The organism is Natronorubrum thiooxidans (assembly GCF_900156475.1).
Lineage (GTDB): Archaea > Halobacteriota > Halobacteria > Halobacteriales > Natrialbaceae > Natronorubrum > Natronorubrum thiooxidans.
Map to the genome: position 1 here is coordinate 1 of NZ_FTNR01000002.1, position 54,538 is coordinate 54,538.

Genomic DNA, 54,538 nt, shown 5'->3' on the forward strand with positions numbered 1-54,538 from the left:
GCGATTCAGCAGGAACTCTCGGAAGGGTGGAGTCGCGTCATCCAACACGACCTGACAGGGAAACTCGACGGTCACAGTTGGACCGTCGAGTTTCCCGTCTACATCGACTGTACGTACCTGAATGGACGATATGACGAGCAGGGCGTGGCGCGTCACGGCTACGCCGCTGACGCGCCGTTCATCGAGACACCACGCGACGCTCGATACCACTACAGCAAACGCTTCGGTATCGAGTCGAGCTATCGCTTGTCCGAGCAAGCGATAGCGACGACAACGACGCGAGACGCGACGGTCAGACTGCTGTACGTCGTAGTGAGTCTGCTGCTACAGAACGTTTGGCGGTATCTGCACTACGAATACGTGGCGACGCCCCGCCGAGGCGGGCGTCGCCTCTGGTGGTGGCCATACAAGGAGTTCGTCAACATGGTTCGACGGGCTGCGTGGACGGCCCTCGCGGTGCGTCGGGCCGTCCCCGCAAACCGGCCACCTGACGACCGGTTCCACCGGTAGTCACTGACCGAGATCGCTGCCTTGTGAGTGGCTACGCTGTCGCGTCGGCGGCTGACCGCCGCCGACAGCGACAGCTCCGTCCCCGATTAGTGTTGTTCAACCGCTATCGACGACTCATCACGACAGAACAGGTGACTCAGGTCAGGCTAACTGGTAATGCTTTGTGAGGTACTGAATCTTTTTGCAACTCAGCAGTTCAACACGCTATCTTCGTTGTTGGAAGATAACTACACCCAACTCCTCTCGAATGAAGAGGAGTCAAAGCCGTTACACAGCCGAGAAGCAGCTAAAGAAGTGTTGACTGCAAGAAGTTTCATGGAGCACCATACTGAACTGAACCCATCACTCGCAACCCGGATTATTGCAGACTCTAACTCAACGCTAAACCGCGAAGTGTTTGCTCGTGAATATCTGAAAGCCCTCCATAGCGACTCGATGAGTCTTCTCTATCACGAGGTTGAAGGGATTGAGGGTAGTCATGGCGACCGAAAAATCCCAGAATCCAGCTTGTTGTTGAACTCCCTATTTGACAACGTCGATATAGCTATTGAACTACAGATCTGGAATCCAATCCGAGAAAGCGTTAAATCCTTCCTGCGGCGCCAAGCTGAACAGCCTAACGATGAGTATGTTGGTCGGCCTGAAGATTTCTCGCTAACTGGGCCAGGTCAGCCCTCACACGACCCAATCCTTGTGGGGATCGAACTCTTCGACCTGTTCGCCTCACAGGCCCTTCGACAAGATACTTCGCACCACATTTTCCTGCACTATCTGGCCGAGATTGTAGAAGAAATTTGCTCGAACTTCCAACTGGGGCCGTCTGCTGATGCTACAGATGAGTTCCCGAACGCGTACGGATACTTGCTGAAGCACACCATCGCTGTCTACCGAGGGTTGGTCACCCTTCCAGCGCAACCAAACCCTGATATCCGGATGGGGATCAAGCAGGTGAATACTGATCTTGAAGATGATCTATTGAAGAATGCAGTTTGGGGTTTTGTTCGAGCCCATAAAGCAATTCTACTCACGAATTCCATCCCTGACCAATTCAAAAAGGACGTAGTGAACAACCTTGTCCGGGCTTACATCGAATTAGGAAGCACTACGCATAGATCCAGCCAGATGTATCTTGCTACGCTGCATAATCACATCCTCGATGGCAGTGCAAGCGGCCAATCTCCGAGTGATGAACATATAGAGTTCTTGGATGAGCTACACACCCAAATGAACCGCTTAGACCAGGGACAGTTCGCTCTAAGACCAGATTCCGAGCTTTATCGACGTCTCCTTACCGATATCGATTCGGCACTTAACACACACCAATCACCGTAATTCCATAGAAGCTACTTGAGCCAGCCAATTGTGTAAAGTTACTCAGTTATCGTAAGGGGTTAGCAAATGAAAGAGTCCGAGAACTCCCACTGCCGCCCCGTCGGGAGTCGAGCCTTGACCACGGCATGTTCCTCGGCAAACTTCGACCTTCGTAGGGACTGATTGCACATCTTCAGTGAATATCGTTCGGTAGACAGGGGTATGCGACATTCAAGCCAGTGAATCGACAAGAACTCAAGCCTGTTGGCGTCGATGTATGCGTCCCCAAGAGATCACCGACACCTCCTGTGTCTCCCCGCTCCGTACTCTCGATACCTTTCTAAGGCGCTATGTAGCCTGCTCAAACGCCTCCTCACTGTTAGCGATATAGTAGAATATCAAATCATAACCCTCCATCCGAAGTCCATCATAGTCGATCTCTCCAACAACTTCCACATAATAATGGTTTGAATGATGTTCATGACCACAGCTAACTATACTAACGTTATCATTCATTGTTTCTTCAAATTCTGAGGGGTTATCGATGACAAAGCCGTGGGTAACACAACTGAACGAGACCCACCCCGAGATATCTTGCCAAGGCCAAAGCGTTCTTTTCAGTATGTATTCCGGACTATCATACTCCTCAAACACCACTTGTTCAATTTCAATAAATACTTTATCGTGTTTTTTGTTCTGGAGCTTTTTTGTCTCTCCTGCGCTTACAGCGAAGTAGTTTCGCAGACGTTCCTCAAACTCATAGCCATTTTCTTGGGTTGCAGCAGTATATCTCATCCACGCAATCAATCCAACCGAGATTGCGATGACGATCTGCAGACTAACCATGGAGGCTCTCGAACCACCAGAACTATCTTTTTATTGGAAATGGAAATTAAGATCAGATGCCACTGTGTCCAAAATGTCGAGAAGGTTCTGAAGGACACTCCGACGAGGAGTTTCCAGAGGAGGGATTCAAAGATATGGACGAGGCGGCTAAGCGGTGCGAAAGATGCGGTAGTCTATTTTTGTGAATCCGATCGGGTTGAGAGTCTGCTGTTAACAATCGAAGAAACCAGTATTGATTCACGTTGACGCTTCACACTTCCATGTCATAGTCCCACGCCACCGGTTAACGACGAGTGCGACACTATACCGAAGCAACGAGAAGAATCTACATTTCCTTGGTGTAGAGCCAGCTCGTTACCATGGACGGGGTCGTCCCTTTTCATTCCGAAACTGTGGAAAGGTTGAATTGTTCGTCAATCAACTTGGGTGTATGGTGAGCTCAAACAGTGGTAGCGATTTGACGGAATTGACGGAGAATATGAAAGGAATATTGAAAGTGTTGGCAGACGCAGACGGTGAGGCTCTTCGTGGTGTTGAGGTACGTCGTCGGCTACGAGAGGACTACGGTATAGAACTCTCAAAGAGGGCAATGAATGGTGTGATAGCCAGAACTACAAGGTATCCACGGCACATGGTGAATATCGAGTGGGTCGATGAGAGTGATATTGACGGGAACACAAGACACGTTTCGCACCAGCTCAAGCCCGATTATATCGACGAAGTACGCGAGCAACTGCAATAACTCTCTCACTGGTGGAGTCTCCAATGGTACGTTCGCACGTCTACCAACCGGCTGTTTCGGATAAAAGTATATCCGGAGAATAGGATTTCAAAAGAGCTGAGACTACAGGAATTCTCTTTTTGAGGAAACTTTCTTCCCTTGTACGCTGATTAGTTCGATGCTGGGGAGGAGGTCATCTTTGGTTTCACCTACTCGTGTAGTTGCCCCTCCAGATAGTCCCCGGGACTCACCATGATGATGCTCTGAACGTGAATGAGTATGGCCAGTGATAACAAGATCGAGTGGAATATTGGAAGAGTCCAGAAGTCGGTTTAGTGAGCAATCGGGGCTGCCACTTGCTGTAAATGGAGCTATCGACTGATGGAGACAGAGCACCGTTGCTAGATTCTCTGGTGCACGTTCAAGATCAAGAACGAAATCAGTCCAGTCAGACTGGTGATCAACCCCATAGAATGCTACTGCGTCCCCGATTACTTCGTAACGAGAGCCCAAATGTACAGCAAGACCATCATCTGTAAACCGTTCCATGATTCGTCGGCCAGCTTGTCGTTCGTGGTTCCCATAGATGAAGTAGAACGGAATTCCATGTTCTGCTAACTCGGTCAAGACTCTACGACATACAGCAGTATCCTCTTCTTCAATTCCACTCCCTGGGTTGTGGAATAGATCTCCTCCATGGACGACTGCATCTACATTTTTGTGAATCGCATATTCTATTGCAGCACGGAGCCCCTCTTCCGGGTTCACTGACCAAGACAGTCCACCATAGCTGTGGGTTGTCTTTCCTAGGTGGCTGTCGGTCAGAAATAGTATATCAGATGATTTTCTGCTTTGGGATGTGCCAAGCTTTTCGATTTTGAGAGAAGAGGTACCGTGAAGGACTTTTCCAGAAGGCCACGAATTTACTGAAACACCACTTAATCGATACCAGCAACCAATCTCCCAATCAAAGCTCCTGCCCTCCTCTGATTTCTCCCAAACAACGAACGGGAATCGCGTTCCATTGGAATCCTCCAAGCTCAACTCAAAAGCGCGATTCTCCTTTTCTGCGAGAGAGCAATCACGAACACGAACATCAATTTCGTGTTGGGAATCCTCCTCGAGATCCTCGTATAGCGTCTCCACAGAGAAACTCGACCGTACACAGTAATAAATCGGATTGGTTACCTTATCAGATGGAGTGACAACCCTCTCACCCCTCCAAACAGCAACAAGGCAGGTAGAGAGATTTGATTCTGGCTTACTTATCCCAGTAATCGGAACCTGGCTCCGGCCAGACTTCGCTCGCTCGTTCCGAAAGCCACTCCCCACGCTCTGCTATCGTTTCCTCGTTCCATTCGTCTGGCCAACTTGTGACCAGGTGCTTATTCAAACGTAGAACCGTGTGATCTTGAATCGCATCGCGCTTATCATCCCATGCTGCATTGGATATCGATGGGTTCAGCTTATCAGTAAGAATTGTAAGATTCCCTATCCGATCCTTCGCATCGTCACGCTCCATCTGTTCTACCTCAGCAGGCCGTTCACCGGGGAGCGACCAATGTGCAGACCACTTCTGAGGGAGGATGTGCTCAATTTCCAAGTCCTGCGTGAACTCTAACGTCTCGCTGTAGCCAGTGTCACGTAACTCCCGTTCAATAGCCGCAAACACCATCTTGAGCCGTCGCTGATTGATGACGGCCCAGTATTCCAGATTCACCATCGAATCAGTCAACTTCTCATCGCTGGGCCAATAATCACTTTCACCCTCTTTACTGCGGAAGAACTCGACGACAGTATCCCCAACACGATCATCGTCGCTCGTTTTGAGCTCGTCTAGAAGTTCGATGAAGATTTTATTGTAGTTCTTTGACGTCAGCCGCGACAGCATTCGACGCATCAACCAGCTCTCGATAGCTTCAATGGCCTTCACTCGTTGGGGCTTCGGGACGTTCTCTTCACCGAAAATCCAGAGGAGAACCGGGTATGGTGTCGTCGTATCGAGCACGTCCAATCGGCGGAAGAAGATTTCCTCTCGGGAGCCACGATCCGGTTCAGAGATAGTCTCGTAAATGGATGCGTAGTAGTCGATGTCCTTTACAATCTCCTCAACGGACTGTTCTGTCCTGTCCAAGTACTTCCGAAATGCTGGGAATAGCTTCTTTGCACGCACTTGCTGGCTCATCTGCATCGTGAGCCAGTGCATGATGAACACATCTATCCTTGGACGATCCAAGCGGCCCTGAGAGACATCTACACGCCATTCATCTTCGTCGAACTGCTTCCAGTACTTGTCGTGCAGTTCGCCGGGATCGTTGTGTTGGAGAGTCGCCTCTCGAAAGAGGTAGTTCTTAATCAGATCTGCGGCGAGCAGCGGTGTCCCGCGGGCATTCAGCGTCTCGAAAATCACTTGCGCGTCGTCGCTCGATTCAAGATCGATTACGACGACACGGAGAAGATGCCACATCGTCGTGACGAGCGCATCAAGATGTTCTTCGGTGGATTCGGGCCCCGATTCCGCCCACTCCCGAATCTCGTCACTGAAATACTGGAAACACTCTTCCAGGTGTTCATCATCATCAAGTTCTGTATGATCCGACTCCGGGTCTGAGAACGTCATCACGTCGATGAACGCATCCTGATCAGCTTCGATTGGCCATACTTTCAGCCGGTCTGTCTCGGTGGACGTCAGATCCTTATCGTTGAACATCAGTTTCTCCACCAGGGATGCGGGCTCCTTATGATCGAGATCAGTCGCTACGGAGTGTACCGCAGACAGGAGCACTTGGAGCGTTATAAGGCGCTGTTGACCGTCGATGATCTCTCGCGTCTCTAGTTTTTGTGTTGGTGTCGATTGCTGGTCGAGAACGATTGCTCCCAAGAAGTGTGGAGACGTGTTTTGTTGGGCTTCTTGGCGTTCAATACTGGTATTTGCCCCTGCTTGCCGATCCATCAGTTCGTCCACAACGAGCTGGAGATCCTCCCAAAGGGGCTGCCAGTGTTCTTCCTCCTTCCACACGTAGGGACGTTGAAACCGAGGAACGACGTACCGAGTGTCCTTTCGAAAGATATCCTTCAAATCGAGTGTATCCGCTTTCATTGATGATTCACCATTCCGGTGACTTCCGTATAAGTCGTTCCCACGAACGTATTTCGTGGCCGAACCGCAGCAGGGGATATGAACTGTTGTTTACCTCGGTTCCTGACGACATTTACCCCACCTTCGGGACTGAAAGACTCGACTTTGCAACGACTTCCTGCCTTCTACGACACAGCAGCGATGCTACTTGCGGAAGTCGTCCTGAATGGAGAACCCACCTTTGAAAACGTATATTGGGCGACGTGCTATTGGACGTCTTCGGCCAGGCCGGACATCTCTGCACTACGGTTTGTCACTTCGAAGTCTTCAAGACTCCAGCCTTGGTCAATATGCCATTCAATGAGGCCGGCAATTGCAGCACTATCCAACTTGCTCAAGTCGATTTTTACGCGCATATAGTCACCACTATGATAAGTTAGCTTTGTGTCACTAAACGTCCATTCGTCGAGGTCATTAAGAACGGTCAAAACGTTCTCGTTTGGGACTGATTCTCTTGTCATTGGCTTAGATTGTTTTGATATTATCGACTGCCAGAGAACCTTCCACGCTCATACCCGGGTTTTCAAAGGTAGGGGGGCGGGAATACTTAGTCACGAATGGAAGGCGCGTTCTGTTTTCCAACCTGACTTGACCATCAGCAACTTAAAAATATTTGTAATGGCACAAGCTAACAATGGACAGAGGTTATAATGCGAGAATCAAGACTTTCCTCGAATCTTTCATAGAACTCTTTCGGCGGGGACACCCCTCGTTGTGAGTGGTCAAGGCTCATCTCGCACCATCATAGTGACGAGTCACACGCACACGTCACAGTCACATATCACACCCATCGATCACAGTGAAGTACTGACCATCCTGTCGTCCGACCGGCGCCGCTGGGCCATCGAGTACCTGGCCGAGCAGCCACCGAACGACGTGGTGACGGTGTCCGATTTGGCAGAGGAGGTGGCCGCACGCGAAAATGACTGCACCGTGAATGAACTCACAACAAAGAGAACGCGTCTATATCGCCCTTTGTCAACGGCACCTCGTCACAATGGAAGACACCGTTCTCGAGTAAGATAAAGAAAGGAGTCACACCGACCGAGACACCCGCGCGTCTCTGGAGCGCCTATACTGCCTTCCAGCGCTCGCTGAACGGCTAGTACTCGCAGCACCAGCACCACTATTATCATCGGATCAATAATGTCGTGCAATGCGACAAGGAAGCATCAATTACTTTTTCGGGAGTCTATTCAGCCGACAGGCAATCTACGCATACGGGATCGCTGGCGGAATCACGACTGTCTTCCAACTACTACTACTCTGGGCCAACTATTTCACCGAAGTTCCTACTCGAACTGAATCGTTCCCTGTTTTCGTCGAGCTGTACATCGAGACATTGCTTCCTCTTTGGATTCCGCCAATTACCCCGTGGAATGCGGCAATGCTCCTCACGAACGCCTTCCTCATGTTGATGATTTTGGCCCAGTGGACAATCAACTACGACAGAGCATTTTAGCGCACCATCCATACTGACACCCGATATAGACGCGTCGGGATCGCCTCAGTTCACACGCCACCCCTGGGGGTCGATGATTCCAGAGTGGAAAAGTTCGACCGAACTGCTACAAGGGGGTGGTCGGAAACCGGTGGTACGGAACACATGAACGACCCGTGATGTATGTGCCGACATCGGTCAGGCTCACAGCTACTTCGAGTGACTTCAGATCTACTTCGACAGGCTGTCACACTTGGAACGCACACCCCAGCTCAACAACCGTCAGTATCGTCTTCGTCGAAGCCGGAGTTAGAACTACATCCACAACCACCAGTAGATGGTGCATCTGAATGCTTCTCTTTGAGCCGGAGCGTCTCCTCGAGGCATTCCTTAGTCACCTCCTCACAACCGGCAAAGTGATCCAGGATGGTCTCCATCTCGGATTTTCCGAGTTTCGCCTCACTGCGGGGACTGACCCCGACCTCATTCACAGGGATTGCATCTGCGAGGCCATACAGCTTCACGGGGCCGATCACCGCGTATCGGTCGCCCATATCCAGGTAGTCTCTCTTCTCAATGTACCCAACAATCTGCTTTCCGCCAGACAGCTGGTCGGGGTTCGTGATGAGTACAAGGAACTGCTCATTGGAGGTGAGGAATGATGCAATCGCTTGTGGCACGCAGCTGTGACGATAGTTCTCGGCGGCGATGATCTCACCATCAGTGTTAAGGCCTTGCTCAGCGCCGTACTCAATGTTCGGTTCGGTCTTCCCACGACCAGGGATATCGCGTACGGGAAGTTTTGAGCCGGAGCAGTGGTGGAAGAACTGCGTCCGTGCGGTCAGGGCAGCGCTCTCGATTATGATCTGCTCTTCAGGCGGGTAGGTTGGTCTGGATGGCATGTGTTGTATCTTGTTGACAGTTTTCACTCGATTCGGAACAGGTCAGCAAGAATCGTCCGCCCGAGGATGACCTCTGCGAGCAGCTGCATTCCGTGCTGATACTTATCTCCGGGAGTCTCCAGCGTTCGCTGTGGTGTTTTTCGCCCCGTGGTGGTGCGGATGTCTTCCGGACTGACCGTTGACTCCTCTCCGAGCACCCCGAGCCACTTCACAGGGACGTGGTACTCTCGAAACTCCTCCTCCCCAGGATTGTACAGGTTCTCCTCAGCAGGAACTCTCGAGCCGCTCCACGAAGCCTGCACGACGCCAAAGGCCCGTGCTCCACCGTCGTACTTGACCGAAGAGTCACTCACGTACGAGACGACACCATCACCTGGCTCTAGTTCGCGGAGCGATTCTCCAAACCGTTCGGCACCGTACGTCGCGACGACTCCATTGGAGTAGATCTTCGTCCCATCTCCGGGCACGTACTGGGCGTTGGTATTCACATAGTGGATAGTCGATGTCTCAAAGTATCGTTCGAGCGCCTCTTCAATCGTCTCAGACATGTTTCCATCCTCCTTGAGCTTCTCTTTCAGCGACGTGGGCAACGTAATGCTTGCCCGCTCTCGTTCTTCAGACATTGACTTCGACTCATACGTACCCAGACCAATCACTTAATGGTTCCCCTCAATGTGCACAGAAGAGGGTTCAATATCAATCAACCAGTTAGCCTCCATCGGTCGCATTACCCCTGAATTAGACAGTACACCGTGGGTGATACTCATTCCACGATCAGTTGCCGAGAACAACATCTGTTCAAGGGATTCCGACCCCGTGAACACAGAAACATCCCGGTTGAAGCAAACTACTACCTGCTGTATTCTCGATCCAACCCAGAGCCTTATAAGTGACAAATGACCTTATTCCCATATGTCGAAAGGCCAACTGACTCTTCCACCGAACGCCGAGCCACTACTGCCGTCTCAAAACCGTACAGCAATCAACCACCACATCGAGACGAATATTGATTCTCTCTCAGGGGTTCATTCTGCGGAAGCTGGCAGGCTCTTCGATCGAGCGAATATGAATAGCTTGGAACTGCAAAATCGTTTTGATGTTGATCCAGTACTCGTGGCAGACTATCTGCGTGTACGCGAAGACGATACGCTCGCGCTGCACCCCATCGTCTGCCAAGTTGTCAAAGAAGAGCACCACGATCAACTGCTTGATGATCTCGTTCGGACATACCATGACCGTTTGATTCAAGAAAGTGGCACTTCACGGAGCCTAGAACCGGTGCCAGGATTTCCTGAACCAGCTCTGGACGGATTGAACGAAGGGATTGACCTGAGTCATCGTCGTCCCGAGTTCGCAATCAATGCTGTTGAGGACATGGACTGTGACGGGCGCGATATACGTCCAGCGACTGATTATCCCATTCAGGCGCACGACATATTCGCAGACCTTCGCAAGAAAGGTGTTGTCACGAATCTCGCAAAGTCAGGTTGTGAGGCTTGTGGACACAAGGCGGGGCACAAACTCGCCACCCAATTGCGGAGTGAAGAGTACACAGTTCACGGCTACGCAGGCATTGCTGCAAGTGCTCATCCAGAAAGACCCTTGATTTCCGTCCAAGGTTTCGACGGGAGTTCTTGGGGGTCTGTAGATGTTGTCGATCTTGTTTTGGATCGCGCTCGGGAGCATAGCTTCCAATCGGATATCAAAGTCCAGAAAGCGGGAGTCTTGAAACAGTGATTTCGGCACTCAGCGAGAACAACATCTAAACAGGGACTGCTGACCTCATGAACAGTAAACGGCCCCATAACACAGTTAGAGGTCGCGGGGCACAGGCACCGACCACAGCCACAGAAAATCTGCCGAGACACCCAAACTGGGAATAGGTAGATTCACCCTGCATGAACCAGAGCAAATGCCCTATGTGAAATCCTATAGGAATTGCTATAGTCGCTGACTGGCGTGTTCTTCGACCGCACCGCGGGTGGCATCGAGTTTGTCAGGTGCCGCGGTCTCGAAGCCGAGGCGAAGGGCCAGCCGGAGCACCTCGCTCCGGTCGGGCTCACTCTCGTCCTTGATTCCCAGTGCGTCACGCAACTGTTCACCCGTCTCAACCAAATCATCCTCGTGGGCTTCAAGCGCACCGAGTAGCGCAGCCATCGGCCCGTCCCACACACTCACCGTCTTCTGTTTCCCACCAGCGTCAATCGCCTCCAGTTCATCGAGGATTGCTTCCTGGAGTTCGTGCTGTTCCCGTTTACTACTCGCCTCGTCGAGGCGGTCGCCAGAACTGGTCTGTTCGCGTAGTTGTTCGAGGTCTTCGTCCATGGTTAGTCCTCCACGCGTTCGATGAGTGCCTCTGCGTCAGCGAGGAACGCCTCACGCGCGCGCTGTGCAGTCGTGCTCGGATTCTTCAGCTCGAAGGCAGTCATACCCTGCTGGGTGGCGTTACGGATGTCCTGTGAGTACGGGACGTACTCAGGTGCAATCGTGTCGGAGTATTCCTCGTGGAACGCCTCCAAGTACTCGGTGGCGAGGTTGGTGCGGTCGTCAACCTTGTTGGGAAGTACCATCACGAGTTCGACGTCGATCCCGAAGCTCGACCGAATCTTCTCAAGGTCTTCGCGGAGTGCGCCAGCCTGCTCGGCTTCAAACGGCCCCATCTCAACCGGAGCGAGGACACGCCGGGCTGCCCAGAGACCATTGTAGGTGACGTTGTTCGACATCCCGGGAAGATCGATAAGAACAATGTCGTAGGGGAGACCCTCCACATAGTCATCGAGGAACGCCTCCAGGCGCGCGTAGCGTTCGCCAGCATCATCGATATTTCCCAGCTCGGAGTCCAGCGTATCGAGGCCCGGGTGGGCGGGGATGAGATCGACGTCTTCGTCGGTCTCGTAGACGAGGTCGTGGACGGCGTCGTCGCCAAGCTTCTCCGCGATGGTCGGCCAAGCGTCGTCGAAAACAGTGCTAATGTTGGGCCACGCTTCGTCGGCCTCAATGGCGTCCTGGACGTCGCTCCAGACGTCGAACGCTTTGGCGAGGTCGCCCTGCTTGCCAGCGAGATCGATTAGCAGGACATCGTGGCCCTGCTGGGTGAGTGCGACGCCGAGGTGTGCGATACTGGTGGTTTTGCCTGTCCCTCCTTTATCGAGGAAGCTGGCGATTCGTGTAGTCATTCAAGGTCACCTATAGGATTCACTGTAGTAATTCATATAGTGAATGCTATAGGTTTAAAGCTGCGTCAGACGCTGGTTCCGGAAGTCCACAGAAGCCGTACCAGAATCAGGGAGCGACATCTGTTCTCCCCAGGAGTATGGATGACTCCGGGGCCGTAGATGTCCTCGTTAACTCCATCGAAAAAGTGCCCAGTGAGGAGTCCGTATCTGTGCTCAAGACACGATAAGTCCTACACACGAGTTGGTTCGAAGAGGACGCCTGCGCTAGCCGACGCGAGCACGACCTCTCCGTAACTGTCGTCTTTTCTGTAAATAGGGAGAATATCGACACATAGAGAAACCGGCCTTGGATTATGAGTATAATCACCCCACCTTTCACCGCATTAGAATCGGATCTTCAACGTCTTCCTGCCTTCTACGACAACAGCGTTTGGTAAGAATTAGTCTGTGAGAATATCGTCGTCCGGAGTAGAAATGTCTTCAGTAGACGTTGCATCGACTTTATCCGGGGCTGTATTGGCGTCGCTGATATCCTCCGCTACAGCGAACTGCTGCGAGGTGAGACGCATATCATCACACGCCTGATCGAGCAACTCGGCCAACTCGTCTGGAGAATAGCCGTTCTCTTTGTTAGACTCCAGGGCCCGCGCGATGGATACCACTTGCGCGACGGTTTCCCCGTCGTCGTCAAAATACATCTCAGATAGTTCGTTGAGTGCTTCATCCGATTCGTCGATATGGCGCATAGCAACGGCAGCACCGGCAGCCTTCTCGAAATTCTCACCGAAGAACTCCCGCGCTTCTGCTTCCGTGATTTCCCCATCCTTATATTTGAGAAGCATGTCGTTGTACTCCTCAGAATCCACAGGCACAGTCATTACTCGATGATACTCGCCGACCAGTAATAATAACGGGGCTGAGACCCCGTTATCGAAATGAAATTGGTACACCCCTCGTTGTGAGTGGAATCGTGAAGAATCAGAACTCGGTGAGAACAGCCTCGACGTCTTTGTCGGTCGCGCACTTTGTGGCCGGAACTTCGTCCCGATCGATCGTTCCTGCCGGGTGCACTGGCGTTTGGTGTGGTTCAGTCGCTAACAGACACAGATTATGCAGATATCGTCGCAACCTGTCGATAACTGCTTGCATCTCACAAGAATCCATTACCCGAAGATACTCGCCGACCAATAATAATAACGGGGACGAGACCCCATTGTCGAGATGAAACTACACCCCTCGTTGTGAGTGGTGTCGATCCCGTGTTAGCGCCAGTCCGGGAGCAACACAATATAGTCTGCCTTGACATTGCCACGGCCAGCGATTTCCCATCGATTCTCATCCTCATGCTCAACGTTGGCTTCTTCGAAAATTTCGATGTGACCGTCTTTGATAGCGATTGCAGGCATCAAAACCCCGGTCTCGTCCCACCTACAAAGTATTTTGCATGATAGTCTCGTGTGATGAGAAGTTGTGAAATATCACACTCACATGCGACTTTCACAATTCACAGTGAGAACTCACACTCACACATCACAGTCACCTGTGAGAGTCACATGTCACAGTGACGCGTCACACCCACACGTCACAGTGGCCAGAGGCGGGACTCCATCGAGCGCGCCACAGAGACTTTTCGAGATCGACTCCACCACCAGCAACTCCCGGCAACAAGACCCTTGAAAAAGAGGATTCGTACCTTTTTGGGTATAGTCCCGGGCGGATTCAGCCCTTTGTTGATTGCAGGGGGCTTCGCCTCCTCAATTACGAGGCCAAGGAGTGCCACACCATACTCGGAACAGCGAATGTTCTCTGGTATCCATCTCGGCCAGTTCATCCGTCCTTACAACCGGGCTCAACTACAACCGTTCCACGAGCTTTACCGGTACGACACAAACCATTACTCATCGCTATCCGTTATTCTCCAAGAGTCACATTCGTCTACAGCAAGATCATAAACTGCTGGTGGGTCGTTGGTGGCAATACCTTCACAGTAGGTCTGGAATGACTCAATATCTTCTAATGCATTCTCAGGCGGTCTCATAGAATGGGCAACTTCCGCGATCTCTTGAGTCCCGTCGTCATAAATGAAGTACCGATCATGGACAGATGCTTGGATATCCTCTCGGTCGTCGATGGGGAGACCTCTGAAGTACGACAAAACTGCTAGACGTCCATAGGGCCCATCAAATACCACCTTAGTTTCTAACGTGTAGGTATAATTGGAATCGTCAAGAACGGCTGACTCAGTCGAAACGATTCGAACTCGTTCAGGATATTCTGTAGGCTCGATATCGGATTTTGATACAGAAATCATTAGTTGTCTATTCACCAGTCTCTGGTTTTACTGTTCCTCTTCCCTGGTGTGGAGCAGTGGTCAAGCATGATCTCTTGTAAGGCACCAGCACTTATCGTCAGTCACACATTGTCTCCTGCGAGTACGCCTGATGCATAGGTTTATGATTATTCATTGAATTATTAGCACTAGCGAACCGCACTACGGAGGCGACCCGCGTGATGTGGCATAACGAACTCTCCCGGGCTATCGGGGAAACAGTTAAAAGAACCTCGTCGCCGTCTGTTGACTTCTAGCCGTTATGCGGCGGTATGGGCGCTGCAGGATTTGAACCCGCGACAGCTTGGTCCGAAGCCAAGTACTCTGTCCAGACTGAGCTAAGCGCCCGTACCACCTCTTTTCGGTCGGCCCCGTATAAGTCACTCGATTTGCGACGCTTTCGACACCGACCAGCACACCATACTCGCTCGAGCACCCGGTACTGCGTTCTGCTTCTCAGTCGGTGAAAATTATCGCACGAGGTCTTTATGCTGTATGACCAAGAGGAAACTGTTAATGACGGTGAACGAGGCCCCGATTCCCGACGATAGCCGGTCTGTAGACGCACCGCTCGAGTTGCTTACTGACGACGAGAACGAGGTCTGGACTGCCGTCCCCGCCGATGCGACTGGCGATGACCGGGTAAGAAAGTGGCTCTCGGTCGACGCTGATACGCTGTGTGATCTCGAGGAGTGGCGATAACGGCAGTTGCCCATGCGGGAGATTGACGCTACCCGGTCACGTTCCTGATCGGGGTCGCCCGACAGCATCGTCCAGTTCCCACTGGGGGCGGATCGGACCGTTTAACCAGCCCGACTGAGCAGTCCCGTCCATGACAGCGGGCGAGACGATCCGTGGGTTGCTCGAGTTGACGCGACCGGTAAACGTGATTGCGGCGAGTGTGTTGACGTTTATTGGCGCGTTCGTCGCCGGCGGTGTCACCACTGCGCCGTTTGCGGTGGTTGCGGCGATCGCTGCAACGGGGGTTGCAGTCGGGGCCGGGAACGCGATCAACGACTATTTCGATCGGGAGATCGACCGGATCAACCAGCCCGAGCGGGCGATCCCCCGCGGGGCGGTGAGTCCACGTGGCGCGCTCGTCTTTAGTTTCGTCCTGTTTGTCGGTGCCGTTGGACTCGCGATCACGCTTCCGGGAGCTGCAATCGCCATCGCAGCGATCAATCTCCTCGCGCTGGTGGCCTACACGGAGTTTTTCAAAGGATTGCCGGGGCTGGGGAACGCGCTGGTTGCCTATCTCGTCGGGAGTACGTTTCTCTTCGGCGCTGCAGCGGTCGGGAACATGGGTCCCGCCGTGGTTCTGTTCGTCCTCTCGGCGATCGCAACGCTGACTCGAGAGATCATCAAGGACGTCGAAGATATCGCCGGTGACCGCGAGGAGGGGTTGAACACGCTTCCGATCGCGATCGGCGAGCGACGCGCACTCCAGCTTGCGGCAGGATTGCTCGTCGTGGCAGTCCTCGCGAGCCCGGTTCCGTATCTCGTCGAGTATTTCGGTGTCGCGTACCTACTGGTGGTGCTTCCAGCAGATGCGGTGATGCTCTATGCGGCCGTCGAGAGTTTCGAGGATCCGACGGCTGGACAATCACATCTCAAGTACGGCATGTTCCTCGCTGCGCTGGCATTTATTATCGGCCGGGCGGCGATCAGGGTTCCGGGAGGGCTCTGAATCGCGAACTCGTTCGGGTCGAAGACGCCTCTCGCGAGTAGTAATTAGTATTGGTGGTAATTGTGCGATCAAAAGTAATATAAGCTGGATACCGTATTCTCATACTACACGCCGACGTAGCCAACGAACACAGTAACGGCAGCAGTACGGCTGCAGATGGATGTGAGTATCTGGTATGTATGACCTCGCAGACGTCCTACCGGACGCTGAAATCGATCCCGGGACGAACCTACTCATCGCGGGCCCGCCGCTTACGGGAAAGCGACAGCTCGCGTTCGACATCCTCGCGAGTGGTGCCAATCGCGGTGACGGGTCGATCGTCGTGACGACCAAAGACAGTGCCAGCAAGGTCCTCGAGTCGTTTACCGACTCGGTTGGCCCTGGTGTCGACCCCGATATCGGCGTCGTCGACTGTGTTACCAAGCAGCGTGGGATCGGTTCGGTCGAGGACGACCCACGGGTCAAATACGCCTCCTCACCCGTCGACATGACGGGAATCGGAATCAAGCTCTCGGAGTTCCTCCAGGATTTTTATGAGGAACGTGGCGTGACTGAAAACCGAGTACTGCTGTCTTCCGTTTCGACGTTACTCATGTATTCGGACCTTCAGACCGTCTTTCGGTTCCTCCACGTCTTTACCGGCCGGATCCAGAGTGCTGACGCAATGGGCATCTACGTCATCGACTCGACGTCTCATGACGCCCAGACGATGAACACGCTCAAACAGCTGTTCGACGCCTCCATCGAACTTGGGGAGAGGAGCGATGGCAACGAGCCACGAATCCGGACGGCTGGCCTGTCGAGTTGATTGTGATCACGCTACGGGCCGACTACTGACGTTCGATCGGATACAGCTGGGATCACGACATGCTGTACGAACGATCTCTTCGATCGGCCGGCCGCTAACTCGCTTATGGCCGTCGAGGAACCGATTGGTATCGCTGTCTCTTCTGTCTGAGCGACGAGGTCAGTACGCCATGCAGCCTCGAGCGAGATGCTGCCGATGTACTCGGGACCTAACCGAGGATTCGTGACGATGAAGTGGCGAGTCGTACTGAAGCCGATGGCCGAGGCTGTCCAGGATCGGTTCTAACGGTCGACACCGTCGACTTGTCGTCTGAGACGGGCGACCGTGCGTTACTTCGCTCCCGTATTGTCCGCTTTGGCATCCGTGCCCGGGTTTGCTTCCCCGTCGGTGGACGCCGTCACCTCGCCATCGGCTTCGGCATCCTCGAGTTCGGCCTCATCGATGGCTGCCTCAGCGAGGATCTTCTCGCCGTCGAGACCCTGTTCTTCGGCCATCGCAAGCAACAGCGCGCGCTGTTCGGTGAGCTGGTGGTCGAGACGCGTGACCGTTTTGTGGGTCTCATCCATCTCCTCTTCTAACCCGATGATCCGTTGCTGGAGTTGCTGTACCTGCTTGTACATCGCTTCGGCACGGTCGGACAGGCTCTGAATCTTCTTTGCAGTGCTGCCAAGTCCCATAGTTCAGCGATGTATTGGCCGACTAATGGGCCTTTTCCTCCGTTGCGTGTCCAGCAATCGATTGCTGATCGACGGGTCGGCATTCGAAATCGATGAGCTCGCTGTCGAGGACACCCTGACAGCCTCGGGCGATCACGGAGGCGAAAGGCCCTTAAGTTCCACCCGTCTACGACGAAGTGGATAGGTCGGGCAGTTTGGCCCTGCTCACTACCCGCGCTATGGTCATCAGCGGGGACCGAACACCGTGGACGTCCGGTCAGACCGACCGGAGCCCCGGGAGCCAACATAGAAGCCTCGTCCGTCGGGGACAGCGGTCCACGATGGCCGTCCGCAGGGACGTCCCATCGTGGTTAGTCGGCGACAGCCCATCAGGCGCGGAAGCGAGCAGTGGACCGCCGAACACCTGTCGCTCGACGGGTTGCGGGGTGGAGAAGGCAACTGGGATTCCTCCGGCCGGAACGCCGGGCAATCGCGGCTTCCACATTCATACCGATTTTCACTCCGACAAGCCGATGCTCTCTACTCGCCCAGAACAGTTCGTTGTAACAGCCTTCCGTGCGGATCACAGTCGGTTGCTCCACTCGAGTCGACCGGACTGCGAGACACCGATCGCACGGCTGTCGGCTGTGTCGGAGTGTCGTGACGTCAGTCGATTCACTACTCAAAAGAAGTCCCACGACAGGGTCAAACCAGGATGTGGGTGTGGATGGCTGTCGGGTCGACCCTGCGGTAACACGTGGGAAGACTCGTAGCCGTATTATTCGTCGACTGCAGACGTGTTGGTTGGCTGCTGTTCTGTTCGCCGCTTTGCAAAGCTCATGCCGCCAGCAAAGCTGAGCGTGCCAACGAGGGCAGTGATTCCAAGCAACATTTCGTGACTGACGTGGTGCAAGAGTACTGGTTCCATCTTTGAACCTTCATCCGTAGCATGCTGGTCGTATGATATAATCGTTTCCAAATTCACCTTCAGTAGTGAAAGTTAGCTTGTGGTTGAGATCGAGATTCCGTTCACGAGCGTGATCGCGGTTCGAGTGGTTCCCGCACAGACTCACCCGTGGGGAGACGACGTTCGGCGGCGTCAGGACTCGAGTGTCAGCGATATGCACGCAAAAACGGGTCGCCGAACCGTCGCGCTAGTCGGTCGTCTGTCCGAGACGCTGTCGGTCTTCGAGTTCGAGCCCGCCCTCGAGCGTGCGGACGGGGTAGGGGATATCGATCCCTTCCTTGTCGAAGCGTTCCTTGACCGCAGTGACGTACTCGCCACGCGTGCGAACGAAGTCAGCGCGGGATGGGTTTGCGATCCAGAACCGCGACTGCAGCCCGACGTCGGAGTCGCCGAGTTCGGTCAGTCGGACGGAGGGCGCGGGATAGTCCATAATGTCGGGGTGGCGCTCGGCCTCCTCGACGATGATGTCGGTCGCCTGCTCGATATCGTCGCCGTAGCCGATCCCGAAGACAAACTTCAGCCGGAGCTTGTCGGCGTCGACGGGATTTTTGAGGACGTTGTCAGTCAGCGCCGAGTTCGGCACCGTCAACAGTTCGTTGTCGAACGTCCGCACGCGGGTCACGCGGAGGCTAATGTCTTCGACGACGCCCGAATACGTCCCGTCGTCCCACTCGATCCAGTCGCCGATCCGGAACGGTTTGTCGGTGTAGATGAACACGCCCGCGACGAAGTTCGAGATGACGTTTTGCATCGCGAACCCGATCGCGAGTGCGCCAGCCGCGGCGATGCCGGCCATCGACACGAGGAAGTTGCCGTACTCGGCGAAGCCGAACGCGATCGCGATCGCGACGAACGCGATTCCGAACTTCGTCAGCATCAACAGCGGGTTCTGTGCGTGTTTGTCGAGATCCCGTCTGTCGAACGCTCGCTTGACCAGCGGCAAGACGATCAGCCGACCGAGGATCCAGATTGCGACGAACGCAATGACGAATTTGATCGCACTTTCTGCACTCGCGGCAGCCGCGGTTCCGATCACATCCTCGAGGGCGCGCCCGATCACACCGAGATCCGCCGCTTGCAGTGGGATCAATCCACTACCGCCGCTCATCGGTGTAGCACTGCCGTATGTCCGCGGGTGTCGACCAGTTCGGCGTTGACGTGGCCAGCGAGATCGGCTGCCTTTTCGTCGGTCGAACTGCCGGCGCGGGCCGCACGAAGGAATTTGACCTTCACGAGGTGTTCGTTCGAGAGTTGATCGTCGAGTTCGTCGACGACCGACTCGAGACCGCTCTTGCCGACCCAGACGGTGACGTCGAGGTCGTGCGCTTCTTGCTTGAGTTCCTGTGTATCCATGGCCCTCAATAGCGATCCGAGCCGTTTCAATCTTCCCGATTCGGGCTCTCACGACAAACCGGGGCCGGAAATCAGTGACGGCTCGATTGGACGACCCTACTCGGTGTAGGGATATCGTGCGTGAGCCCCACAATCACAGGTGATCACGACGTGTCCGTTCTGCAGTCTCACACGGGCGTTCCGTCCTGGTCGCAGGTACGCATCACAGCGGTCGCAGGTGAACCGTCGGAACTCCCGTGGCAGTGTGAGCCGGTTTCGCTCCGCGACGCGACGGGCCAGTCGGACGTAGTATCGCGCTCGGTCATCGTTGCCCTCGGCTGCCGCCGCTCGAGCCAATTCGTGGAGGCGCTCGATTCGCTCGGCGGCGATATCCATACGGTCCGTTTTATCGGGTCGCGTATTGATGTTGTGTTCTCGGAGCCGTCTGGGACCGGCGATTGCAAGCAATATGTTTCATGATAGAAGACCACACAACGTGGTTGTTAGACCGAAGAAACGACAATCAAGAGCGTTTCGATGCTTCTCCATAGCCAACGACAATGCGCAATATTGTTATATACCAACAGCAAAGGTGTATACTAGACTGAATGAACTGTGATACAACCGACCACGTCGACGGTATCGATCGGCGATCAGTCCTCGCTGCCGCTGGAGCAGGGCTGTCGTTCTCGCTGAGCGGTTGTGTCGATACCGTCCAAAGCGTCGTCAGCGATGCCGAGGACGACCAAATCTCGTTGTCTCTTGTCACGGTCCCCGACGATGGCAACAGAGAGACCGTCCGCATTGCACGCCATCTCGAGCAAAACCTCGAGGCGGTCGGTATCGACGTGACCATCGCCTGGCGGTCGCGCTCGGAGTTCCTGAAGATGGTCCTGATCGATCACGACTTCGATCTGTACGTTGGTCGCCACCCCGCCGACTTCGACCCCGATTTCCTCTACGAGGCCCTCCACTCCACGTACGCCGAGGAATCCGGCTGGCAGAACCCCTTTCAGTACTCGAATCCAACCTTCTTCGACCCCCTCCTCGAGGAGCAGCGCCGAGCCGACGGCGACGAACGGCGCGAACGAATCAAACCAGTCCTGAGAGCACTCGCTGAGGAGAAACCGTTCGATCCGATCTGTCGTCCTGACGAGTACCGCGTCGCCAACACCCGGTTCGACGGGTGGGGCGATGGCCACCTCGCGACCCGTCGTGGCTATCTCGGCCTCGAATCAGAGGCGGACGCCGAGCGACTACACGCGCTCGTGACCGACGCACGACCGTCCCAAAACGTCAATCCGCTCTCGGCGACGGTCGACGAACAGGGAACGATCACCGACTTGCTGTACGACTCCCTTGGAACTCTCGTCGTCACCGAGGACGACGAGGGAGTGGCCTACGACGTCGAGCCGTGGCTCGCCGCCGAACCCTGGGAGTGGGAACCGACCGACGAGATAGATGCGTCCGAATCAGTTGCCGAGACGGACGAGACGAAAACGGACGCCGATGGGATGCTGACTGCAACGGTGACGCTCCGAGAGGACTGTACGTTCCACGATGGTGAGCCAGTGACCGCCGAGGACGTCGCGTTCACGTACCAGTTTCTCAAGGACACCGCACGCGGCCAATCCGCAAGCCCATCGCCGGCACCACGGTATCGCGGTCAGGTGAGCGCAGTCGAAAACATCGAGGTCGAAGACGACTATCGGCTTCGGATCACCGTCGATGCTGGCACCGAGGTCGGTGAGCGTGCACTGACGGTTCCGATCCTCCCCCGACATATCTGGTGGAACGAAATTCAGGACCGAATCGGTGATCTCGAGAACTTCCGGGCACCACAGGGGCGATGGGGACTCGTCGAAACGAACTCGGTATCGCCGATCGGAAGTGGCCCCTTCCAGTTCGAGAGCCAGTCCGAGCGGACCTATCTGCATCTCGAGCGCTTCGACGACCACTTCTCCCGTCGCGATGACGTCGACCTTCCCGAACCGACCGTCGACGAGCTCCGATTCACCGTCGATCCCGGCAGCACCTCCTCTATTTCACGGGTCGAAAGCGGTGACGCCGACGTCACATCGTCGCTGCTCGAGGCACACTCGATCAGCGACATTCCGGACAGCTCAGACGTCGAACGTCTCGAATCACCCTCGTGGACGTTCTATCACCTCGGGTTCAACACCGATTCCGGGCCGTGTAGCAAAACCTCCTTCCGGCAAGCAGTGACGCAGCTGATTGATAAGGAACGGATTACCGAGAAGATGTTTTACGGCCATGCGACGCCGCTTTCGAGCCCGGTCACCGACGAGTGGGTCCCCGACGACCTCGCGTGGGACGGCGACGATCCGGTCACTCCCTTCATCGGAACCGACGGATCGCTAAACGTTGCAGCAGCACGCGCTGCATTCGAAGCAGCCGGATTCCGGTACGACGATGATGGCCGGCTCCGTGATCGATACTAATGCTCTCTGAGGTGCTGACCAGGGTCGTGATCGTCGTCTCGATCCTGCTTCCGATTTCGCTTGGGCTGTTCGTCGGGCGAGAGCGACTCGCGACGACGCGAACGGAGTGGCGCTCCCGGATTCGGCTATCCGGACCGGCAATTCTCGTCGTCTCGTCCGTCCTGTTGCTCAACCGAACCGTACGGCAGGACGGTCCGGGAATCGGCGTCCATATGACTGAGGTGATCCGGAAGATCGAAGGCGAGTTCGTTCTGATCTTTCAGGAAGTGGCGACGCCACAACTGACGGCGTACTTCTCGTTTATTTACATCTACGGCTACACGTTCCTGCTGGTCTTCCCGGTCATGGCGTATTTTGCGCTCTCGGACACCAAGATGTTCCGTCGGCTGCTCACTGCGTATGCGTTCAACTACGCGATCGGGCTCGTGTTGTACGCACTCGTGATCGCATACGGCCCGCGAAACGTGCTGCCCGAACTGATCGCAAGTTCGGGTTCGGGGACATCAACGATGCTCTACGACCACAGCCCCGAGTTCAAATATCTGACCCGGGAAGTCAACCGCAACGTCAACGTCTTCCCGTCGTTACACACGTCGCTTTCGGCGACGGTCGGGATATTTGCCTATCTCACTCGCTCGAGCTATCCGAAATGGCTCCCCGTCGCAATCGTTCTCGCGGTCAGCGTCATCATCTCGACGATGTATCTGGGGCTTCACTGGGGGATCGACGTCCTCGCAGGGCTGGCGCTCGCATCGTTCTGTGTCGCCCTCTCGTGTCGAATCGTCGGTCGCTGGTCGCTATCGGGGTTGTACGAGCAACTGACCGAATTCGACCGGTTCTAAGACGGCGTGTACAATGGCCGTAACTGCAGTCTCGGTGTTCAGATCCGCTAACACAATACTGTTATATTACCGCGAGCGAACTGTAACAAAAGATCGAGATGGGGGATGAACGGATCAGCGCTGGTCGAACTCCCGACGGAGACAGCGCTGTCACCGGCAGTACTGATGGCATCAGCCGTCGGGCTGCACTGGCCAGTGCCGTCGGACTAACGGCGTCAACCAGTGGCTGTGTCCGCCAACTGCGTAGCATCGTCAACCGGGACGACATCCAACAGCTGTCACTGACGATTACCACCCGTTCTGCGGACGGTGACCGGGAAAGTATCCGGCTCGCTCGAGAGATCGCTGCGACCCTCGAGACCGTCGGGATCGACGTGTCGATCGAGATGCGATCGAACGAGGAGTTCCTGCGGGCGGTGCTGATCAACCACGACTTCGACCTCTACGTCGGCCAACATCCCGGCGGGATCGACCCGGACTTCCTCTACGAAACGCTCCACTCGCTGTACGCCGACGAATCCGGGTGGCAAAACCCCTTTGGCTTTACAAATCTGCTGATCGACGACCGCCTCGAGGCCCAGCGAGTAGCCGACGGGGACGAGCGCCGTGAAGCCGTTGTGGCGATGCTCGAGGCCATCGCGATCGAACAGCCGTTCGTCCCGATCTGTACCCCGACCGAGTATCGCCTCGTCAGGGACGATCGGTACGACGGCTGGAGTCGCGGCCATCTCGCGACACGGACGGGCTATCTCGACCTCGAGCCACAGACGGACAACAGCGCCGACCGGCTCCGGGTCGTCCACATGGACCCGCGGCCATCAGAGAATCTCAACCCGCTGAACGCGGAGTACCGGGAACAGGGGACGTTCATCGACCTGCTGTACGACTCGCTTGCAGTCGAGGTCGTCGCTGCCGACGGCGATCATGCCCTCGAGCCCTGGCTCGCCGAGGGCTGGGAGTGGACCGACGAGTCGACGCTGCGTCTCGCTCTCCGGTCCGACTGTGCGTTTCACGACGGCGAGCCGGTCACTGCCGATGACGTCGCCTTTACGTATCGCTTTCTCGAGGACACTGTGCTCGGAGCCGACGCGTTCCCCGCACCCACACCGCGCTATCGAGGGCGCGTCGCTGCGGTGGACGACATCGACGTGCGGGATGAGACCACACTCGAAATAACGGTCGGGACGGGCCAGGCAGTCGGTGAGCAGGCGCTGACAGTGCCGATACTCCCCGAGCATCGATGGTCCTCCCGGGCAACGGCTGCAACTGTTCCCGGCGTTCGCATCGCACAAGGAACGACCGAGGCGGTCGTCACTGACAACATCCCACCGATCGGTAGCGGGCCGTTTCAGTACGACAGCCACAGCGACCGGGACTACGTGCTGTTCGAGCGCTTCGACGACCACTTCACGCGGCGCGGGTCGGTCGACTTGCCCGAGCCGACCGTCGAGGAGCTACGGATCGGCATCGATCCCCGGAGCACGTCGGCGATTCAGTTGCTCGAAGACGACAGCGCCGACGTCACGAGTTCACCCCTCGAGAGCTACGTGATCGAGGATATCGAAGAAACGGACGCTGTTCGCCCGCTCGAGTCACCCTCGTGGACGTTTTACCATCTTGGGTTCAACGCCCGGTCGGCACCCTTCGGGAACCCGCGATTTCGGCAAGTCATCGCCCAGTTGATCGACAAAGCGTGGCTGGTTGACGAGGTGTTCCACGGTCACGCAACACCGATCGCGACGCCGGTGACCGACGAGTGGACCCCGGACGACCTCGCGTGGGACGGCGCGGACCCGAAGATGCCGTTTCTGGGTTCGAACGGCGAGGTCGACGTCGATACGGCACGGACGGCGTTCGAGGAGGCTGGGTTCCGGTACGATGCCGATGGAAAGCTGCGGGTGAGACAGTGATGCTGGGCCGGGTATTGGTACAACTGGTCGTGGTCGTCATGCTGTTGGTTTTCGTTTCGACCGCGCTGTTCGTCGGCCGATCCCGACTCCGAACGACACGGAGTGCGTGGCGACGTCGACTGCGGGCGGCCGCACCGATCACGATCGTTCTCGTCGCCGTCTTGCTCTTGAATAGCGTCGCCAGACAGATCGTCCCGGACCTCTCGTGGATTATCGACTGGAATCTCACCGATCCGATCCACGACCTTGAGGGGGAGTTCATCATCTGGTTGCAGGCACAGGCGACGCCGTCGGTGACGGCGTACTTCTCGTTCATGTATATCTACGGTTACGTCTTCTTGCTGGTGTTCCCCACCATCGCCTACTTCGCACTCTCGGAGACGCGTCCGCTCCGGGAGCTGTTGACGGCCTACACGCTGAACTACACCATCGGATTGGTGCTGTACGTCTTCGTCATCGCCTACGGACCGCGAAACGTGATGCCCGAACTCGTCGATGCGCTGTTGTACGACACCTATCCGCAGTATCAACACCTCACGCGACAGGTCAATCGCAATACGAACGTCTTCCCGTCGCTGCACACCTCGCTCGCAGTCACTGTTTCCATGCTCGCATATCGCACGCGGGAGCCGTATCCGATATGGAACGTCGTTGCGGCCATTCTCGGTGTCTCCGTCGCGATTTCGACCATGTATCTCGGCATTCACTGGGCGATCGACGTCGTCGCCGGCGTCGTCCTCGCATACGTCAGCGTCGAACTCGCCAGCATCCTCGTCGGGCGCTGGTCAGTTTCGGCGTGGATGGGCAGCCGCACGCTGTCGCTGCGTACGCTTTGGCGGCGCTAATCGTCCTGTTTCGGGTTGTCCGCCCGCAACTCGGATCCACGGTGTCTGGCAGTGAGCCGGTGCTGCTCGAGGCGTGAGAAACGGCGAAAATCGCGACTGGCTAGTCGTTAGTTATCCTCGAGTGCGTCGGCGATCCGCTTGAGTGCGCGCGTCTGGTCGCGCATCTCGTCGCGAAGCTGTCGGACTTCCTGGACGAGTTCCTCGTTGCCGACCTCTTCGCCGCGGCCGCCGGGTGCGCCACCGGGGCCACCGGGACCGCCCGGGCCGCCGCCCATCATGCCGCCCATCATCTGCGCGAACGGGTTGCCGCCACCGCCCATGCCGCCGGGGCCACCGCCGCCACCGAACGGACTCTCTGGCGGTTCACCCTCGCCTTCGCCCTCTTCGGCGCGTTTTTCGCGAATCTCTTCGACTCGTTCACGGAACGACTTCTCCTCGCCGCCCTCGTCTCCTGCGTCGTTGGATTCGTTTTCCTCAGCCATGCCTGCTGCTTCTGTGCCACCGCGGAAAAGGATTACCATGTGTTGGATACACTGGGGCACACCGACCGCGATCACCGGGACGCGGCCAGCGAATGTGTCGCTCGAGGATGTCCGACTCAGCCGAACGAGCCCAGCGACGACTGAAGATTCCGACTTGGCTCTCCGTTTGCCACTGTATACCCCACGAGATCGCGCATGTCGACGGCGTACGTTGTCCCGCCGTTCTCGAGAACGAGCAGCCGACCTTTCACCCCGATGACGGTGCCTGCAGCGATCGTCTCGGGAACCGGCTGCCGTTCACACTCGAGATCATAATCGAGCCGAAACCTCTCGAGTACGTCGAACTCGGCAAGCGTTGTGTCCCAGGCGGCTTCGTCGACCGTCGCCGCGAGCGAGGCGACTTTGGTCGGCGTGCGGACTCGATCGACGAGTCGCTCGGCGATTTCGGCTTCGATCTCGCGGGCGAGCCGGCCGTTCGAGACGGTGTGGACGCGGGCTGCGCGGTCGGCCCCCTGCTCTCGGAGCCGGGTCTCGAGTCGACGAGATTTGGTGACGCCGACTTTGAACGTGTCGGGGGCAAAGGCGGCGATGTAGACCGCGTGCTCCTGATAACAGTCCATCTCGTCTTTCAGGCAGGTGCCCGTACAGCGGGCACAGACCCACGTGCTCGTATGGAACTCACAGTGGGGCGCTGCTGGGCGCGCACAGGCGATGTGGTCGCCGTCGTGGACCGTGCCCGCACAGTGTCGTGACTCGAGCGAATACGAGAGGTTGTCACCGGTCTCGAGGGACTGGCGCTCGACCGTTCCGCCGTCGCCGAACAGCAGCGCCGATCCTCGCCCGCTCGGCTCGTAGCCCACCAGTTGCACGCGTTCGACTTGGGTGTAACTCGGGATATACTGTTCGCTGTCTCGTCGGCAGCCGACAGTACGGCGCGTTCGGACGAACCGCCTATGCCTATCTGCGTCGACACCGAAGCCGACCGTATGACACTCGACGGGCGACTCGAGGCGGACGTATCGACGGCCGAGGACGGGACGACAGTGGTTCGATTCGAGTTTGCCGTCACAAACAGGGGGCCAACGCCGGTCGGACTGGAGTTTCCAGACGCGTGCAAGGCTGAGTTCGTCGTGCGCGATGATGGCCGCGAACTCTGGCGGTTCACCGAGGGCAAGGCGTTTGCGCAACTGCTCACCTCGGAGACGATTCCGCCAGCGGAGACGGCGACCTACGAAGCCGAATGGGTGGCACCTCAGTCGGGTGGCTACGTCGCCGTCGCCGAGTTACGGGCGCGGGAGGCGACCTGTGAGGCCCAGACCGATTTCGGCGTGTAATACTGCCGGTTGTGCCGGTGGTCCGACGGGACCACACGATTGGACATTCCACCGGAGCTGACGGCCAACTGCCACTCAGTGACTGGTGGGCGGCGATCAGGTCCGTCATCGGACGCGGCGATGAGCGCCGACAGCGAAGTCCCTAAACCACCCCCATCCCAACGGCGAGCCATGCAAGCGCTGGTTGTCGCGGCCCACGGGTCACACCTGAACCCGAACGCCTCGGACCCCACCTACGCCCACGCGGATACTGTCCGCGAGACGGGGGCGTTCGACGAGGTCCGCGAGGCGTTCTGGAAGGAGGAACCACACTTTCGCGATGTGATCCGGACACTCGAGTCCGAGTCGGTGTTCGTCGTTCCGCTGTTTATCAGCGAGGGCTACTTCACCGAGCAGGTGATCCCCCGTGAACTGCGCCTCGAGGAGTGGGACCCCGAGCAGTGGGACTCCGACGGGACGACTGCCTCACAGGTCACACTCGAGGCCGAAGACGTCGACAAGACGATTCACTACTGCGGGCCGGTCGGCACTCACGATGCGATGACCGACGTCATCGTCCAGCGAGCCGAGAACGTGACGGACGATCCGGACGTCGGCGAGGGCGTCGGCCTCGCGGTCGTCGGCCACGGCACCGAGCGCAACGAAAACTCGGCGAAGGCAGTCGAGTATCACGCCGACCGGATCCGCGAGCAGGGTCGGTTCGACGCGGTCGAGGCCCTCTTCATGGACGAAGAGCCGGAAGTCGACGACGTCACGGACTACTTCGAAACGGACGACATCGTCGTCGTCCCGTTGTTCATCGCCGACGGCTACCACACCCAGGAGGACATCCCCGAGGATATGGGATTGACCGAAGACTACCGCCTCGGCTGGGACGTACCGGCCGCGGTCGACGGCCACCGCGTCTGGTACGCCGGGGCCGTCGGTACCGAGGACCTGATGGCCGATGTCGTCCTCGAGCGTGCAGCCGACGCCGGGGCCGATATCGGCGGCGCACTCGAGTCGGACACGGGGCGGAGGGCTGATACGTGACGATACCCGCAGCCGTGTTCGACTCGCTGATCGCGACACTCGAGGCCGAGTCGCCGATCGCGTTCGACGGCCTGCGAATCGACTGCGACGGCGAGACGTACCGCCTCGAGACGCCCGAGCGCGAACGGACCGGCCTCGACGAAGACGACCTTGAGGCTGCTCTCGAGTCGGTCGTCGACTACGTCACGAACTGGCACTACTGGCAGGAGGCAGTCGGCGGGACGGGAACCGCTCGTCGGGCGTTCCTGCGGTGGTGTGAGCGGGCACCGCGTGCGGCCGAGATGGACACCGACGAGACGTCGGCGACTTCGGACGACCCCCTCGAGGTGCCGGCACGATACGACGCGCTTCGGGAGGGAGTCGACCGCGAGTGGGGCCAACTGTGTCTCACGACCCGGCTCGTCGACGACACAGACGCCGCTGACTCCGCTGGCGAGCGCGTCTACGACCTCTGGCACGTCGACGACGCCGATACCGACCTCGCCGACCTCGAGGTCTACGACGACCCACGAGATGCTCGAGAGCTCTCGACCAACGACGACGACGGCCGCTATCGACCGCTGAAGACCGCACCCACGTTGGTCTCGGGATGGGCCTTTACCGGCCTCTCGGGGTCGGAACTCGTCGAAACGATCGGCTTTTTCTATCCCGCGACGATCGCAAACTGGCACCGAGAGCTGCAAGGGACGTTGGACGTCGATCACTGGCTCGAGACTGCCGAACGCCAGACCGGCATCTACGACGTCATCGATGAACTTCCCCGTGAGGCCGTCGAGTGGCTGACCGAGGCCTGCTGTGTCGACTCCCAGTGTCTGCGCCGCCGCGAGTGGCAGTACGAGGACGGCGACGAGATCGCGGTCGACGGCGGCGACGGCCAGTTCCCGTGTCGGGAGCCGTGTTCGCTCGTCGTCGCCGCCGCGCGCAAGTGGACCGTCCTCGAGTCCGAAGACGAACGCACCTACGAACTCGAGTTGACGCCGAGCGAACTGCACCAACTCGAGGAGCTTATCGACGCCGTCGCCGACGGCCGAACCGACGAGATTCGTGAAGCCGACGTCTACGACGGTGCGAACCGCTATCGGGCGCGATATCTCCGGGCAAAACGGTTCGACGACGACGGCACCCTCGAGGCGCGCGAGCGCCACGACGACTGACGACAGGTGCGTCTCTCGCGACCGCGGGATTACCGAATCAGTAACACAAGCGCCACGAGAAATCCGACTGAAACGATGGCAAGCCCGGCCATCGCGACCGGGCCACCGATCGTGGCCGCCGTCAACACCGCGATTCCGACGGCGACGAGCCCGAGCGCGACGACGCCGAGTGTCGCGGGTTCGAGACCAACGGTGGCGATCAGTTCCTCGAGGGCGCTCCGTTCGGGCGCGTTCTGTGCGGGTTTCGACAGCGATTCGTCGACGTCGACGTCTCCCGGCGCTGGTTTGACGGTGACGGGAATCGACAGCGACTCCGAGCCGTACCCGGTCAACACCTCGAGTGTCCCGTCGACGGGACGGTCGATCGCCTCGGCAGTGACGCGGACGAGGACGATCGTTTCGCCGTCGGCTTCGACGTAATAGTTCGACTCGGGGAGCGTCGCGATCCGCTCGAGGTCGCCGCCGAGCCGACAGTGGACGTGTGCGGGTGTGCCGTGACTCTGCAGGCGGAGGTCGAACGAGCCCCGGACCTCGAGGCGACTACTGGCTGTCTCGAGTGAGTCGGCAGACCCGCGATTGACGTGGACGGTGACCTCCTGGGACACGGTTTGTGTGATCGATCAGGCCGGGGTTTCCTCGCGCATATCCGGTGGCAGCAGGTTCGGGATGCCGTCTTCGATGGGGTAGCGCTCGCCACATTCGCGACAGACGAGCGTGCCCGCGACGATTTCCTCGCCGTCATCGTCGTATTCGGCGTCCTCGAGTTCTAAGTCGTGTTTGTCCAGCGGACAGCAGAGGATCTCCAGCAACGACTCCTTCATGATAAACAGGCTTACCGCAGACAGCAAAAGGCTTCGGGAACGAAACGGACACAGCCGCCCGCCGGACGGTCGCGAGACTGCACTCATTCCGACTGGGTTCGTTCCTCACGGACGGTACTACCGACGACGAGCGCGGCCCCGATGATGACGAGGTTTTTGATGATGTACTGTCCCTCGACGGTCAAGCCGTAGGGAATCGTCGTGAACGCCACCTCGGGTAAGAGCACGAGCGGGAGGAAGGTGCCGGGCATCTGGAGGAACAACAGGAGGATGCCGAGCCGGATCAGCGGCCGGTAGAGCAAGCAGATGCCGATCAGCACCTCCCAGACGCCCAGTATCGGGACGAACAGCTCCGGTGGAACGACGTACACCGTCGCGGCGACGAGCTCCGCGGCCGGGCTCACACCGAACACCTTCAGCCCGCCGAACCAGACGAAGACGATCCCGAGCGCGATACGAAGCGTCGGCAGCCCCCAACGTCCCATCCAGTTGGCGATCGATCGGTCGACCGCTTCGACACGACGGACCGTTTCCGCTGGAACGCCGAGGGTTGACTCGAGTCGGCGAACGAGTGCTGTGAATGGATCACTCATAGACAGTCCTCACAGAAAGTAAACGGCCTCTGCGAGCAAAAGGTCGCGGTGTGTCTATTCGGGGAGACGCGGTCGTCGCCAATTATAGTAACAACTGCAACGGTTTGCACACCGATCGCACACCTGTCGTGCGATCGGGTGCGCACTGACTTTCAGTGGCTACTATAGCGAACCGCAAAAAAAACGAGGCCGAAGCGTTACTCGTACGGGTTCTCGACGATGACGGTCTCCTCGCGGCCGGGACCGACACCGACCGCGTAGATCGGGGTGTCGAGTTCGTCGCTGATGTACTCGAGGTAGGTCCGGGCGTTTTCCGGGATCGCCTCGTAGCCATCGGCTGCGACCTCGGCCCAGTCGACCGCTGGCCAACCGTCGAAAGACTTGAACGTCGCTTCACAACGACCCCACTGCTCGGTCGTCGGGGGCACGGTGAAGATCTCCTCGCCGTCGAACTCGTAGCTGTGGCCGACCTTCACTTCCTCGAGTCCGGCCAGCACGTCGATGTGGTTGATTGCAAGCCCTGTAAAGCCGTTTGCACGGGACGCATGGCGCAACATCGGCATGTCGAGCCACCCGACACGGCGCGGGCGACCGGTGACGGTGCCGTACTCGCCGCCCTCGTCGCGGATCTGGGTTGCGAGTACTTCCTCGTCCTCGTCAGCACCCTCGTCCGGGTCGTAGTCAGGCGTCTGATCCTCGACACCGCCGAGTTCGGTCGGGAGCGGCCCCGTGCCGACGCGCGAGAGGTAGGCCTTGACGATCCCGATGATGTCACCCTGTCCGACGACGGTCGGGCCGAGTCCGGTACCGACGGTCGCGCCACCCGAGGTCGGGTTCGAGGAGGTGACGTAGGGGTAGACGCCGTGGTCGATGTCGAGTGACGTCCCCTGTGCGCCTTCGAGCATGACGTTGTCGCCGTCGTCGATGCGGTCTTGCAAGAACGTGCCACAGTCGACGGTCATGTCTTCCTCCTCGAGTCGCTTGCCGTACTCACGATACGTCTCGTAGAGGTGGTCGATGTCGAACGCCTCGCCGGTTTCCTTCTCGAAGACCTCCTCTGCGAGGGCTTTCTTCTGGGGAACGACGTACTCGAGTCGCTCGCGAAGCACGTCGGGATCGAGCAAGTCGCCGATCCGGACGCCGCGTCGGCCGGCCTTGTCCTCGTAGGTCGGGCCGATGCCGCGTTTGGTCGTTCCCGCTGCGAGGTCTTCTTTCTCTGCTTCTTCGATCCCGTCGAGCGCGCGGTGATACGGAAGGATAACGTGTGCGCGTTCGGCCACGCGCACGTCCGGCTCGAGGCCGCGCTCTCGGAGCGTGTCGATCTCGTCGAACAGCGTCTCGGGATTGACGACACAGCCGTTGCCGAGAACGCCGACCTTCCCGCGGACGGCACCGGATGGCACGAGCGATAGTTTGTACTTCTCACCGTCGTCAACGACGGTGTGCCCAGCGTTGTCGCCACCCTGATACCGAGCGACGACGTCGGCGGCGTCGCCATAGAGGTCGACGACTCCACCCTTGCCTTCGTCGCCGAGTTGCGACCCGACGATTGTGACGGTCATAACAGCGGCGGATTCTTGCCCGGCCGATAAACAGATTACGGTATGGCCGGGGTGTATCCCTCGAGATATACATGCATGTGTATAGATCCCGCGATGTACCCTGTCGCTGACCGTCCGCCCTCGAGGACCGAGCCGGTGGTCGCATGGCGAGTAACGGACTGCCAACACCGGCGTGTCTGAACCCGGCAAGAGGCAAGCGGCCATGGCGCACGCGAACACAACTCCGTTTCGTCTGGCGATTCTGCGAGCATGATTGCTCACTGAATCGTTCTGTCACCCTGGGAACGGAACCGTTAACTACTGACAGGCCGAATCGTCTAGTTGCGCGAAAACGGGTCAGTCGCGGAGAGTAACTTTTAAAAGGCCCAAAGACAAGTTAACAAATGCCATGATAGACCGACTTGAGAAGGAAGTCGATATGTTGGAACGGCATCTGCAGGTCCTGAAGATGGTTATCGAGAACGAACCGATCGGGATCGTCAAGATGTCGAACGAGACGGGTTACCCGCACCACAAAGTTCGGTACTCGCTTCGTGTCCTCGAGGAAGAAAACCTCATCGAGCCCTCCAGCCAAGGTGCAATTAAGACCGAGCGCACCGCAGAGTTCGTCGACGAACTCGACGGCAAGCTCGACGACATTGTCGACAAACTCGACGGTATGAAGATCGAAGACGTCGCAGAGATCGAAGGGTAATCTCTCTCCGCACCGCTCCGGCCCACCCCTGTGTGTTGTTCCCGGGCCGGTACTATCGAGGCCCCCGCACCTCGACCAGCGACCGACACCCGACCGCCACAGACTGCCCACGATCGACACTGGCCGGCCGGAGGCAGTAATCTGTGCGGTCGACCGGCGCGGGCTAGCACCTGCCACATTTATGATAGCTGTTTTCTCTTCGTCGACAAGACAGTGAGACTGCACGCCACAGCGGCGATGTGCAGTCCGTCTACCGATTCCGGTACGAACTGTTCGATAAGCGCAGGGAGTCCCTACAGTTCGGGGACGTTCATGTGGAACCCTTCCGAGCGCGATTCGACCAGACAGAGGTGATACCCCTGTTTACGGGAGAGATTGACGTAGCTCAGCTTCGAGCTGCGACTGAGAAAGCCACTGCTGGTCGCCTGTTCGGCGACCTCGAGCGCGCCTGGCTCGAAGTAACTCGAGGTGACGACGGTCGCGGCCGCGAGGTCGGGATAGTTCGCTTTAACCGCCGAGGCGGCTTCTTCCATCTCCTCGAGCATCCCCTGTGTCGCGGGTTCGCGCGAGTCGTTCAGGTTCGCAACAACGAGCGGATTCCCCATCTTGTCGAACGCGACGATATCGAACGCCACACTGTCGGGAACGTCGTCGGTGTCGTCGTCCGCGAGCGAGATCGTCGCGTCGAGTTCGGCGCGGTCGATCTGCGGGATCGCGTCGTAGAGATCGGCCAGTGCGTTGGCGTTGCCGGTGTCACGGATCTCGTAGAGAACCATCGCGGTGAGCCAGTCGACAAAGCGGTACTCCATCGTCGCGGTGAGAAACTCCTCGTAGGGCGTGCCATCGACAGCGACGTCGGTCGCGTCGAACCCGGTGTGGTATTCGAGACGGAGATTCGAGGCGACCTCGCTGCGATCGGCGTCGCCGTCGTGGGCCGTCTCGAGGGTCGGCTGGCTCTTCGAGCCGTACCGGACGAAGAGGTTCGTTTCGCCGAGGGCCTGCTGTGGTGGGAGGTGGGTATTTGTCTCCGGCGTGTCCGTCGTCGACTCGCCGGTATCGGCTGCGGCCTCCTGGGCCTGCTTGAGATCAGATTCGAGCCCCTCGATGCGTGAGCGGAGCCGGTCGACCGTCTCTGTGAGTTCGTCGTTTTCCGCTCGAAGCCGGTCGCGTTCGGCCTCGAGTTCCTCGAGTTTGGCGACGAGTGTCTCGTGTTGTTCCGTTCGTGTTTCCAGTTGCTGGGTGAGTGCGGCGATCTGCTGGTCGTGGTCGGAACGCGATGGCGTCCCAGCGGTCTCCGACGCTGTGTTCGAGCCCGACTCGGTGTCGGAACGGTCCACTCGAGCCGGCTGCTCGCGCTGACGAGCGTTAGTTTCGGCGGACTGGGGTCGCTGTCGGCTCGACTGTGCCCGTGTCGTCTCCGTCTCAGTGGCTGTCGAGTCCGACGACGGCTGTGGGGGGTGCGAACTCGGTTCATGGTGACTGGCAGCCATGCCGTCTCGAGTCGAGTCCGCCGTCTCGGTGTTGTCCGGATCGATCGATGGGATGCGGCGCGTTTCGCGCCACTGTGCCTCCTGTTCGAACCGCGCAGGGTCCTCGGACGGGTCGTCTTCGGACTCTGACTCGATGTCGTCTTCGGTCCAGGAGATATCGTTCTGATCCAGTTGTGCTGCTGCCTTTTCGACCGTCGCGGGATCGAGACTCGAGTGATCGCTGTCTTCGGTGGACTCGCCGTCGCTGTCAGCGTCGGTATCCGGTTCCGAGATGGGGTCCGGCACCGACGCGGACTCCTGTTCGACGGGGGCCGTGTCGTCGCTACTCTCGTCCGTCGATACCGGACCGGCGACAGACTCGCTCGGTTCCGACTCGAGTGCGGTTTGATCCGTGTCGATTGCTCGTTCTGACTCGCTCTCGAGGTCGGCTGTCGCCTCCGCATCGGTAATCCCGCTCGAAGCCGGTTCCGGCTCCGAGTCGCCGGTCGTCGTGATCCCCGACAGGCCATCCGGCTCCTCAAGTGTCGAGGCCGTCGTCGGGTCGTCGAGGCTGCTGTCCGCGATCGGCGTGCTCGTCGCCGTCTCGTCGGCCGTCGTCGGCTCCGTCTCAGCGATGTCGATCGACTCGAGTGCCGACTCCGTTGGGTCGGTGCTCGGTTCGGGGTCCGACTCGGGTTTCGTGGCCGACTCGTCGGCCGTCACCGAAGTCGACGTCGGATCAGGGGCCGCGCTGGTATCGCTCTCGGCGGTCTCACTGTCGTCGCTGTCGGCTGTCCCGGTGTCTGGCACGTCGGTCACGTCGATGTCGACGTCAGTTACTTTGTAAATCCCGACTTCGCCGTCGGCTCGTTCGAACGCCTCGTCGCCGGTTAGCAGCTGCTCAGCGTTGCCGATGTAGGCCGCTGCCATTCGACGCCCGCCGTAGTAGACCGCGTAGTAGTCGCCGCTGAGGACGTTTTCGCTCAGTTCGATATATCCGGTAAACGAGCCGCTCTGGAGCGTCTCGTCGACCTCTCGAAGCGGTGTTTCGTTCGTGTAGTACTTCGCTCTCGTATCGCCGCCCTGTTCTTCCATCGCACAGAGCAGCGGGAGCGAGGGATGGGGTGCCTCGTAGGTCGTTCCCGAGGCGGTTTCGAACGCCTCCAGAGTCCCGTCGACGATCCCGACGACGCGACCGTTGAGCATGAATAGCCACGTTCCAGCAGCGACGACAGCCCCCGAAAAATCAACTGCAGCGAGATCCGCGAGGCCATCGTATCCGCCACTGAACTGGCGAGAATCCCATTGTTCGACGCGCTCTTTCGTGCGCGAGTTCATAGTTCAACAAGAAGGAACTGAAACAAATACGTTTCGTCTAGTGGCACTTCGCTCCCGATTCCGTGCCGGAATCGACCGCTATCGGCCGATTTTGGTCCGTGGTCGACGAGTGTATAAGCCTAAATTTTCGATTCCGCGTCTTCGGCGAGTTCTTTCATCCGTTTCCCGATTCGACCCGCGCTCGAGAACTCGTCTTCGCTCATGCCGTTTGCGAGGGCGTTCCCGAGGATGAAGACGGCGTGTTTGTGTTCGCTTTTCGATTTGTGGACGTGTGATGGATCGACATCGAGCTGGTGGTACGGGTCGAAGAGCGTCTCGTCGACGTCCTCTCGCTGGGAGAAGTGCTCCATGATGACGACGAGTTCTTCGTGGAGCTCGAGGAGTTCGTCTTTATGCATACACCGTTGTATGAACGGTTTCGATTTAAGCGTTGTGTGCGGTCCAGTCGCAAAACCCGTCTCGAGGGCTCAGCGGCTTGGTACGGTGGGTCTGCTGTCGTTTCGTCCGTCTTGTCGCCATCGGTCGGCGGCGACGAGACAGACCCAACTGCCGAAGGCGACGGCGGCGACGAACTCGGGGACGGCAAACCACGCCATCGGGTCGGCGCTCCCGGCTCGAGACAGCAACCAGCCGAGCCAGCCGAGTGGATGCACCAGCCCGAGCCAGATGGAGGCGAGTCCGAGTCGGGGCTTCTCGGCGAGGACGAGCCCGGTGCCGTAGACCCACTGTGCAACCGGTGCGAGCCCGAAAAACAGCAAGGCAGCCGGCCCGTGCAGGCTCGTCGCGAGATAGAACTCGGTGTGGTCGAGAAAGAAGACGCCAACGCCGACCAGGCCGAGCGTCGCTCCCCACAACAGGACGACGCCGAGGCGCTCGAGGTCGGTTCGACTCGCTACCCAGAGTCGCCAGCCAAAGGGGATGCCGAGCAGCCCGCCAAGGATCAGCCCGCCGTTGAAAAGCAGGACGGTTCGGGTTCCGTAGCGGCCCATATCCGACAGTGCGCGGTCGCGCCAGGTAAACGTCTCCGGGGCAGCGAGCAGGGTTGCGAGGACGATCGCGCCCAGTGCGACGGTCGGCGCGGCGAGTCCACAGCCCGTTGCGAGTCGACGCCAGTTCCGCTCAGTCATGGTGCTCGAGTCGCCGCGGAAACGTATCAAACTGCGTGTTTGTTCGTTCCGTGACTCGAGGCCGAGCGGCGCGTCGAGCGTACGACACGCTCGAGGGCAGTGACGGGTGGCAAAACGGGGTCGAGGGTCGAACGGGTAACGATTCAGTCCGAAGCGACGGGCGTCGTCCCGTCGCGCTGGCCGGCCGGGAACCATGCGAGTTCGTGGTCGGCCGTGACGCGGACGGCAACGCGCTCGTCGAGATCGATCTGGTCGGAGTGATTGTGCATACACTCGATAGTTTCGCCCGAGTCGAGTTCGACGCGGTAGAGGACAGTTGGACCGAGATACCGGCGGTAGACGACGCGACCGTTGGCCTCGGCGTCTTCGGCTGGGAAGGCCGTCACGTCGTCGGGGCGAACGAGCAGGTCGAGGGTGGAGCCATCGTACTGGTGGGCGAGGCCGTTGACGTCGTCACGAAGCACGCGGCCGAGCGCAGTGTCGACGCTGTCGCCGTGGACCTCCCCCGAGAGGAAGCTAGCGTGGCCAAGAAAGCCAGCGACGAACCGCGATTCCGGCTGCTGGAAGACCTGCTGGGGCGTATCGATCTGTTCGATTGCGCCGTCGTTCATCACGGCGACGCGGTCGGAAATCGAGAGCGCCTCCTCCTGATCGTGAGTGACCGAGATGGCGGTGACGCCGGCTTCTTTGATAATCCGGCGGACCTCCTCGCGCATCTCGACGCGCAGGTCGACGTCTAAGTTCGAGAACGGCTCGTCGAGCAACAGCATCTCGGGTTCGGGGGCGAGCGAGCGCGCGAGGGCGATCCGCTGTTGTTGCCCGCCGGAGAGTTCGTCCGGGTAGGCGTCGCCCTGTGCCTCGAGGCCGACGAGCTCAAGCAGTTCGTCAACGCGGGCGTCGCGTTCGGCCTCGGACCACTCTTGGAGGCCGAACGCGACGTTCTCGCGGGCGGTCAGATGCGGAAACAGCGCGAACTCCTGAAACACGACGCCGACGCCGCGTTCTTCCGGTGGGACGAAGCGACAGTCGCCCGCGACGTCGCGGTCTCGAAGTCGAATCCGTCCGGCGTTTGGTTTCTCGAGGCCGGCGATCAGCCGCAGCGTCGTCGTTTTGCCACAGCCCGATGGGCCGAGGAGCGTGAGTATCTCGCCGTCGCGAACGGACAGTGAGAGATCCGGGATGACCTCTTCGGTGCCGTACTGTTTCCCGACGTTATCGAGTTCGAGTACGACGTCGTCCGCCGGTACCGTCGGTGCATCCGGGTGTTCATCAGCCGCCGTTGTGAGCAGTTGTCCGTTCGCCATTGATCGACCCTCCGGCATCTGCCGGCATTCATTTGTTTTAGGTGTGCCTAAAATACTTATATCTGCCGGTCGCTCCCGCTGGGCTGAAAAACCGAGCGCCGATCAGAGTTCGACGCCGCTCGGGATCAGACTGTGTTGGCGAAGCAGGTCGCCTTCGTCGTCGTAGACGAGAAACGTTCGCTTGTCGTAGCTGACGAACTGGTCGCCGTCGAGGCTAATTGCGACCTCGTAGCGCCCGTCGGTTTCGGTTGCCTCTTCCCCATAGCCACGGGCGGCTTGAATAAACGTCAGGACGTCGTCGGCAGCCTCGTTGAGTTCAAGGATGAACTCGCCGGTAACCCGGTTCGTGACGCTGACGACACCCGCGGTATCATCGCCCAGTGGACCCTGGAGTCGAAGTGCGACGTCGGTCTCTGCTGCCTCGAGAACGTCACCGTCAGGGCCAGTAAGGCGCTCGCGAAGCATCGTCGCCGGGCCAGTGAAGTCGATCGATACCGAGGGCTTGCTCGGTTCGCCGTTGGTCTCGACCCAGTCGACATTGTTGACATCTAACGTGAAGTGCTCGCGCCTCATTCCGTATCTACCGGTTCGCACTCAGACCGTATCAACGTAACGCCACTGTCGCATCGATGATGACGTTACGAACGCTTTTTGCGCGTGCCCCAACGAGGACGGACAATGGCCGAGGAGCACCCGCGAGCCGACACCTCGCGACGAGTCGCCGTTCGTGACACCTACGATCGGATCGCCACCCATTTCGCCGCCACCAGAGAGTACGCCTGGCCCGAAGTCGAGACGTTCGTCGAGACGCACGCGAATGAACTCGAGCCCGCTGTGGACGACTCGCTCACCGGGCTCGATCTCGGCTGTGGCAACTGCCGACACGCCGAACTGCTCGCCGGCCACTGCAAGCGCGTCGTCGGCCTCGACGTCAGCCGCGGGCTCCTCGAGACTGGTCGCGAGCGCGCCCGCGAGCACGGGTTCGCCGTCGCACTCTGTCAAGGCGACGCCGCACGACTGCCGCTGGCCGCTAACAGCGTCGACATCGCCGTCTACGTCGCGACGCTCCATCACCTGCCGACCCAGCGAGCCCGCCGAGACAGCCTCGATGAACTCGCGCGCGTCCTCGCCCCCGATGGCCGCGCGCTCGTCAGCGCGTGGTCGACCGCCCACGACAAGTTCGACGAAACCGACGGGTTCGACACGACCATCGAGTGGACACTGCCGGGCGGCGAACCCGTCGACCGCTTCTATCACATTTACAGCCCCGAGGAGTTCGATGCCGCCCTCGAGGCGAGCGCACTCGAGGTCCTCGAGTGGGAGGTCTCGAGTGGGAACTGCTATGCGACGGTCGCAGGGGCAGCCGACTCGAGCCCACGAGCGGAGTGATCGGGGGCTGTAGTCGTCCGCGGCGTTCAAAACTGGCCGACTCGAGCGGGTTGATCGAAAACGGAAGCATCTTAAACACGGAACCAGAATCGGGAGATAGGCGCGGATGGTCTAGTGGTAGGACCTGAGCCTTCCAAGCTCATGGCCCGGGTTCAAATCCCGGTCCGCGCATTCCTGCGGCGAACCAACTCGTGAGCCGCAGGAATCGTATGAGGGTGTTGAAGTAGAGCAGTCACAGCGCGTGAGCGAAGCGAACACGATCGTCTTCGTGCAGTTCTACTGTGAGACGACAAGTCCCGCGAGGGGATACGTGTGGCCACTCGACAGCCCCTCGCTCCGACGGATGGCGGTCCACGGCGACGTGTCGAGGCCGGCAAGTGTGGCACCCGCTCCCGCGAGCAGCCAGCGTCTGGAGGGCATACGGCGAATCGAGACAGTCAACTGATATACATTTTGTGTTCGGCTCGTTGTACTCTCGTAGGCACCATATTCTCACACGCGACAGCGGTCGTGTCTCGCGGGTCAGTCCGAAGCCGCCTGCAGTGCCCGCTCGAGTCGGGCGACGAGTTGCGTGTCGTCGGTCCACAGCCCCTCGAACCCATCGGCGTCGCGCTCTCTGGCGATGAGCCCGCTGGTCCGGAGTGGATCGCCGTCGCCGTCGAAGGTGAGCACCCAGAACGAGCCGATCTCGTCGCCGCCGTCGGCGTAGATCGTCACGCCAGGAATCGACGGTCGGTCCCAGTCGTCGGCGATATAAACGTGGATGTCGAGCGCCGACTCCGCGGCGAGGCGGGCGTACACCGCCTCCATCGGCTCGAGCGCGTCCGAATTCTGGAACCCCACCCGGAGCGTCCCGCTGCCGGCCCGCCAGGCCCGGTTCTCGATCTCACGGCTGACCGCGAGCAGTTGCCGGCGCTCGAGGGAGTGCCACACTGTCGACTCGAAGACCTCGACCAGGCGGCGATAGCTGGCGTCGTCGAGGGCGTCGGCCCACGGCTCGTTGATCGGCGGCTCGAGGAACTCTCGGGCGGCCTCGAGGCCGATAGCAGCGACGAACGCATCGTCCTCGTGGATGACGAAGAAACTCTGACTGGCCGCAGTTACATCCGGGAGCGAGCGGTAGTCGACGGCGTCGACTCCGGTCTGGAACCAGTCGACGACGTCGGGCTGTGGCTGTGGCGCATAGATGGTGACGGTTCGTGTCGGCGGGTCGATCTGGGCGAAGTAGGCAGAGAGTGTCATTGATCGTGGGCCTCGAGTGCGACTCGGTAACTGAACACGGCGTGTACGATCACGAACCGGTCTCCATCGCGCAGGCCCGTGTGACGATCTCTCGGGCGGGGTCCGGGCAGGGTGCGAGCGAAAGGGAGTCGGTGTCGTCGTCGTACCACACCATCCCGATTTCGACCAGTTTCGGAACGTGGGTGTGCTGGAGGTTCAGATAGCACTGATCACGACATTGTGACTCGACGATTCTGCCGTCAGCCGTGTAGGTCCACCCGGAAACGACGTCTGCCAGTTCTGACAGCAATGCCGTCTCGTGTTCGAGCAAAAAGTAACACATGAACCGGCGGTTCCGGTTTCGGAGCGCCAGAAACGCATTGTCGATAACGTTCTGACTCGACCGTGGTCCGTCCGACGACAGGTCTTCCGGGTCCATGTCTAGGTGTATCCCTCGAGTCAAGTTAACTATCGCCTTCCATTTGCCATCGGTGCGATCGGCGTCGCCGGTGTGGGGGACAGATCGCGACGACCGACGGCCGAGTTCACTCCTCGAGCGGTCGTCCCGACGGGCGGTCACTGAGATCGACGGTCGTGGCGAAGACGAGTCCGAGGACGGTCCCGAACAGGAGGTAGCCGACGAGACTTTCGATGGCGGCTGTCGGAAATGCGCCGGCCGTGCCACCGACTGTGCCGCCGAGGAGCTGGACTGGCAAGCACAACTACCACGCCAGCGGGCGACGAAAACCCGAGTACTGTGGGTCCTCCGCCAGTCTTACGTGCTGGCCCGCAAAGCTTCCGGCGTGGAGTACGATCTGCTTGGCTGGCCGCCCGACGGCCCGAAACTACGCCTCGATTACAAGCGGTTCAGCTACGCCGGCAAGTTCGTCATGACGAACACCGGGAAAGCCGTGGCTCGAGATGACGACACGATCGTCGCCGCCGTCGCGTTCAACGAGGACCGCACCGACGCGGACACGCTCTGGCTGCGCTACGTCACCGTCGACCGCGAGCGCCGCGGCGAGGGTATCGGCCCGAAACTGCTGGGTCACGTCCGCGACCGCGCCGTAGAGCGCGGCTACGATCGGCTTCGAATCGCCGTCAACAACCCGTTTGCCTACGAAGCACTCTATCGAACTGGCTTCGCCTACACTGGCGAGCAGACGGGCATCGCCGAACTCCTTCTCGAGTACCCGACTGCTGGCATCGAGGACGCTCGAGCACGGTATCAGGCTGGCCTCGAGCAGTTTCGCGAGCGCGATCTCTCCGACGAAGAGGGGCAATTTCTCGAGTCGCGACGTGACAGCGAACCACCCGAACCGGAGTCCTGATAGCGACTCGAGCGAATGCGAATTTAAACACGACCACTGGCGCGAAGCCAATACTTCAAATCCCAGTCGGCCCAAACGTCACCAATGGGAAACGCTGCACTACGTGATATCGCCGTCATCGAGGAGGTTCCCTTCGACGACGTCGAGGGTGTCGTCGCGGTCGACGCACACAACTGGCTCTACCGCTATCTGACGACGACGGTCAAGTGGACGAACAGTTCGAAGTACACGACCGCCGACGGCACTGAAGTCGCGAATCTCGTCGGCATCATCCAGGGCCTCCCCAAGTTCTTCGAACACGACATCACCCCGGTAATGGTCTTTGACGGTGGCCCCTCGGAACTGAAAGCCGACGAGATCGAGTCCCGCCGCGAGCAACGCGAGACCTACGAGGACCAACTCGAGGCCGCCCGCGAGGAGGGTGACGCAGTCGCGATCGCCCAACTCGAGTCCCGAACGCAACGGCTGACGCCGACGATTCAGGAGACGAGCCGTGAGTTGCTCGAGTTGCTCGACGTCCCAATCGTCGAAGCGCCGGCGGAGGGTGAAGCACAGGCCGCCCACATGGCTCGACGCGGCGACGCCGACTACGTCGGCTCGGAGGACTACGACGCGTTGCTCTTCGGCGCGCCGCTGACCCTGCGACAGCTCACAAGCAAGGGCAACCCCGAACTGATGGATCTCGAGGCCACGCTCGCACATCACGACCTCACGCTCGAGCAACTGATCGACGCGGCAATTCTCATCGGTACCGACTTCAACGACGGTGTGCACGGGATCGGTCCCAAGACGGCGATCACGGAGATTACCGAGCATGGCGACCTCTGGAGCGTTCTCGAGGCCCGCGGCGACAGCGTCGAGTACGGTGACCGCGTGCGACAGCTGTTCCGTGATCCGAATGTGACCGACGACTACGAGTTCGAGACGACGCTCGAGCCGGATCTCGAGGCCGCGCGGGCGTACGTCACCGACGAGTGGGGTGTCGACGCCGGCGAGGTCGAACGCGGCTTCGAACGGATCGACGAGAGCGTGACACAGACGGGGCTGGATCGCTGGACCTGACCACATTGCTGACCGAACGGCAAGCTTACGCGGAGTGAAGCGAGTCGACGATCGATTCGATAGTGTCGATCGGGAGGTCGTGTTCGGTCGCAATCTCCTCGATCGTGGCCGGACTCGGCGTCGGTGGCGTCTCGTCGGGCTGTTCGGACTCGAACGGCGCTAACTCGGTGTCTCGAATATTCAGGTTGACTGCGTCCCAGCGGGTGTAGTGGCCGACGGAATCGAAGTACGCCTTCGTCGCGCGGCGTTCGTCACGGTCGAACTCGGCAGTGAGCAGCGTCTCCTCGCCAATTGCTGGGCCGGCTTTGACGATCCCGGCCGGGTTGATGAGCATGCTCCCGCCGGCGGCGATGTTGAAGTCGACGTCGTCCATCACGCGCTCAAGCATGTCGTCGCTCATGTAGGCCGAACTCGAGATGACGAACGACTGGGTTTCGAAGGCGTACTCGCGCATCGCGGGGTACTGATCACAGGTCTCGATCGCCGACCGATCCGTCGCCTTCGACTTGTCGCCGGGGTGGCCGTGCTGTTCCCAGAATCCGGGCCAGACGGCGGGGTGGATCTCCTCGCCCATCGCAGCGAGTGCGCCTTTCGGCAGGGTCATGTGGTTCTCATAGCAGATGAGCCCGCCCATCCGGCCGATGTCGGTGTCGTGCGTGTCGAGCGTCGACGGATCGCCCCGCCCCCAGATCGTTCGCTCGCCGTGGGTCGGCATGAGCTTCCGGTGGCGACGTACCAGCTCGCCCGATCGGTCGAAGTAGAACAGCGAGTTGTACAGCGTCTCGCTTCCCGGCCGCTCGGATCGTTCGTTCGTCCCCAAGACGACGTGGCAGTTCGCCTCGTCGATCACCTCGCCGAGTACCTCGAGAGCGTCGTCCTCGACCGAGAGGCTGTTTTTCTGCAAATCGACCATCAACTCGGTCCAGCGGGCGACCGAACTTCCTCGCCAGTAGGGGTAGCCAGGGAAGAACGTCTCCGGGAAGACGACGACGTCGACGTCCTGATTGCCAGCCTTTTCGATCCATTGGCACGTCTTCTCGAGCGTGGCGTCCTTGCCGTGGTAGACCGGTTCGATCTGTGCGGCCGCCGCGGTGAACTGTTCTGCGACCATACACGATGATTGCTAACGAGTACCAAAAGCGTACTGTCACAGTTGGCACACGCTCGAGGACGGAGAACGGACGACAGATGGGACACGCAGGCGTCCCGAATCGGTTAGAACAGGTGGTCGTCGAGCAGTCGAGCGGGGCCGCCGACGTCCCAGATGGTCGTCGAGACGCCGCAGTCGGCGATTTCCTCTTCGACGCGCTCGGCGTACTCTTCGGTGGTGTTGACGTAGACGGTGGCACCGGTGTCCGTCGAGAAGTAGACGGGGATGTCCTCCTCGTCGCGGAGTTTGCGGACGCGATTGAAGATCGTCAGCGTCTCTGGTTGCCAGTAGACCCAGCCCGACGGGCCGGTCATCGTGGTTGCGGCGAGCGACAGCGAGTCGTGTTCGGCGAGTTCGAACACGCCCTCGAAGTCATTGTTCCGCAACGAGTCCCGCATCTCGGCGATCTGACCGTGGATGTGGGCGTTGCGCGCCTGAAACATGTGGCTGTCGGCGGCCTCGTTGTGGGCGTCCTCGGTCTCTTTGTGGTAGGGAACGAGTCCGACGATGATCTTGAGCTCCTCGTGGAGATCGGTCGGGATGCGACTCGAGCGACAGTCCTCGTCGTTCAGTCCCGTATGCAGTTGCGAGAACGCCCCGGTGACGGCTCGAGCGGCCGAGGCCGAACCGACACGAGCGATCGTCGAGATCTCCGGTTTCGACGCATCGAGCCCCGCGGCTTCGGCGAGTGCCATCGCGGCGGCCGCAAAGCCCGAGGACGACGAGCCAAGCCCGACGTTCGAGGGAAAGCTGTTCTCGCTCTCGAGGCGGACGGGGTAGACGGTGTGGGCGGCGTCGGATTTTGACCGTGCCTTTTCGACGACGGCTTCGACTCGCTCGTAGGCCCGGCCGTCGAGTTCCTCGCCGTCGACGACGAAGGTGTCCTCGTCGTAGTCCATCGAGAATTCGACGGTCGTCCGGGTGTGGCTCGGAGCCGTACAGAGGCTGATGCTGTCGTGATACGGCAGTCGCTTGATGTCGTCTCGCATTCCGTGGTACTTCACCAGCCCCTGGATCGGGTGGGCCATGGCGGTGGCTTTCATACCCGGATAGGCGGATGATGGCCGCTTAAAGCTCACGGCATCCGAGTGAGAACAGAATTCGTAGGGCTTTCGGGAGGAAGAGACGTCTCTGCAACGGGTTTCCGAGTATGGGTGGCGTGCCGGCGTGGCAGGCCACACCGCTCTGTGACCGTTGGTGGATCGCGGGGGCGTTACTCGAGGTTGCCCTGCAGCACTTTCGCGGCGGTCAGGATCGGGTCCCAGACGGGGCTAAACGGCGGCGCGTAGGCGAGGTCGAGGTTCTGTAGCTCCGAGACGGTCAGTCCCGACGAGACGGCCGTCGCGACCGTGTCGATCCGTTTCGTGCCCTCTGGACCGACGAGACTGGCTCCGAGGACGCGGTTGCTCCCCTGATCAGCGACGAGCGTGACGGTCAGCTCGGTCGCGCCGGGGTAGTAGTGTGGGCGCGTCTCGGTGTCAATGGTGACGGAGACGGGGTCGAAGCCGGCCTCGCGTGCGCGCTCGTCGTCGATGATGCCGGTTCGAGCAGCACCAAGCTCGAAGGCTTTGACGATCGCCGTGCCGGCGGTGCCGCCGGTCGCCGTGGGATCTCCCGAAACCGTCGAGCCGATCGCCCGACCGGCTCGGTTGGCCGTCAGCGCAAGCGGGACGTGGTCGGGCTCACCGGTGACGACGTTTTCCGCCTCGGCACAGTCGCCCGCGGCGTAGACGTCTTCGTCGTTCGTGCAGCCGTACTCGTCGGTCGCGATAGCCCCCGTTTCCCCGATCTCGATGCCGGCCGCCTCGGCGAGTTCGACGTTCGGCGCGACGCCGACGCCGACGATGACGAGGTCCGCCGACATCGAGTCGTCCTCAACTTCGACCGACTCGACGTGGTCGCTCCCGGCAAAGCCCTGGACGGCGGTCTCGAGGTGCAGATCGACGCCCTGCTCGCGGAGGTGCTCCTCGACGACCCGTGCCGTCTCCTCACCGAAGGGCTGGAGCGTCTGTGGGAGCATCTCGAAGATCGAGACGTCGACGCCGCGTTCGTCGAGCGCTTCGGCCATCTCGACGCCGACGTAGCCGCCGCCGACGATTGCGGCGGTCGCTGGCTCGTGGGCCGAGACGTAGTCTTCGATGGCGTCAGCCTGGTCCATGCTCCGGAGGGTGAACACGCCCTCGAGGTCCATCCCATCGAAAGGTGGGACGATAGCGCGAGCGCCAGTGCCGATCAGCAGGTCGCCGTAGGACTGTTCGAAGCGCTCGCCGTCGGCCTCGACGGTGACGGTCTTCGCCTCTGGGTCGATCGCGACGACCTCGTGGCCGGTCCGCAAGTCGACGTCACGCTGCTCGCGGAACTCCTCGGCCGTGACCGAGACGAGGTCCTCGAGGTTCTCGACGTCGCCTTTGACGTAGTAGGGCATCCCACAGCCCGCATACGAGACCCACTCGCCTTTTTCGAAGACGAGTACGTCCCGGTCCGGAGCCTCGCGTTTGGCCTTGCTTGCGGCACTCATCCCGGCTGCGTCCCCGCCGACGATGACGAACGGATCTGTCATGGCTGGCGATACGCTCGCATCGTAGTAAAGTATTTCCCAAAGTACACAATACTAAGAAGTCGCCGCCAGCGTCGATCACCAGCGACTGTGAGTGGTGGATACGTGTGACGCCGTCGGATATCACGTGACTGCGTCGTGGTCGAAGCGAGACGTCGAGAACGCTCTGCGGATGCTGTCAGCTACGGACCATGTGTACGCGTCTCAAGAATTGTTCGTCATCGGATTACTCGAATTACTCGAGGTCGACACGCCCACTCGAGTGGACCGTAATGTCGTAGCCACGATACCGAAACGAGACCTGTCCGCGACGGGCAGTCGTGTCGGATGTGGTTGGGTCGAAGAGTCGATCCAGAGCGTTCGTATCGACAACGTCGTACAGCGGCGGTTCGAGGCTGGCAGGGTCGACGTCGTCTGCGTTGGCGACGGTCTCGATGACACGCAGACTCGGACGTGCGTTCGCCTCCGGCGATTCGTGTTCGAGCATATGGGTTAGACCAACAGCTGGACGTCCGATTCGGCCATGTGCTGGATCGCGGTCGCTGCGCCGACGCCCGTCGTCACACCATCGTAGAAGTCGTCTTCGTCGTATTCCATCAGCTCGATGGTCATCTGGCAGGCCTGCAGGTCGACACCCTGATCGAGCGAGAGGTCGATTAGCTCCTCGATGGTTGCGGTGCCGTTCTCGTCGATCTTCTTTTGCATCATCTTCGTCGCCATCGAGTCCATGCCGGGCAACGCGGCGAGTGCGTTCGGCATCGGCATGCTCGGGTTGCCGACGGCGGAGAGCTTGAGCTCCTTCGATTTCTCCTCGTGAAGGATGTCGAGTCCCCAGAACGTGTGGAAGACGACGACGTCCCAGCCGAAGGCAGCTGCCGTGCTCGCGAGGATCAGTGGCGGGTAGGCCATATCGAAACTGCCCTGGGTCGCGACGATCGTCATCTTCTGCTGATCGTCGCCGTCGTCCAGTTCGGCCAGCGACTGCTCGAGTTCGTCGACGCGCTCGCGCAGGGCCTGTACCTCGGCAGCGTCGATGGAGCCGTCGGCCGATGGCGTGGTGTTATCCGTACTCATATTATGCCGTTTTCTTCACGTAGTGGGTGTAGAGGTCATCGCCCTCGACCTGATCGAGGAGTTCGACGCCGTCGGTGCCCTCTGCCCAGCCCTGAATGTCGCTCATGCTGCCCGAATCGGTCGAAACGACCTCGAGGACGTCGTCGGCGTCGAGGTCGTCGATGGCTTGCTTGGTTTTGACGATAGGCATTGGGCAGGACAGTCCTTTCACGTCGAGCGTCTCGGTGGTTTGGTATTCCGAACTCATAGGTTATCTCTGCTCTGTATTGGAGCTATTACACAATATTGGCTACGTCTATAAAAGGATATCGATTATTGTGCATCTAGCGAACAGCTGTGAGTCGCCCAAACGGGTGCTGACCCCTCTGTGGGCGCTTACATACGTACAAACTAGAGTAATTCGGCACCTCGAGCAGAAGCTATATTGTGCAATAAGGGAAATACTATACAAACTCTTAAGTGCGAGCAACCGGTACTGGGAACTGTACAACATGGCCGACATGGACTTTCCAACGCCTGACGAACCGGTCGAATCGGTGACCCCTGACGAACTGAAAGCACGAATCGATGCGGGCGACGAGGTTACGCTCCTCGATGCGCGCATGGAAAGCGACTACGACGAGTGGCGAATCGACGGCGAGAACGTCGAGTCGATCAACGTTCCGTACTTCGAGTTCCTTGAGGACGATATCGACGCCCACAGTCTCCAGAAGATCCCGGAGGACCGTGAGATCACCGTCCTCTGTGCGAAAGGCGGCGCGAGCGAGTTCGTCGCCGGGACGCTGGCCGAACGCGACTACGACGTCAACCATCTCGAGGACGGGATGAACGGCTGGGCACGAATCTACGAGGCCGTCGAGGTCAAGGACTACGACGGTGCCGGCACCCTGCTCCAGTACCAGCGCCCCTCCTCGGGCTGTCTGGGCTACTTCGTCTACGATGACGGCGAGGCAGCCATAATCGATCCGCTGCGTGCGTTCACCGACCGCTATCTGAACGACGCCGACGAGCTCGGTGTCGAGCTGAAGTACGCGATCGACACGCACATCCACGCCGATCACATCTCGGGCGTTCGCGCACTCGACGCCGTCGGTGTCGAGGGCGTCATCCCCGAGGCGTCGGTCGACCGCGGCGTCACCTACGCCGACGAGATGACGCTCGCCGAAGACGGCGACGAGTTCCAGGTCGGCGACGTCACGATCGAGACGGTGTACACGCCCGGCCACACCTCCGGGATGACCTCGTACCTGATCGACGACTCGCTGCTCGCGACTGGCGACGGGCTGTTCATCGAGAGCGTCGCCCGTCCCGACCTGGAGGAAGGCGACGACGGCGCACCCGAAGCCGCCAGCCTGCTCTACGAGTCGCTCCAGGAGCGTGTCCTCTCACAGCCCGACGACACCCTCATCGGTGGTGCTCACTTCAGTGACGCCGCCGAACCCGCCGCGGACGGCACCTACACCGCCCCGGTCGGCCAGCTCAAAGAGGACATGGCCGCGCTGACGATGGACGAAGACGAGTTCGTCGAGCTGATCCTCTCGGATATGCCACCTCGCCCGGCCAACTACGAGGACATCATCCCGACGAACCTCGGCCAGCAGCAGGCCGACGACGACGAAGCCTTCGAACTCGAGCTCGGCCCGAACAACTGTGCTGCCAGCCAGGACTCGCTGGCGGACGACTGAGCCACGTGATCTGATACTGAATGTTCACAGAACTCCTTCCGCTTTCGTTGACCGCCGAGCTGTTCCCCAACGGCATCACTCGGTACGCCGTCGGGGGACTGTTCGTCGGCCTCGGCGCGGTCGTAATCTACATGGGGACCGGAATCGCTGCCGGCGCGAGTACGTTCCTCGAGTCGACGCTGTCGTACGTCTCCGATCAGTCTCGGTTCCAGCAGTACCGCAGTTCGCGGGACTGGCGGATCGTATTCACGCTGGGGATCATCCTCGGGGCGGCGGTGTACGCCGTCTTCTGGCAGGGTGGCGCATGGACGACGGACGTCCAGCCCTGGCGGCTGCTGCTCGGCGGCGTCTTCGTCGGGATCGGCACCCGTATCGGCAAGGGCTGTACGTCCGGCCACGGCGTCTGTGGCGTCGGCTCGGCGTCGAAGACGTCGATCGTCGGCGTGGTGACGTTCCTGCTGGTCGCGATCGTAACGGCACAGCTGGTCCAGCTCATGGGGGTGAGTCCGTAATATGAGTTGCGAGACACGTGCGTCTCGAGATAGCGAACGGGGAGGTGACGACCCGTGAGCGACCGACATCCCCTGTTCATGCCGCTGATCTTCGTCGGCGGCCTGATCTTCGGCTTCGGGCTCGGCTTTAGTCACATGGCCCGCCCGGAAGTCGTGCTGGATTTCCTCCAGTTTACCGACTTCGGGCTGTTGTTCGTCATGTTCGGTGCGGCGATCGTCACCGGGATCGCCTTCGCGATCATGCCTCGAGTGAGCGATCGCGCACCGCTAACCGGCGACGTGTACGGCCGCCGGCTGAAGTCGTTCGACCGCAACGTCTTGATCGGCGGCGCGATCTTCGGCGTCGGCTGGGGCCTGTCGGGGATCTGTCCCGGCGCGGCCTACGCGAGCATCGGGATCGGCAATTTCACGATCCTCTGGGCGCTCGCCGGCATGTTCGCCGGTGCCTACCTCCAGGGCCGCTGGCGCAGCCAGCGTGCGGCGTCCGAAACCACGCCTGCGGGTGCTGACTAACCCCGTGACTTCGACTCCAGTCCCACGAATCGCTGTCTGAACGCGTTTTTGTACACCACTTCGTTTCTGATCGCCCAGACCGCAGTCTTGCTCGGGGTGTCGGTGTCGTTTAACGATACCTACGACGAGCGCGTCATAGAATAGACATAGTGTGGAAACTGCTAGCCGGTCGTACGACGGGGCGTCTGTGCGTCGACTATGGCGGGTTAGCGCATTTCTTCTCGAGAGACGAACGCCGAGCCGGTCGCTTTGATCCACGTCTCCTCGATGGTACCGGCGGTCACGGCCGAATAGATCGTACAGACGTCCGGCCGGTAGTCGTTGCGCTCGAGATACGCCTGATAACACGGCGAAACGTCTCCGGGGAAAGGGTCATCGGCGGCCGCTAACGCGTCGATATCCGCCCGGCGTTCGGCGTCGGTGTTCCGTTCGGTCATCGTCGAACCTTGTCAGTCGGCAATCCCGAGTTCCTCCGTCTGCTCCTGCTGGTCGTCGGCGTCGGGCTCGTCAGCCGCGTCCTCAGCCGCAGGCTCTGGCGGCTCGAACGTCGGGAACCGATCCTCGAACGCCGACCAGTTGGCCTCGAGTTCGTCGGCAGTCAGCAGACAGTCGGCGAGGTCGCTTCGCAGCGACGCGTGGTCCATCTCGGTGCCGATCACGACGAGTCGGACGTTGCGGTCGCCCCATCGGTCGTGCCACAGCTCCTCGAGTTGTGGGTTTGCCTCGAGCTGTTCGCGCCGCTCGTCGGCCGGTAGCGTGTCGATCCACTGTCCACCGGGGCCGACACGAACTGACTGGCCGGCGACGTTGAACGTCAGCGCCTCGTCTTCTCGGGTTGCGAGCCAGAAGTGGCCTTTCGCGCGAACGACCGCATCGGGGAACGCATCGAGCAGGTCGGCAAAGCGCTCGGGGTGGAACGGCCGGCGTGCCTCGAAGACGAACGAACTGACGCCGTGTTCCTCTTCGGCCGACTCGTGGGGCTCTTGCAGTTCCTTGATCCAGCCTGCAGACTGGCTCGCGTCCTCGAAGTCGAACCGATCGGTCTCGAGGATGTCGTCGGGATCGATCCGGCCGTGTTCGGTGCGGATGATCTCGGCACGGGGCTGGAGCACCTCGAGTGTGGATTCGATCTTCTCGAGGGTGGCCTCGTCGACCAGATCACACTTGTTCAACAGGAGGACGTCACAGAACTCGACCTGCTCGACGAGCAGGTCGCCGAGGTGTTTTTTCGTCCCATCGTCGTCGAGGATCTCGTCGGACTCCATCGCGGTGTGGAACTGGTGGGCGTCGACGACCGTGACGGTCGTATCCAGATGGCAGCCCTCGAGCGGCTCGATGCCGGTCTCCTCGTAGAACTCGGTGGGATCGAGATCGGACTGGTCGAAGCCGAGCGTCAGCGTCTGAGCGACGGGCAGCGGCTCGGCGACGCCAGTCGACTCGACGATGATGCCGTCGAACGCGCGGTGCTGGGTGAGTTCCCCGATGGCATCGAGCAGGTCGCCGCGAAGCTCACAGCAGATACAACCGTTCGAGAGTTCGACCAACTCCTCGTCTTCGTCGGCGATATCCGAGGACTCGGCGACGAGTTCGGCGTCGACGTTGACCTCGCCCATGTCGTTGACGAGTACGGCGAGGTCGCGGTCGTCGCTCTCGTGGAGCACGTGGTTGAGAACGGTCGTCTTGCCGGCACCGAGGATACCGGACAGTACCGTGACGGGAATCGAGTTGTCGGACATTCGATTAACAATACTACTTGAGAGATAATAGAAGTTATTATCTAAAGCAGTGTAGTTATTAATACTGCGGCCAAACACCCGGCTGATGTTCGAGTGCGCTATCGTCGGCGGTGGCATCCACGGCACGTACGTCTGCCAGCGGCTGCTCGAGGACACCACCCTCGAGCGTGACGAGGTACTGGTGGTCGACCCACACGAGCGCCTGCTCGAGTCGTTTCGCCGGAAGGCACGCGCCTGCGAGATGGACGAACTGCGCTCGACGTTCGTCCACCACGTCGGCACCGAGCCGTTCGGCCTCGAGAGCTTCGCCGAGGGACGAGGTCGGACGGACGAACTCCTGCCGACGCCGGGGTATCCACAGCGCCCGACGCTGTCGCTGTTTCTCGACTACGCCGACTACGTGATCGAGGGCAACGACCTCGACTCTCTCCACCGGCAGGCGAGCGTCGACGCAATCTGTCGGACCGAACACGGCGATGGGCTCGTTCTCGAGACGACAGCAGCCGACGGCGCTGGCTCGAGCGAGGCGATCCGAACCCGAAACTGCGTACTGGCGATCGGCCACGGCGGCCGCTACCGGAAGCCAGCGTGGGCCGATGGCGTCGACTCGATCACCCACGTCTGGGACGGGTTCGACCCCGAAACGCCCGCCGAGGAGACAATCGTCGTCGGCGGCGGGATCACGGCCGCCCAGCTTGCGACCTGTCTCGCCGAACGCGAGCGCGAAGCGGTGACGCTCTGTTCGCGCCACGAACTCGAGACGGCGACCAGCGAAGCCGACCCGCGCTGGATCAACTGGAACCACATCGAGAACCACCTCCACCGACAGCCGGCGGGCTCACAGGACCGGTACGAGATCGTTCGCACGGCGCGCAACGACGCCACGGTTCCCCAGACGCTGCTCGAGCGCCTCGAGTCGGCAGTCGACGACGGACCTCTGTCGATCCGATACGGAGACGTCCGCTCCGCCCGCGACGTGGACGGCCAGATGCGGCTGTTGCTCGAGACAGGGGGCTGTCTGTCGGCCGATCGTGTCGTGCTGGCGACGGGCTTTGCACCCGTCTTCGAGCACCCGTTCGTCGACCGCGTCGCCGACGAACTGGACCTCGAGCGAGGGTATCGCGGGATGCCAGTGCTCGACGACGAGACGTTGGCGTGGTCGCGAACCGACGGCGGCGAGTCGTCACTGTTCGTCACCGGCGTGCTGGCGGCCGGCACTATCGGTCCCTTCGCAGGGAACATCGCCGGCGCGCGGCGTGCGGCCGATCGGCTGACGGACGCGATCGCTGCCAGCGACAGGCTTCCGCTGGCGGCCGACTGATGCGTGCACTCGAGTCGGAGACAGCGACTCGTTCTGACTGCCACGGCGCATCCGTACCGTTTTGTATCCGTGCAGAGTATTGTGTTCTATGAGCAAGATCAGGCCGCCGGAACTCGAGGAGCGACTGGAAAACGGGGAGTCGCTGTACATCCTCGACATCCGCCCGCGCAATACCCACCAGCGTGACGGCATC

General features: G+C 59.6%; 60 protein-coding genes, 2 tRNA genes, 1 other RNA gene and 1 pseudogene (1 of these 64 cut by a window edge). 26 read left to right on the top strand and 38 right to left on the bottom strand.

Annotated features, from left to right (window positions below; all coding sequences use genetic code 11):
• Both BW940_RS03025 and BW940_RS03030 read left to right on the top strand, forming a co-directional pair.
• A pseudogene (locus tag BW940_RS03025) lies at positions 1–510 on the top strand (ISH3 family transposase); the annotation flags it as partial.
• A gap of 156 nt (positions 511–666) precedes the next feature.
• Positions 667–1,842, top strand: a complete 1,176-nt coding sequence (locus BW940_RS03030; RefSeq protein WP_076607725.1) for a hypothetical protein — start codon at positions 667–669, stop codon at positions 1,840–1,842.
• Positions 1,843–2,169: 327 nt separating this feature from the next.
• On the opposite strand, the gene BW940_RS03035 is transcribed toward BW940_RS03030, so the two are convergent.
• A complete protein-coding gene (locus tag BW940_RS03035; protein ID WP_076607726.1) occupies positions 2,170–2,667 on the bottom strand; it encodes a hypothetical protein in 498 nt (165 codons plus the stop codon).
• Positions 2,668–3,097: 430 nt separating this feature from the next.
• Here BW940_RS03035 and BW940_RS03040 point away from each other — a divergent pair, with 430 nt between their 5' ends.
• On the top strand, positions 3,098–3,409 hold the full coding sequence (locus tag BW940_RS03040) for a hypothetical protein (RefSeq protein ID WP_076607727.1): 312 nt from the start codon (positions 3,098–3,100) through the stop codon (positions 3,407–3,409).
• A gap of 102 nt (positions 3,410–3,511) precedes the next feature.
• Here the strand turns inward: BW940_RS03040 and BW940_RS03045 are convergent, their stop codons facing one another.
• Positions 3,512–4,534, bottom strand: coding sequence for a metallophosphoesterase family protein (locus tag BW940_RS03045; RefSeq protein WP_159440151.1), 1,023 nt, complete (start codon positions 4,532–4,534; stop codon positions 3,512–3,514).
• A gap of 115 nt (positions 4,535–4,649) precedes the next feature.
• Positions 4,650–6,488, bottom strand: coding sequence for a DUF262 domain-containing protein (locus tag BW940_RS03050; protein WP_076607728.1), 1,839 nt, complete (start codon positions 6,486–6,488; stop codon positions 4,650–4,652).
• A 786-nt stretch (positions 6,489–7,274) separates the two neighbouring features.
• Here BW940_RS03050 and BW940_RS22645 point away from each other — a divergent pair.
• Positions 7,275–7,553, top strand: a complete 279-nt coding sequence (locus BW940_RS22645; RefSeq protein ID WP_449406672.1) for a DUF7344 domain-containing protein — start codon at positions 7,275–7,277, stop codon at positions 7,551–7,553.
• A gap of 687 nt (positions 7,554–8,240) precedes the next feature.
• On the opposite strand, the gene BW940_RS03065 is transcribed toward BW940_RS22645, so the two are convergent.
• On the bottom strand, positions 8,241–8,870 hold the full coding sequence (locus BW940_RS03065; protein ID WP_143823857.1) for a hypothetical protein: 630 nt from the start codon (positions 8,868–8,870) through the stop codon (positions 8,241–8,243).
• Between the two features lie 23 nt (positions 8,871–8,893).
• Complete coding sequence (locus tag BW940_RS03070) at positions 8,894–9,493, bottom strand: hypothetical protein (protein ID WP_076607732.1); 600 nt, start codon at positions 9,491–9,493, stop codon at positions 8,894–8,896.
• Positions 9,494–9,782: 289 nt separating this feature from the next.
• Here BW940_RS03070 and BW940_RS21005 point away from each other — a divergent pair, with 289 nt between their 5' ends.
• Positions 9,783–10,607: a hypothetical protein gene (locus BW940_RS21005; protein WP_143823858.1), complete on the top strand. Its 825-nt coding sequence runs from the start codon at positions 9,783–9,785 to the stop codon at positions 10,605–10,607.
• 204 nt (positions 10,608–10,811) lie between these two features.
• Here the strand turns inward: BW940_RS21005 and BW940_RS03085 are convergent, their stop codons facing one another.
• The 6 genes from BW940_RS03085 to BW940_RS03100 form a co-directional block, all read right to left on the bottom strand.
• A complete protein-coding gene (locus tag BW940_RS03085) occupies positions 10,812–11,195 on the bottom strand; it encodes a hypothetical protein (RefSeq protein WP_076607735.1) in 384 nt (127 codons plus the stop codon).
• 2 nt (positions 11,196–11,197) lie between these two features.
• Positions 11,198–12,046, bottom strand: a complete 849-nt coding sequence (locus BW940_RS03090; protein WP_076607736.1) for a ParA family protein — start codon at positions 12,044–12,046, stop codon at positions 11,198–11,200.
• Between the two features lie 440 nt (positions 12,047–12,486).
• On the bottom strand, positions 12,487–12,924 hold the full coding sequence (locus BW940_RS03095; RefSeq protein WP_076607737.1) for a hypothetical protein: 438 nt from the start codon (positions 12,922–12,924) through the stop codon (positions 12,487–12,489).
• Between the two features lie 384 nt (positions 12,925–13,308).
• Positions 13,309–13,452, bottom strand: a complete 144-nt coding sequence (locus BW940_RS21430) for a hypothetical protein (RefSeq protein ID WP_159440153.1) — start codon at positions 13,450–13,452, stop codon at positions 13,309–13,311.
• A 488-nt stretch (positions 13,453–13,940) separates the two neighbouring features.
• Positions 13,941–14,357 (bottom strand): hypothetical protein, encoded by a 417-nt coding sequence (locus tag BW940_RS21010; RefSeq protein WP_143823859.1) that lies wholly within the window; start codon positions 14,355–14,357, stop codon positions 13,941–13,943.
• Between the two features lie 291 nt (positions 14,358–14,648).
• Positions 14,649–14,723, bottom strand: a tRNA-Arg gene (locus BW940_RS03100).
• A gap of 168 nt (positions 14,724–14,891) precedes the next feature.
• On the opposite strand from BW940_RS03100, the gene BW940_RS03105 reads away from it, so the two are divergent.
• The 3 genes from BW940_RS03105 to BW940_RS03115 all read left to right on the top strand — a co-directional run bounded on the left by BW940_RS03105 (position 14,892) and on the right by BW940_RS03115 (position 16,870).
• Complete coding sequence (locus BW940_RS03105) at positions 14,892–15,077, top strand: DUF7511 domain-containing protein (protein WP_076608107.1); 186 nt, start codon at positions 14,892–14,894, stop codon at positions 15,075–15,077.
• Positions 15,078–15,207: 130 nt separating this feature from the next.
• The gene (locus BW940_RS03110) at positions 15,208–16,062 is read left to right on the top strand and encodes a geranylgeranylglycerol-phosphate geranylgeranyltransferase (protein WP_076607738.1); all 855 of its coding nucleotides are present in this window, start codon (positions 15,208–15,210) and stop codon (positions 16,060–16,062) included.
• Between the two features lie 175 nt (positions 16,063–16,237).
• Complete coding sequence (locus tag BW940_RS03115; RefSeq protein ID WP_076607739.1) at positions 16,238–16,870, top strand: RAD55 family ATPase; 633 nt, start codon at positions 16,238–16,240, stop codon at positions 16,868–16,870.
• A gap of 329 nt (positions 16,871–17,199) precedes the next feature.
• On the opposite strand, the gene BW940_RS03120 is transcribed toward BW940_RS03115, so the two are convergent.
• Positions 17,200–17,547 carry a DUF5798 family protein gene (locus tag BW940_RS03120; protein ID WP_076607740.1) on the bottom strand — a complete coding sequence of 116 codons (348 nt, stop codon included), beginning with the start codon at positions 17,545–17,547 and terminating at the stop codon, positions 17,200–17,202.
• Positions 17,548–17,720: 173 nt separating this feature from the next.
• Between BW940_RS03120 and ffs the strand changes: the two genes are divergently transcribed.
• Positions 17,721–18,032: signal recognition particle sRNA (gene ffs / locus BW940_RS03125), an RNA gene on the top strand.
• A gap of 272 nt (positions 18,033–18,304) precedes the next feature.
• Here ffs and BW940_RS21435 read toward each other — a convergent pair.
• From BW940_RS21435 to BW940_RS03140, 4 genes are all read right to left on the bottom strand, one after another.
• Positions 18,305–18,454, bottom strand: coding sequence for a hypothetical protein (locus BW940_RS21435; RefSeq protein WP_159440154.1), 150 nt, complete (start codon positions 18,452–18,454; stop codon positions 18,305–18,307).
• Between the two features lie 226 nt (positions 18,455–18,680).
• Positions 18,681–19,601 (bottom strand): mechanosensitive ion channel family protein, encoded by a 921-nt coding sequence (locus BW940_RS03130; RefSeq protein ID WP_076607741.1) that lies wholly within the window; start codon positions 19,599–19,601, stop codon positions 18,681–18,683.
• Positions 19,598–19,846 (bottom strand): YhbY family RNA-binding protein, encoded by a 249-nt coding sequence (locus BW940_RS03135; RefSeq protein ID WP_076607742.1) that lies wholly within the window; start codon positions 19,844–19,846, stop codon positions 19,598–19,600. Before BW940_RS03135 ends, BW940_RS03130 begins: the two co-directional genes overlap by 4 nt.
• A 96-nt stretch (positions 19,847–19,942) precedes the next feature.
• Positions 19,943–20,221 (bottom strand): ribonuclease P protein component 4, encoded by a 279-nt coding sequence (locus tag BW940_RS03140; RefSeq protein ID WP_076607743.1) that lies wholly within the window; start codon positions 20,219–20,221, stop codon positions 19,943–19,945.
• Positions 20,222–20,433: 212 nt separating this feature from the next.
• Between BW940_RS03140 and BW940_RS03145 the strand changes: the two genes are divergently transcribed.
• The 4 genes from BW940_RS03145 (at position 20,434) to BW940_RS03160 (ending at position 25,884) form a co-directional block, all read left to right on the top strand.
• Positions 20,434–22,287 (top strand): ABC transporter substrate-binding protein, encoded by a 1,854-nt coding sequence (locus BW940_RS03145; protein WP_076607744.1) that lies wholly within the window; start codon positions 20,434–20,436, stop codon positions 22,285–22,287.
• Positions 22,287–23,129, top strand: a complete 843-nt coding sequence (locus BW940_RS03150; RefSeq protein WP_076607745.1) for a phosphatase PAP2 family protein — start codon at positions 22,287–22,289, stop codon at positions 23,127–23,129. Before BW940_RS03145 ends, BW940_RS03150 begins: the two co-directional genes overlap by 1 nt.
• A gap of 98 nt (positions 23,130–23,227) precedes the next feature.
• Complete coding sequence (locus BW940_RS03155; RefSeq protein ID WP_076607746.1) at positions 23,228–25,039, top strand: ABC transporter substrate-binding protein; 1,812 nt, start codon at positions 23,228–23,230, stop codon at positions 25,037–25,039.
• Entirely contained in the window at positions 25,039–25,884 is an 846-nt protein-coding gene (locus tag BW940_RS03160; RefSeq protein WP_076607747.1) for a phosphatase PAP2 family protein, read from the top strand. Before BW940_RS03155 ends, BW940_RS03160 begins: the two co-directional genes overlap by 1 nt.
• Positions 25,885–25,991: 107 nt before the next feature.
• On the opposite strand, the gene BW940_RS03165 is transcribed toward BW940_RS03160, so the two are convergent.
• Complete coding sequence (locus BW940_RS03165) at positions 25,992–26,405, bottom strand: hypothetical protein (protein WP_173834836.1); 414 nt, start codon at positions 26,403–26,405, stop codon at positions 25,992–25,994.
• Positions 26,406–26,482: 77 nt separating this feature from the next.
• Positions 26,483–27,235: a DUF2797 domain-containing protein gene (locus tag BW940_RS03170; RefSeq protein ID WP_076607749.1), complete on the bottom strand. Its 753-nt coding sequence runs from the start codon at positions 27,233–27,235 to the stop codon at positions 26,483–26,485.
• A gap of 117 nt (positions 27,236–27,352) precedes the next feature.
• Here BW940_RS03170 and BW940_RS03175 point away from each other — a divergent pair, with 117 nt between their 5' ends.
• From BW940_RS03175 to BW940_RS03185, 3 genes are all read left to right on the top strand, one after another.
• Complete coding sequence (locus BW940_RS03175) at positions 27,353–27,700, top strand: BsuPI-related putative proteinase inhibitor (protein ID WP_076608108.1); 348 nt, start codon at positions 27,353–27,355, stop codon at positions 27,698–27,700.
• Between the two features lie 171 nt (positions 27,701–27,871).
• Positions 27,872–28,732: a CbiX/SirB N-terminal domain-containing protein gene (locus tag BW940_RS03180; protein WP_076607750.1), complete on the top strand. Its 861-nt coding sequence runs from the start codon at positions 27,872–27,874 to the stop codon at positions 28,730–28,732.
• Positions 28,729–29,886 (top strand): DR2241 family protein, encoded by a 1,158-nt coding sequence (locus BW940_RS03185; RefSeq protein WP_076607751.1) that lies wholly within the window; start codon positions 28,729–28,731, stop codon positions 29,884–29,886. The genes BW940_RS03180 and BW940_RS03185 overlap by 4 nt, the downstream gene beginning before the upstream one ends.
• 29 nt (positions 29,887–29,915) lie before the next feature.
• On the opposite strand, the gene BW940_RS03190 is transcribed toward BW940_RS03185, so the two are convergent.
• The 4 genes from BW940_RS03190 to BW940_RS03205 form a co-directional block, all read right to left on the bottom strand.
• Positions 29,916–30,491 carry a DUF7524 family protein gene (locus BW940_RS03190; RefSeq protein ID WP_076607752.1) on the bottom strand — a complete coding sequence of 192 codons (576 nt, stop codon included), beginning with the start codon at positions 30,489–30,491 and terminating at the stop codon, positions 29,916–29,918.
• A gap of 15 nt (positions 30,492–30,506) precedes the next feature.
• Positions 30,507–30,707, bottom strand: coding sequence for a methytransferase partner Trm112 (locus tag BW940_RS03195; protein ID WP_076607753.1), 201 nt, complete (start codon positions 30,705–30,707; stop codon positions 30,507–30,509).
• 83 nt (positions 30,708–30,790) lie between these two features.
• Positions 30,791–31,300, bottom strand: a complete 510-nt coding sequence (locus BW940_RS03200; RefSeq protein WP_076607754.1) for a DoxX family protein — start codon at positions 31,298–31,300, stop codon at positions 30,791–30,793.
• Between the two features lie 197 nt (positions 31,301–31,497).
• A complete protein-coding gene (locus BW940_RS03205) occupies positions 31,498–32,862 on the bottom strand; it encodes an adenylosuccinate synthase (RefSeq protein ID WP_076607755.1) in 1,365 nt (454 codons plus the stop codon).
• A 388-nt stretch (positions 32,863–33,250) separates the two neighbouring features.
• Here BW940_RS03205 and BW940_RS03210 point away from each other — a divergent pair, with 388 nt between their 5' ends.
• Positions 33,251–33,556, top strand: coding sequence for a hypothetical protein (locus BW940_RS03210; protein WP_076607756.1), 306 nt, complete (start codon positions 33,251–33,253; stop codon positions 33,554–33,556).
• Between the two features lie 293 nt (positions 33,557–33,849).
• Here the strand turns inward: BW940_RS03210 and BW940_RS03215 are convergent, their stop codons facing one another.
• The 5 genes from BW940_RS03215 to BW940_RS03235 form a co-directional block, all read right to left on the bottom strand.
• Positions 33,850–36,363: a DUF7527 domain-containing protein gene (locus BW940_RS03215; protein WP_076607757.1), complete on the bottom strand. Its 2,514-nt coding sequence runs from the start codon at positions 36,361–36,363 to the stop codon at positions 33,850–33,852.
• Between the two features lie 119 nt (positions 36,364–36,482).
• Entirely contained in the window at positions 36,483–36,761 is a 279-nt protein-coding gene (locus BW940_RS03220; protein ID WP_008163291.1) for a UPF0058 family protein, read from the bottom strand.
• Positions 36,762–36,830: 69 nt separating this feature from the next.
• Positions 36,831–37,490 carry a DUF998 domain-containing protein gene (locus BW940_RS03225; RefSeq protein WP_076607758.1) on the bottom strand — a complete coding sequence of 220 codons (660 nt, stop codon included), beginning with the start codon at positions 37,488–37,490 and terminating at the stop codon, positions 36,831–36,833.
• A 143-nt stretch (positions 37,491–37,633) separates the two neighbouring features.
• Positions 37,634–38,794 carry an ABC transporter ATP-binding protein gene (locus BW940_RS03230; protein ID WP_076607759.1) on the bottom strand — a complete coding sequence of 387 codons (1,161 nt, stop codon included), beginning with the start codon at positions 38,792–38,794 and terminating at the stop codon, positions 37,634–37,636.
• Positions 38,795–38,896: 102 nt separating this feature from the next.
• On the bottom strand, positions 38,897–39,367 hold the full coding sequence (locus BW940_RS03235; protein ID WP_076607760.1) for a DUF5793 family protein: 471 nt from the start codon (positions 39,365–39,367) through the stop codon (positions 38,897–38,899).
• Between the two features lie 105 nt (positions 39,368–39,472).
• Here BW940_RS03235 and BW940_RS03240 point away from each other — a divergent pair, with 105 nt between their 5' ends.
• Together BW940_RS03240 and BW940_RS03245 are read left to right on the top strand one after the other, a co-directional pair.
• The gene (locus tag BW940_RS03240; protein ID WP_076607761.1) at positions 39,473–40,183 is read left to right on the top strand and encodes a class I SAM-dependent methyltransferase; all 711 of its coding nucleotides are present in this window, start codon (positions 39,473–39,475) and stop codon (positions 40,181–40,183) included.
• A 100-nt stretch (positions 40,184–40,283) separates the two neighbouring features.
• Positions 40,284–40,354 (top strand) — tRNA-Gly (locus BW940_RS03245).
• A 105-nt stretch (positions 40,355–40,459) separates the two neighbouring features.
• Here BW940_RS03245 and BW940_RS21440 read toward each other — a convergent pair.
• From BW940_RS21440 to BW940_RS03260, 3 genes are all read right to left on the bottom strand, one after another.
• Positions 40,460–40,603: a hypothetical protein gene (locus tag BW940_RS21440; RefSeq protein ID WP_159440155.1), complete on the bottom strand. Its 144-nt coding sequence runs from the start codon at positions 40,601–40,603 to the stop codon at positions 40,460–40,462.
• Between the two features lie 102 nt (positions 40,604–40,705).
• Positions 40,706–41,425 (bottom strand): DICT sensory domain-containing protein, encoded by a 720-nt coding sequence (locus BW940_RS03255; RefSeq protein WP_076607763.1) that lies wholly within the window; start codon positions 41,423–41,425, stop codon positions 40,706–40,708.
• A 49-nt stretch (positions 41,426–41,474) separates the two neighbouring features.
• Positions 41,475–41,843 carry a DUF7344 domain-containing protein gene (locus BW940_RS03260; RefSeq protein ID WP_076607764.1) on the bottom strand — a complete coding sequence of 123 codons (369 nt, stop codon included), beginning with the start codon at positions 41,841–41,843 and terminating at the stop codon, positions 41,475–41,477.
• Between the two features lie 364 nt (positions 41,844–42,207).
• Here BW940_RS03260 and BW940_RS03265 point away from each other — a divergent pair, with 364 nt between their 5' ends.
• Positions 42,208–42,735, top strand: a complete 528-nt coding sequence (locus BW940_RS03265) for a GNAT family N-acetyltransferase (protein ID WP_076607765.1) — start codon at positions 42,208–42,210, stop codon at positions 42,733–42,735.
• An 84-nt stretch (positions 42,736–42,819) separates the two neighbouring features.
• Positions 42,820–43,797 carry a flap endonuclease-1 gene (gene fen, locus BW940_RS03270; RefSeq protein WP_076607766.1) on the top strand — a complete coding sequence of 326 codons (978 nt, stop codon included), beginning with the start codon at positions 42,820–42,822 and terminating at the stop codon, positions 43,795–43,797.
• A 25-nt stretch (positions 43,798–43,822) separates the two neighbouring features.
• Here fen and BW940_RS03275 read toward each other — a convergent pair whose 3' ends face one another.
• The 6 genes from BW940_RS03275 to BW940_RS03300 form a co-directional block, all read right to left on the bottom strand.
• Positions 43,823–44,908 carry a carbon-nitrogen hydrolase family protein gene (locus tag BW940_RS03275; protein ID WP_076607767.1) on the bottom strand — a complete coding sequence of 362 codons (1,086 nt, stop codon included), beginning with the start codon at positions 44,906–44,908 and terminating at the stop codon, positions 43,823–43,825.
• Positions 44,909–45,012: 104 nt separating this feature from the next.
• On the bottom strand, positions 45,013–45,990 hold the full coding sequence (mvaD, locus tag BW940_RS03280; RefSeq protein ID WP_076607768.1) for a phosphomevalonate decarboxylase MvaD: 978 nt from the start codon (positions 45,988–45,990) through the stop codon (positions 45,013–45,015).
• A 170-nt stretch (positions 45,991–46,160) separates the two neighbouring features.
• Complete coding sequence (locus tag BW940_RS03285) at positions 46,161–47,507, bottom strand: FAD-dependent oxidoreductase (protein WP_076607769.1); 1,347 nt, start codon at positions 47,505–47,507, stop codon at positions 46,161–46,163.
• 232 nt (positions 47,508–47,739) lie between these two features.
• Entirely contained in the window at positions 47,740–47,991 is a 252-nt protein-coding gene (locus tag BW940_RS03290; RefSeq protein ID WP_076607770.1) for a HalOD1 output domain-containing protein, read from the bottom strand.
• A 5-nt stretch (positions 47,992–47,996) separates the two neighbouring features.
• Positions 47,997–48,578, bottom strand: a complete 582-nt coding sequence (locus tag BW940_RS03295; RefSeq protein ID WP_076607771.1) for a DsrE/DsrF/DrsH-like family protein — start codon at positions 48,576–48,578, stop codon at positions 47,997–47,999.
• A gap of 1 nt (position 48,579) precedes the next feature.
• Positions 48,580–48,825: a sulfurtransferase TusA family protein gene (locus BW940_RS03300; protein ID WP_076607772.1), complete on the bottom strand. Its 246-nt coding sequence runs from the start codon at positions 48,823–48,825 to the stop codon at positions 48,580–48,582.
• A gap of 244 nt (positions 48,826–49,069) precedes the next feature.
• Between BW940_RS03300 and BW940_RS03305 the strand changes: the two genes are divergently transcribed.
• The 3 genes from BW940_RS03305 to BW940_RS03315 all read left to right on the top strand — a co-directional run bounded on the left by BW940_RS03305 (position 49,070) and on the right by BW940_RS03315 (position 51,288).
• Positions 49,070–50,263 carry an MBL fold metallo-hydrolase gene (locus tag BW940_RS03305; RefSeq protein WP_076607773.1) on the top strand — a complete coding sequence of 398 codons (1,194 nt, stop codon included), beginning with the start codon at positions 49,070–49,072 and terminating at the stop codon, positions 50,261–50,263.
• A gap of 20 nt (positions 50,264–50,283) precedes the next feature.
• Positions 50,284–50,775: a YeeE/YedE family protein gene (locus BW940_RS03310; RefSeq protein WP_076607774.1), complete on the top strand. Its 492-nt coding sequence runs from the start codon at positions 50,284–50,286 to the stop codon at positions 50,773–50,775.
• A 78-nt stretch (positions 50,776–50,853) separates the two neighbouring features.
• Positions 50,854–51,288 (top strand): YeeE/YedE family protein, encoded by a 435-nt coding sequence (locus BW940_RS03315; protein WP_076607775.1) that lies wholly within the window; start codon positions 50,854–50,856, stop codon positions 51,286–51,288.
• 206 nt (positions 51,289–51,494) lie between these two features.
• Here the strand turns inward: BW940_RS03315 and BW940_RS03320 are convergent, their stop codons facing one another.
• Both BW940_RS03320 and BW940_RS03325 read right to left on the bottom strand, forming a co-directional pair.
• On the bottom strand, positions 51,495–51,725 hold the full coding sequence (locus BW940_RS03320; RefSeq protein WP_076607776.1) for a DUF7511 domain-containing protein: 231 nt from the start codon (positions 51,723–51,725) through the stop codon (positions 51,495–51,497).
• Positions 51,726–51,737: 12 nt separating this feature from the next.
• Positions 51,738–53,024 (bottom strand): GTP-binding protein, encoded by a 1,287-nt coding sequence (locus tag BW940_RS03325; protein ID WP_076607777.1) that lies wholly within the window; start codon positions 53,022–53,024, stop codon positions 51,738–51,740.
• A gap of 85 nt (positions 53,025–53,109) precedes the next feature.
• Between BW940_RS03325 and BW940_RS03330 the strand changes: the two genes are divergently transcribed.
• Positions 53,110–54,345: an FAD/NAD(P)-binding protein gene (locus BW940_RS03330; protein ID WP_076607778.1), complete on the top strand. Its 1,236-nt coding sequence runs from the start codon at positions 53,110–53,112 to the stop codon at positions 54,343–54,345.
• 88 nt (positions 54,346–54,433) lie between these two features.
• Positions 54,434–54,538 carry the start of a rhodanese-like domain-containing protein gene (locus BW940_RS03335; protein ID WP_076607779.1) on the top strand. Its footprint extends 267 nt past the window's final position, so only the first 105 of its 372 coding nucleotides appear in the window; its start codon is at positions 54,434–54,436; the stop codon falls past the right edge of the window.

What these genes read in the sequence shown, in the direction of transcription:
- BW940_RS03035 (WP_076607726.1), bottom strand. Translation starts at nt 2,667, where the DNA reads ATGGTTAGTCTGCAGATCGTCATCGCAATCTCGGTTGGATTGATTGCG.
- BW940_RS03070 (WP_076607732.1), bottom strand. Translation starts at nt 9,493, where the DNA reads ATGTCTGAAGAACGAGAGCGGGCAAGCATTACGTTGCCCACGTCGCTG.
- BW940_RS03160 (WP_076607747.1), top strand. Translation starts at nt 25,039, where the DNA reads ATGCTGGGCCGGGTATTGGTACAACTGGTCGTGGTCGTCATGCTGTTG.
- BW940_RS03085 (WP_076607735.1), bottom strand. Translation starts at nt 11,195, where the DNA reads ATGGACGAAGACCTCGAACAACTACGCGAACAGACCAGTTCTGGCGAC.
- BW940_RS03140 (WP_076607743.1), bottom strand. Translation starts at nt 20,221, where the DNA reads ATGGATATCGCCGCCGAGCGAATCGAGCGCCTCCACGAATTGGCTCGA.
- BW940_RS03230 (WP_076607759.1), bottom strand. Translation starts at nt 38,794, where the DNA reads ATGGCGAACGGACAACTGCTCACAACGGCGGCTGATGAACACCCGGAT.
- BW940_RS03180 (WP_076607750.1), top strand. Translation starts at nt 27,872, where the DNA reads ATGCAAGCGCTGGTTGTCGCGGCCCACGGGTCACACCTGAACCCGAAC.
- BW940_RS03095 (WP_076607737.1), bottom strand. Translation starts at nt 12,924, where the DNA reads ATGACTGTGCCTGTGGATTCTGAGGAGTACAACGACATGCTTCTCAAA.
- BW940_RS03050 (WP_076607728.1), bottom strand. Translation starts at nt 6,488, where the DNA reads ATGAAAGCGGATACACTCGATTTGAAGGATATCTTTCGAAAGGACACT.
- BW940_RS21010 (WP_143823859.1), bottom strand. Translation starts at nt 14,357, where the DNA reads ATGATTTCTGTATCAAAATCCGATATCGAGCCTACAGAATATCCTGAA.
- BW940_RS03105 (WP_076608107.1), top strand. Translation starts at nt 14,892, where the DNA reads ATGACGGTGAACGAGGCCCCGATTCCCGACGATAGCCGGTCTGTAGAC.
- BW940_RS03090 (WP_076607736.1), bottom strand. Translation starts at nt 12,046, where the DNA reads ATGACTACACGAATCGCCAGCTTCCTCGATAAAGGAGGGACAGGCAAA.
- BW940_RS21440 (WP_159440155.1), bottom strand. Translation starts at nt 40,603, where the DNA reads ATGCCCTCCAGACGCTGGCTGCTCGCGGGAGCGGGTGCCACACTTGCC.
- BW940_RS03145 (WP_076607744.1), top strand. Translation starts at nt 20,434, where the DNA reads ATGAACTGTGATACAACCGACCACGTCGACGGTATCGATCGGCGATCA.
- BW940_RS03295 (WP_076607771.1), bottom strand. Translation starts at nt 48,578, where the DNA reads ATGAGTACGGATAACACCACGCCATCGGCCGACGGCTCCATCGACGCT.
- mvaD (WP_076607768.1), bottom strand. Translation starts at nt 45,990, where the DNA reads ATGAAAGCCACCGCCATGGCCCACCCGATCCAGGGGCTGGTGAAGTAC.
- BW940_RS21430 (WP_159440153.1), bottom strand. Translation starts at nt 13,452, where the DNA reads ATGCCTGCAATCGCTATCAAAGACGGTCACATCGAAATTTTCGAAGAA.
- BW940_RS03205 (WP_076607755.1), bottom strand. Translation starts at nt 32,862, where the DNA reads ATGACCGTCACAATCGTCGGGTCGCAACTCGGCGACGAAGGCAAGGGT.
- BW940_RS03135 (WP_076607742.1), bottom strand. Translation starts at nt 19,846, where the DNA reads ATGGATACACAGGAACTCAAGCAAGAAGCGCACGACCTCGACGTCACC.
- BW940_RS03225 (WP_076607758.1), bottom strand. Translation starts at nt 37,490, where the DNA reads ATGACTGAGCGGAACTGGCGTCGACTCGCAACGGGCTGTGGACTCGCC.
- BW940_RS03030 (WP_076607725.1), top strand. Translation starts at nt 667, where the DNA reads ATGCTTTGTGAGGTACTGAATCTTTTTGCAACTCAGCAGTTCAACACG.
- BW940_RS03165 (WP_173834836.1), bottom strand. Translation starts at nt 26,405, where the DNA reads ATGGTAATCCTTTTCCGCGGTGGCACAGAAGCAGCAGGCATGGCTGAG.
- BW940_RS03325 (WP_076607777.1), bottom strand. Translation starts at nt 53,024, where the DNA reads ATGTCCGACAACTCGATTCCCGTCACGGTACTGTCCGGTATCCTCGGT.
- BW940_RS03130 (WP_076607741.1), bottom strand. Translation starts at nt 19,601, where the DNA reads ATGAGCGGCGGTAGTGGATTGATCCCACTGCAAGCGGCGGATCTCGGT.
- BW940_RS03150 (WP_076607745.1), top strand. Translation starts at nt 22,287, where the DNA reads ATGCTCTCTGAGGTGCTGACCAGGGTCGTGATCGTCGTCTCGATCCTG.
- BW940_RS21435 (WP_159440154.1), bottom strand. Translation starts at nt 18,454, where the DNA reads ATGGAACCAGTACTCTTGCACCACGTCAGTCACGAAATGTTGCTTGGA.
- BW940_RS03330 (WP_076607778.1), top strand. Translation starts at nt 53,110, where the DNA reads ATGTTCGAGTGCGCTATCGTCGGCGGTGGCATCCACGGCACGTACGTC.
- BW940_RS03040 (WP_076607727.1), top strand. Translation starts at nt 3,098, where the DNA reads ATGGTGAGCTCAAACAGTGGTAGCGATTTGACGGAATTGACGGAGAAT.
- BW940_RS03155 (WP_076607746.1), top strand. Translation starts at nt 23,228, where the DNA reads ATGGGGGATGAACGGATCAGCGCTGGTCGAACTCCCGACGGAGACAGC.
- BW940_RS03310 (WP_076607774.1), top strand. Translation starts at nt 50,284, where the DNA reads ATGTTCACAGAACTCCTTCCGCTTTCGTTGACCGCCGAGCTGTTCCCC.
- BW940_RS03175 (WP_076608108.1), top strand. Translation starts at nt 27,353, where the DNA reads ATGACACTCGACGGGCGACTCGAGGCGGACGTATCGACGGCCGAGGAC.
- BW940_RS03315 (WP_076607775.1), top strand. Translation starts at nt 50,854, where the DNA reads ATGCCGCTGATCTTCGTCGGCGGCCTGATCTTCGGCTTCGGGCTCGGC.
- BW940_RS03210 (WP_076607756.1), top strand. Translation starts at nt 33,251, where the DNA reads ATGATAGACCGACTTGAGAAGGAAGTCGATATGTTGGAACGGCATCTG.
- BW940_RS21005 (WP_143823858.1), top strand. Translation starts at nt 9,783, where the DNA reads ATGTCGAAAGGCCAACTGACTCTTCCACCGAACGCCGAGCCACTACTG.
- BW940_RS03220 (WP_008163291.1), bottom strand. Translation starts at nt 36,761, where the DNA reads ATGCATAAAGACGAACTCCTCGAGCTCCACGAAGAACTCGTCGTCATC.
- BW940_RS03115 (WP_076607739.1), top strand. Translation starts at nt 16,238, where the DNA reads ATGTATGACCTCGCAGACGTCCTACCGGACGCTGAAATCGATCCCGGG.
- BW940_RS03240 (WP_076607761.1), top strand. Translation starts at nt 39,473, where the DNA reads ATGGCCGAGGAGCACCCGCGAGCCGACACCTCGCGACGAGTCGCCGTT.
- BW940_RS03305 (WP_076607773.1), top strand. Translation starts at nt 49,070, where the DNA reads ATGGCCGACATGGACTTTCCAACGCCTGACGAACCGGTCGAATCGGTG.
- BW940_RS03120 (WP_076607740.1), bottom strand. Translation starts at nt 17,547, where the DNA reads ATGGGACTTGGCAGCACTGCAAAGAAGATTCAGAGCCTGTCCGACCGT.
- BW940_RS03065 (WP_143823857.1), bottom strand. Translation starts at nt 8,870, where the DNA reads ATGCCATCCAGACCAACCTACCCGCCTGAAGAGCAGATCATAATCGAG.
- BW940_RS03195 (WP_076607753.1), bottom strand. Translation starts at nt 30,707, where the DNA reads ATGAAGGAGTCGTTGCTGGAGATCCTCTGCTGTCCGCTGGACAAACAC.
- BW940_RS03215 (WP_076607757.1), bottom strand. Translation starts at nt 36,363, where the DNA reads ATGAACTCGCGCACGAAAGAGCGCGTCGAACAATGGGATTCTCGCCAG.
- BW940_RS03290 (WP_076607770.1), bottom strand. Translation starts at nt 47,991, where the DNA reads ATGCTCGAACACGAATCGCCGGAGGCGAACGCACGTCCGAGTCTGCGT.
- BW940_RS03235 (WP_076607760.1), bottom strand. Translation starts at nt 39,367, where the DNA reads ATGAGGCGCGAGCACTTCACGTTAGATGTCAACAATGTCGACTGGGTC.
- BW940_RS03285 (WP_076607769.1), bottom strand. Translation starts at nt 47,507, where the DNA reads ATGACAGATCCGTTCGTCATCGTCGGCGGGGACGCAGCCGGGATGAGT.
- BW940_RS03200 (WP_076607754.1), bottom strand. Translation starts at nt 31,300, where the DNA reads ATGAGTGATCCATTCACAGCACTCGTTCGCCGACTCGAGTCAACCCTC.
- BW940_RS03275 (WP_076607767.1), bottom strand. Translation starts at nt 44,908, where the DNA reads ATGGTCGCAGAACAGTTCACCGCGGCGGCCGCACAGATCGAACCGGTC.
- BW940_RS03260 (WP_076607764.1), bottom strand. Translation starts at nt 41,843, where the DNA reads ATGGACCCGGAAGACCTGTCGTCGGACGGACCACGGTCGAGTCAGAAC.
- BW940_RS03110 (WP_076607738.1), top strand. Translation starts at nt 15,208, where the DNA reads ATGACAGCGGGCGAGACGATCCGTGGGTTGCTCGAGTTGACGCGACCG.
- BW940_RS03255 (WP_076607763.1), bottom strand. Translation starts at nt 41,425, where the DNA reads ATGACACTCTCTGCCTACTTCGCCCAGATCGACCCGCCGACACGAACC.
- BW940_RS03300 (WP_076607772.1), bottom strand. Translation starts at nt 48,825, where the DNA reads ATGAGTTCGGAATACCAAACCACCGAGACGCTCGACGTGAAAGGACTG.
- fen (WP_076607766.1), top strand. Translation starts at nt 42,820, where the DNA reads ATGGGAAACGCTGCACTACGTGATATCGCCGTCATCGAGGAGGTTCCC.
- BW940_RS03320 (WP_076607776.1), bottom strand. Translation starts at nt 51,725, where the DNA reads ATGACCGAACGGAACACCGACGCCGAACGCCGGGCGGATATCGACGCG.